This is a genomic window from Sutcliffiella halmapala (assembly GCF_050107295.1).
GTDB classification, from domain to species: Bacteria; Bacillota; Bacilli; order Bacillales; family Bacillaceae_I; genus Sutcliffiella_A; species Sutcliffiella_A halmapala_A.
Genome location: NZ_JBNIKR010000002.1, coordinates 57672 through 112319 on the forward strand (window position 1 = coordinate 57672; position 54648 = coordinate 112319).

68 protein-coding genes and 1 pseudogene (2 of these 69 running past the window's edge) are annotated in these 54648 nt (G+C 42.6%); 50 read left to right on the top strand and 19 right to left on the bottom strand.

What is annotated here, in order from left to right:
* The 4 genes from ACQCT5_RS03920 to ACQCT5_RS03935 all read left to right on the top strand — a co-directional run.
* On the top strand, window positions 1-280 hold the end of the coding sequence (locus ACQCT5_RS03920; RefSeq protein ID WP_499639226.1) for a zf-HC2 domain-containing protein. It extends 1178 nt beyond the left edge of the window; 280 of the gene's 1458 nt are visible here — the last part of the coding sequence; the start codon falls outside the window, past its left edge; its stop codon occupies window positions 278-280.
* Window positions 281-571: 291 nt separating this feature from the next.
* On the top strand, window positions 572-742 hold the full coding sequence (locus ACQCT5_RS03925; protein ID WP_499639228.1) for a hypothetical protein: 171 nt from the start codon (window positions 572-574) through the stop codon (window positions 740-742).
* 137 nt (window positions 743-879) lie between these two features.
* A complete protein-coding gene (locus tag ACQCT5_RS03930) occupies window positions 880-1365 on the top strand; it encodes a GNAT family N-acetyltransferase (protein WP_499639230.1) in 486 nt (161 codons plus the stop codon).
* Window positions 1362-1832: a DUF4306 domain-containing protein gene (locus tag ACQCT5_RS03935; RefSeq protein ID WP_499639232.1), complete on the top strand. Its 471-nt coding sequence runs from the start codon at window positions 1362-1364 to the stop codon at window positions 1830-1832. Before ACQCT5_RS03930 ends, ACQCT5_RS03935 begins: the two co-directional genes overlap by 4 nt.
* Window positions 1833-1894: 62 nt before the next feature.
* Here ACQCT5_RS03935 and ACQCT5_RS03940 read toward each other — a convergent pair whose 3' ends face one another.
* On the bottom strand, window positions 1895-3379 hold the full coding sequence (locus ACQCT5_RS03940) for an esterase/lipase family protein (RefSeq protein ID WP_499639234.1): 1485 nt from the start codon (window positions 3377-3379) through the stop codon (window positions 1895-1897).
* A 334-nt stretch (window positions 3380-3713) separates the two neighbouring features.
* Here ACQCT5_RS03940 and ACQCT5_RS03945 point away from each other — a divergent pair, with 334 nt between their 5' ends.
* The 6 genes and pseudogenes from ACQCT5_RS03945 (at window position 3714) to ACQCT5_RS03970 (ending at window position 8214) form a co-directional block, all read left to right on the top strand.
* Window positions 3714-4340, top strand: a complete 627-nt coding sequence (locus tag ACQCT5_RS03945) for a nitroreductase family protein (protein WP_499639236.1) — start codon at window positions 3714-3716, stop codon at window positions 4338-4340.
* A 152-nt stretch (window positions 4341-4492) separates the two neighbouring features.
* On the top strand, window positions 4493-5338 hold the full coding sequence (locus ACQCT5_RS03950) for a helix-turn-helix domain-containing protein (RefSeq protein ID WP_499639238.1): 846 nt from the start codon (window positions 4493-4495) through the stop codon (window positions 5336-5338).
* Between the two features lie 698 nt (window positions 5339-6036).
* On the top strand, window positions 6037-6228 hold the full coding sequence (locus ACQCT5_RS03955; protein ID WP_499639240.1) for a hypothetical protein: 192 nt from the start codon (window positions 6037-6039) through the stop codon (window positions 6226-6228).
* 25 nt (window positions 6229-6253) lie between these two features.
* Window positions 6254-6808: a GNAT family N-acetyltransferase gene (locus tag ACQCT5_RS03960; RefSeq protein ID WP_499639242.1), complete on the top strand. Its 555-nt coding sequence runs from the start codon at window positions 6254-6256 to the stop codon at window positions 6806-6808.
* 4 nt (window positions 6809-6812) lie between these two features.
* Window positions 6813-7826, top strand: a complete 1014-nt coding sequence (locus ACQCT5_RS03965) for a S66 family peptidase (RefSeq protein ID WP_499639244.1) — start codon at window positions 6813-6815, stop codon at window positions 7824-7826.
* Window positions 7827-7886: 60 nt separating this feature from the next.
* Window positions 7887-8214 (top strand): annotated as a pseudogene (locus tag ACQCT5_RS03970) (YnfA family protein).
* Between the two features lie 392 nt (window positions 8215-8606).
* Here the strand turns inward: ACQCT5_RS03970 and ACQCT5_RS03975 are convergent.
* Window positions 8607-9398, bottom strand: coding sequence for an alpha/beta hydrolase (locus ACQCT5_RS03975; RefSeq protein ID WP_499639246.1), 792 nt, complete (start codon window positions 9396-9398; stop codon window positions 8607-8609).
* Window positions 9399-9489: 91 nt separating this feature from the next.
* Between ACQCT5_RS03975 and ACQCT5_RS03980 the strand changes: the two genes are divergently transcribed.
* Entirely contained in the window at window positions 9490-10026 is a 537-nt protein-coding gene (locus tag ACQCT5_RS03980) for a histidine phosphatase family protein (RefSeq protein WP_499639248.1), read from the top strand.
* 21 nt (window positions 10027-10047) lie between these two features.
* On the top strand, window positions 10048-10713 hold the full coding sequence (locus ACQCT5_RS03985; RefSeq protein WP_499639250.1) for a hypothetical protein: 666 nt from the start codon (window positions 10048-10050) through the stop codon (window positions 10711-10713).
* 157 nt (window positions 10714-10870) lie between these two features.
* Here ACQCT5_RS03985 and ACQCT5_RS03990 read toward each other — a convergent pair whose 3' ends face one another.
* A complete protein-coding gene (locus ACQCT5_RS03990) occupies window positions 10871-11395 on the bottom strand; it encodes a GNAT family N-acetyltransferase (protein WP_499639251.1) in 525 nt (174 codons plus the stop codon).
* A gap of 180 nt (window positions 11396-11575) precedes the next feature.
* Here ACQCT5_RS03990 and ACQCT5_RS03995 point away from each other — a divergent pair, with 180 nt between their 5' ends.
* From ACQCT5_RS03995 to ACQCT5_RS04015, 5 genes are all read left to right on the top strand, one after another.
* Window positions 11576-11869, top strand: a complete 294-nt coding sequence (locus ACQCT5_RS03995) for a winged helix-turn-helix transcriptional regulator (protein ID WP_499639966.1) — start codon at window positions 11576-11578, stop codon at window positions 11867-11869.
* The gene (locus ACQCT5_RS04000; protein ID WP_499639253.1) at window positions 11866-12741 is read left to right on the top strand and encodes a ribokinase; all 876 of its coding nucleotides are present in this window, start codon (window positions 11866-11868) and stop codon (window positions 12739-12741) included. The genes ACQCT5_RS03995 and ACQCT5_RS04000 overlap by 4 nt, the downstream gene beginning before the upstream one ends.
* A 115-nt stretch (window positions 12742-12856) precedes the next feature.
* On the top strand, window positions 12857-13480 hold the full coding sequence (locus ACQCT5_RS04005; protein ID WP_499639255.1) for a GNAT family N-acetyltransferase: 624 nt from the start codon (window positions 12857-12859) through the stop codon (window positions 13478-13480).
* A complete protein-coding gene (locus ACQCT5_RS04010; RefSeq protein WP_499639257.1) occupies window positions 13452-13841 on the top strand; it encodes a YunG family protein in 390 nt (129 codons plus the stop codon). Before ACQCT5_RS04005 ends, ACQCT5_RS04010 begins: the two co-directional genes overlap by 29 nt.
* A 32-nt stretch (window positions 13842-13873) precedes the next feature.
* Window positions 13874-14371 carry a GNAT family N-acetyltransferase gene (locus tag ACQCT5_RS04015; RefSeq protein WP_499639259.1) on the top strand — a complete coding sequence of 166 codons (498 nt, stop codon included), beginning with the start codon at window positions 13874-13876 and terminating at the stop codon, window positions 14369-14371.
* A gap of 339 nt (window positions 14372-14710) precedes the next feature.
* On the opposite strand, the gene ACQCT5_RS04020 is transcribed toward ACQCT5_RS04015, so the two are convergent.
* The 3 genes from ACQCT5_RS04020 to ACQCT5_RS04030 all read right to left on the bottom strand — a co-directional run bounded on the left by ACQCT5_RS04020 (window position 14711) and on the right by ACQCT5_RS04030 (window position 16727).
* Window positions 14711-15130, bottom strand: a complete 420-nt coding sequence (locus ACQCT5_RS04020; RefSeq protein ID WP_499639260.1) for a ferritin-like domain-containing protein — start codon at window positions 15128-15130, stop codon at window positions 14711-14713.
* A 56-nt stretch (window positions 15131-15186) separates the two neighbouring features.
* On the bottom strand, window positions 15187-16131 hold the full coding sequence (locus tag ACQCT5_RS04025; RefSeq protein WP_499639261.1) for an alpha/beta hydrolase: 945 nt from the start codon (window positions 16129-16131) through the stop codon (window positions 15187-15189).
* A gap of 140 nt (window positions 16132-16271) precedes the next feature.
* Window positions 16272-16727, bottom strand: a complete 456-nt coding sequence (locus ACQCT5_RS04030; RefSeq protein ID WP_499639263.1) for a DUF3888 domain-containing protein — start codon at window positions 16725-16727, stop codon at window positions 16272-16274.
* A gap of 106 nt (window positions 16728-16833) precedes the next feature.
* On the opposite strand from ACQCT5_RS04030, the gene ACQCT5_RS04035 reads away from it, so the two are divergent.
* A complete protein-coding gene (locus tag ACQCT5_RS04035) occupies window positions 16834-17334 on the top strand; it encodes a GNAT family N-acetyltransferase (RefSeq protein ID WP_499639265.1) in 501 nt (166 codons plus the stop codon).
* 43 nt (window positions 17335-17377) lie between these two features.
* On the top strand, window positions 17378-17956 hold the full coding sequence (locus tag ACQCT5_RS04040) for a hypothetical protein (RefSeq protein ID WP_499639267.1): 579 nt from the start codon (window positions 17378-17380) through the stop codon (window positions 17954-17956).
* A 33-nt stretch (window positions 17957-17989) separates the two neighbouring features.
* On the opposite strand, the gene ACQCT5_RS04045 is transcribed toward ACQCT5_RS04040, so the two are convergent.
* The 5 genes from ACQCT5_RS04045 to ACQCT5_RS04065 form a co-directional block, all read right to left on the bottom strand.
* Complete coding sequence (locus ACQCT5_RS04045; protein WP_499639269.1) at window positions 17990-18352, bottom strand: VOC family protein; 363 nt, start codon at window positions 18350-18352, stop codon at window positions 17990-17992.
* A gap of 87 nt (window positions 18353-18439) precedes the next feature.
* The gene (locus ACQCT5_RS04050; protein ID WP_499639271.1) at window positions 18440-19705 is read right to left on the bottom strand and encodes an ATP-binding protein; all 1266 of its coding nucleotides are present in this window, start codon (window positions 19703-19705) and stop codon (window positions 18440-18442) included.
* Complete coding sequence (locus ACQCT5_RS04055; RefSeq protein ID WP_499639273.1) at window positions 19702-21570, bottom strand: SpoIIE family protein phosphatase; 1869 nt, start codon at window positions 21568-21570, stop codon at window positions 19702-19704. The genes ACQCT5_RS04050 and ACQCT5_RS04055 overlap by 4 nt, the downstream gene beginning before the upstream one ends.
* Window positions 21571-21817: 247 nt before the next feature.
* On the bottom strand, window positions 21818-21949 hold the full coding sequence (locus tag ACQCT5_RS04060; protein WP_263629668.1) for a hypothetical protein: 132 nt from the start codon (window positions 21947-21949) through the stop codon (window positions 21818-21820).
* A 99-nt stretch (window positions 21950-22048) separates the two neighbouring features.
* The gene (locus tag ACQCT5_RS04065; RefSeq protein WP_499639276.1) at window positions 22049-22960 is read right to left on the bottom strand and encodes a hydroxymethylglutaryl-CoA lyase; all 912 of its coding nucleotides are present in this window, start codon (window positions 22958-22960) and stop codon (window positions 22049-22051) included.
* A gap of 146 nt (window positions 22961-23106) precedes the next feature.
* Here ACQCT5_RS04065 and ACQCT5_RS04070 point away from each other — a divergent pair, with 146 nt between their 5' ends.
* The 9 genes from ACQCT5_RS04070 to ACQCT5_RS04110 all read left to right on the top strand — a co-directional run bounded on the left by ACQCT5_RS04070 (window position 23107) and on the right by ACQCT5_RS04110 (window position 31044).
* On the top strand, window positions 23107-24291 hold the full coding sequence (locus ACQCT5_RS04070; RefSeq protein WP_499639278.1) for an acetyl-CoA C-acetyltransferase: 1185 nt from the start codon (window positions 23107-23109) through the stop codon (window positions 24289-24291).
* A 25-nt stretch (window positions 24292-24316) separates the two neighbouring features.
* Complete coding sequence (locus ACQCT5_RS04075) at window positions 24317-25006, top strand: CoA transferase subunit A (RefSeq protein WP_499639280.1); 690 nt, start codon at window positions 24317-24319, stop codon at window positions 25004-25006.
* Between the two features lie 18 nt (window positions 25007-25024).
* Complete coding sequence (locus tag ACQCT5_RS04080) at window positions 25025-25693, top strand: CoA transferase subunit B (protein WP_499639282.1); 669 nt, start codon at window positions 25025-25027, stop codon at window positions 25691-25693.
* Window positions 25694-25773: 80 nt separating this feature from the next.
* Window positions 25774-27177 carry a sulfatase family protein gene (locus ACQCT5_RS04085; protein ID WP_499639284.1) on the top strand — a complete coding sequence of 468 codons (1404 nt, stop codon included), beginning with the start codon at window positions 25774-25776 and terminating at the stop codon, window positions 27175-27177.
* A 109-nt stretch (window positions 27178-27286) separates the two neighbouring features.
* Window positions 27287-28243 carry a formylglycine-generating enzyme family protein gene (locus ACQCT5_RS04090; protein WP_499639286.1) on the top strand — a complete coding sequence of 319 codons (957 nt, stop codon included), beginning with the start codon at window positions 27287-27289 and terminating at the stop codon, window positions 28241-28243.
* A 161-nt stretch (window positions 28244-28404) separates the two neighbouring features.
* Window positions 28405-29130 carry a YwaF family protein gene (locus tag ACQCT5_RS04095; protein WP_499639288.1) on the top strand — a complete coding sequence of 242 codons (726 nt, stop codon included), beginning with the start codon at window positions 28405-28407 and terminating at the stop codon, window positions 29128-29130.
* Between the two features lie 168 nt (window positions 29131-29298).
* A complete protein-coding gene (locus tag ACQCT5_RS04100; protein ID WP_499639290.1) occupies window positions 29299-29661 on the top strand; it encodes a PadR family transcriptional regulator in 363 nt (120 codons plus the stop codon).
* Window positions 29645-30298 carry a permease prefix domain 1-containing protein gene (locus tag ACQCT5_RS04105; protein WP_499639291.1) on the top strand — a complete coding sequence of 218 codons (654 nt, stop codon included), beginning with the start codon at window positions 29645-29647 and terminating at the stop codon, window positions 30296-30298. The genes ACQCT5_RS04100 and ACQCT5_RS04105 overlap by 17 nt, the downstream gene beginning before the upstream one ends.
* Before the next feature lie 347 nt (window positions 30299-30645).
* Window positions 30646-31044, top strand: a complete 399-nt coding sequence (locus ACQCT5_RS04110; RefSeq protein ID WP_499639293.1) for a YbaN family protein — start codon at window positions 30646-30648, stop codon at window positions 31042-31044.
* A 51-nt stretch (window positions 31045-31095) separates the two neighbouring features.
* Here the strand turns inward: ACQCT5_RS04110 and ACQCT5_RS04115 are convergent, their stop codons facing one another.
* Both ACQCT5_RS04115 and ACQCT5_RS04120 read right to left on the bottom strand, forming a co-directional pair.
* Window positions 31096-31536 carry a hypothetical protein gene (locus ACQCT5_RS04115; protein ID WP_499639295.1) on the bottom strand — a complete coding sequence of 147 codons (441 nt, stop codon included), beginning with the start codon at window positions 31534-31536 and terminating at the stop codon, window positions 31096-31098.
* A gap of 11 nt (window positions 31537-31547) precedes the next feature.
* A complete protein-coding gene (locus ACQCT5_RS04120) occupies window positions 31548-31832 on the bottom strand; it encodes an ASCH domain-containing protein (protein ID WP_499639968.1) in 285 nt (94 codons plus the stop codon).
* A 250-nt stretch (window positions 31833-32082) separates the two neighbouring features.
* On the opposite strand from ACQCT5_RS04120, the gene ACQCT5_RS04125 reads away from it, so the two are divergent.
* The 5 genes from ACQCT5_RS04125 to ACQCT5_RS04145 all read left to right on the top strand — a co-directional run bounded on the left by ACQCT5_RS04125 (window position 32083) and on the right by ACQCT5_RS04145 (window position 35811).
* Window positions 32083-32613: a YehS family protein gene (locus tag ACQCT5_RS04125; RefSeq protein WP_499639297.1), complete on the top strand. Its 531-nt coding sequence runs from the start codon at window positions 32083-32085 to the stop codon at window positions 32611-32613.
* Window positions 32614-32675: 62 nt separating this feature from the next.
* The gene (locus ACQCT5_RS04130) at window positions 32676-33554 is read left to right on the top strand and encodes a proline iminopeptidase-family hydrolase (RefSeq protein ID WP_499639299.1); all 879 of its coding nucleotides are present in this window, start codon (window positions 32676-32678) and stop codon (window positions 33552-33554) included.
* Between the two features lie 276 nt (window positions 33555-33830).
* Entirely contained in the window at window positions 33831-35027 is a 1197-nt protein-coding gene (locus tag ACQCT5_RS04135; RefSeq protein WP_499639301.1) for an SLC45 family MFS transporter, read from the top strand.
* Window positions 35028-35163: 136 nt separating this feature from the next.
* A complete protein-coding gene (locus ACQCT5_RS04140; protein ID WP_499639303.1) occupies window positions 35164-35532 on the top strand; it encodes a YybH family protein in 369 nt (122 codons plus the stop codon).
* Between the two features lie 78 nt (window positions 35533-35610).
* Window positions 35611-35811, top strand: a complete 201-nt coding sequence (locus ACQCT5_RS04145) for a hypothetical protein (protein ID WP_499639305.1) — start codon at window positions 35611-35613, stop codon at window positions 35809-35811.
* A gap of 101 nt (window positions 35812-35912) precedes the next feature.
* Here the strand turns inward: ACQCT5_RS04145 and ACQCT5_RS04150 are convergent, their stop codons facing one another.
* The 3 genes from ACQCT5_RS04150 to ACQCT5_RS04160 all read right to left on the bottom strand — a co-directional run bounded on the left by ACQCT5_RS04150 (window position 35913) and on the right by ACQCT5_RS04160 (window position 37882).
* The gene (locus tag ACQCT5_RS04150; protein ID WP_499639307.1) at window positions 35913-36284 is read right to left on the bottom strand and encodes a VOC family protein; all 372 of its coding nucleotides are present in this window, start codon (window positions 36282-36284) and stop codon (window positions 35913-35915) included.
* 97 nt (window positions 36285-36381) lie between these two features.
* Window positions 36382-36882, bottom strand: a complete 501-nt coding sequence (locus tag ACQCT5_RS04155; RefSeq protein WP_499639309.1) for a GNAT family N-acetyltransferase — start codon at window positions 36880-36882, stop codon at window positions 36382-36384.
* Window positions 36883-36895: 13 nt separating this feature from the next.
* Complete coding sequence (locus ACQCT5_RS04160) at window positions 36896-37882, bottom strand: glutathione S-transferase family protein (RefSeq protein ID WP_499639311.1); 987 nt, start codon at window positions 37880-37882, stop codon at window positions 36896-36898.
* A gap of 145 nt (window positions 37883-38027) precedes the next feature.
* Here ACQCT5_RS04160 and ACQCT5_RS04165 point away from each other — a divergent pair, with 145 nt between their 5' ends.
* From ACQCT5_RS04165 to ACQCT5_RS04185, 5 genes are all read left to right on the top strand, one after another.
* Window positions 38028-38552 (top strand): RNA polymerase sigma factor, encoded by a 525-nt coding sequence (locus ACQCT5_RS04165; protein ID WP_499639312.1) that lies wholly within the window; start codon window positions 38028-38030, stop codon window positions 38550-38552.
* Window positions 38536-39339 carry a signal peptidase I gene (gene lepB / locus ACQCT5_RS04170; protein ID WP_499639314.1) on the top strand — a complete coding sequence of 268 codons (804 nt, stop codon included), beginning with the start codon at window positions 38536-38538 and terminating at the stop codon, window positions 39337-39339. The genes ACQCT5_RS04165 and lepB overlap by 17 nt, the downstream gene beginning before the upstream one ends.
* Before the next feature lie 247 nt (window positions 39340-39586).
* Window positions 39587-41611, top strand: a complete 2025-nt coding sequence (locus ACQCT5_RS04175) for a prolyl oligopeptidase family serine peptidase (RefSeq protein ID WP_499639316.1) — start codon at window positions 39587-39589, stop codon at window positions 41609-41611.
* A gap of 182 nt (window positions 41612-41793) precedes the next feature.
* Window positions 41794-42330, top strand: coding sequence for an RNA polymerase sigma factor (locus ACQCT5_RS04180; RefSeq protein WP_499639318.1), 537 nt, complete (start codon window positions 41794-41796; stop codon window positions 42328-42330).
* Window positions 42317-43081 carry a hypothetical protein gene (locus ACQCT5_RS04185; RefSeq protein ID WP_499639320.1) on the top strand — a complete coding sequence of 255 codons (765 nt, stop codon included), beginning with the start codon at window positions 42317-42319 and terminating at the stop codon, window positions 43079-43081. Before ACQCT5_RS04180 ends, ACQCT5_RS04185 begins: the two co-directional genes overlap by 14 nt.
* Before the next feature lie 24 nt (window positions 43082-43105).
* On the opposite strand, the gene ACQCT5_RS04190 is transcribed toward ACQCT5_RS04185, so the two are convergent.
* Window positions 43106-43570, bottom strand: a complete 465-nt coding sequence (locus tag ACQCT5_RS04190; protein WP_499639322.1) for a hypothetical protein — start codon at window positions 43568-43570, stop codon at window positions 43106-43108.
* Window positions 43571-43708: 138 nt separating this feature from the next.
* Here ACQCT5_RS04190 and ACQCT5_RS04195 point away from each other — a divergent pair, with 138 nt between their 5' ends.
* From ACQCT5_RS04195 to ACQCT5_RS04215, 5 genes are all read left to right on the top strand, one after another.
* Window positions 43709-44188, top strand: a complete 480-nt coding sequence (locus ACQCT5_RS04195; RefSeq protein WP_499639323.1) for a YkvA family protein — start codon at window positions 43709-43711, stop codon at window positions 44186-44188.
* Window positions 44175-44354 carry an antitoxin VbhA family protein gene (locus ACQCT5_RS04200; RefSeq protein ID WP_499639325.1) on the top strand — a complete coding sequence of 60 codons (180 nt, stop codon included), beginning with the start codon at window positions 44175-44177 and terminating at the stop codon, window positions 44352-44354. The genes ACQCT5_RS04195 and ACQCT5_RS04200 overlap by 14 nt, the downstream gene beginning before the upstream one ends.
* Before the next feature lie 31 nt (window positions 44355-44385).
* Complete coding sequence (locus ACQCT5_RS04205; RefSeq protein ID WP_499639327.1) at window positions 44386-45441, top strand: LLM class flavin-dependent oxidoreductase; 1056 nt, start codon at window positions 44386-44388, stop codon at window positions 45439-45441.
* 163 nt (window positions 45442-45604) lie between these two features.
* Window positions 45605-46441: a phytanoyl-CoA dioxygenase family protein gene (locus ACQCT5_RS04210; RefSeq protein WP_499639329.1), complete on the top strand. Its 837-nt coding sequence runs from the start codon at window positions 45605-45607 to the stop codon at window positions 46439-46441.
* 163 nt (window positions 46442-46604) lie between these two features.
* The gene (locus ACQCT5_RS04215; protein ID WP_499639331.1) at window positions 46605-47141 is read left to right on the top strand and encodes an NAD(P)H-dependent oxidoreductase; all 537 of its coding nucleotides are present in this window, start codon (window positions 46605-46607) and stop codon (window positions 47139-47141) included.
* Between the two features lie 88 nt (window positions 47142-47229).
* On the opposite strand, the gene ACQCT5_RS04220 is transcribed toward ACQCT5_RS04215, so the two are convergent.
* Both ACQCT5_RS04220 and ACQCT5_RS04225 read right to left on the bottom strand, forming a co-directional pair.
* On the bottom strand, window positions 47230-48351 hold the full coding sequence (locus tag ACQCT5_RS04220; RefSeq protein WP_499639333.1) for an ABC transporter permease: 1122 nt from the start codon (window positions 48349-48351) through the stop codon (window positions 47230-47232).
* Between the two features lies 1 nt (window position 48352).
* Window positions 48353-49285, bottom strand: a complete 933-nt coding sequence (locus ACQCT5_RS04225; RefSeq protein WP_499639335.1) for an ABC transporter ATP-binding protein — start codon at window positions 49283-49285, stop codon at window positions 48353-48355.
* Window positions 49286-49502: 217 nt separating this feature from the next.
* On the opposite strand from ACQCT5_RS04225, the gene ACQCT5_RS04230 reads away from it, so the two are divergent.
* The 7 genes from ACQCT5_RS04230 to spoIIP form a co-directional block, all read left to right on the top strand.
* A complete protein-coding gene (locus ACQCT5_RS04230; RefSeq protein ID WP_499639337.1) occupies window positions 49503-51212 on the top strand; it encodes an FAD-binding dehydrogenase in 1710 nt (569 codons plus the stop codon).
* A 15-nt stretch (window positions 51213-51227) separates the two neighbouring features.
* Window positions 51228-52097, top strand: a complete 870-nt coding sequence (locus tag ACQCT5_RS04235; protein WP_499639338.1) for a hypothetical protein — start codon at window positions 51228-51230, stop codon at window positions 52095-52097.
* The gene (locus ACQCT5_RS04240) at window positions 52091-52753 is read left to right on the top strand and encodes an HAD family hydrolase (RefSeq protein ID WP_499639970.1); all 663 of its coding nucleotides are present in this window, start codon (window positions 52091-52093) and stop codon (window positions 52751-52753) included. The genes ACQCT5_RS04235 and ACQCT5_RS04240 overlap by 7 nt, the downstream gene beginning before the upstream one ends.
* Before the next feature lie 48 nt (window positions 52754-52801).
* Complete coding sequence (locus ACQCT5_RS04245) at window positions 52802-53038, top strand: DUF3977 family protein (RefSeq protein ID WP_499639339.1); 237 nt, start codon at window positions 52802-52804, stop codon at window positions 53036-53038.
* Between the two features lie 317 nt (window positions 53039-53355).
* On the top strand, window positions 53356-53538 hold the full coding sequence (locus ACQCT5_RS04250) for a hypothetical protein (RefSeq protein WP_499639341.1): 183 nt from the start codon (window positions 53356-53358) through the stop codon (window positions 53536-53538).
* Between the two features lie 122 nt (window positions 53539-53660).
* The gene (locus ACQCT5_RS04255; RefSeq protein ID WP_499639343.1) at window positions 53661-53954 is read left to right on the top strand and encodes a hypothetical protein; all 294 of its coding nucleotides are present in this window, start codon (window positions 53661-53663) and stop codon (window positions 53952-53954) included.
* A 602-nt stretch (window positions 53955-54556) separates the two neighbouring features.
* A protein-coding gene (gene spoIIP / locus ACQCT5_RS04260) for a stage II sporulation protein P (RefSeq protein ID WP_499639345.1) crosses the window boundary here: on the top strand, window positions 54557-54648 show its 5' portion. It continues 943 nt past the right edge of the window; 92 of the gene's 1035 nt are visible here — the first part of the coding sequence; the start codon lies at window positions 54557-54559; its stop codon lies off the right edge, out of view.

The following is a 54648-nucleotide window of genomic DNA, read 5'->3' on the forward strand; positions in this document are numbered from 1 at the left end:
AGTAATGACGGTAAATGCAAGAACTGGTGAAATAGATAGATTTCGTCATAATCAGGATGTTCCGTCCTATAGGGATATCCATAAGCAGGAGCTTGAAATAGCTGTTACGTTGGAAACTCTCAACAAGCAAAGAGTAACAGAAACCGTGATGATCTATTCCGCCATTTCCGGAAAATTCGAACTGGTGCATATGAATCCTGCACTGGACTACTTTGAAAATGGGAAATTCTATTCAGCAAAAACAGGCAAGGAAGAGTGGATTCATGTAGATGGAAGATAGGTTGCGGTATGCTGCAGGTTACAGTCAGGATAATGAAACTTTTTCATGTACTAATCGTAAAAACGTTAAATATTCTTTGTAGAGGTGACAGATATGGGAGCATTTAATTTAGGGGACGCTCTGTTTCAAAAGTTTAGTTTAGGTTTTCTTGTTTTGCTTGTGTTGTTCGTGGCTTTTGTATTCAGAAGCATTAAGCAGCGGACGATTCAACTAAATCGTTTGGAGGAAAAAGTGGAGAAATTGAGCACGGAAGTTAAAAGGGGTAATTCATAATTCAATGGGAAGTGGCCGATGATGATCTACAAGGTTCTATTAATAGGAGCCATCCTCATATTTATCCTGGAACTATTTATAGGCCCACGATTTTTAGGGATGGAAACAGGGAATACTGGTTTGTTTGTTGGATTGATGATGCTATGTACGGTGATAGGGCATTTATTGAAAAAAGAAAGCGCCAAATAAGGGGAGCCTTCTGTTCTGGGGGCTTTTTCCTTTGATATGGACTCGAGGCAAAAAAACAAGGGTGGAAATTGTAGCAAAGTTGAAACCATTTCAATCAATGAAACGTTAAAATAATAGGGAAAGCAGGAGGTATTCAGATGAAACTGAGAAGCATACATAACAATGATTTTCTTCGGATCTCCACTAATCTAAATGAATGGTGGGGCGGACGCAATATGGTCGACATGCTTCCCCGCCTGTTCATCGACCACTTCCAAGATACAAGCTTCCTGTTGGAGAAGGATGGGCAGTTGATGGGTTTTGTCATCGGGTTTGTTTCGCAAAGTCATCCAGAAAAAGCGTACATCCATTTTGTTGGGGTAAACCTTAAAGCTCGGAAAGAAAAGGTCGGACGCAGATTATATGAACACTTTTTTCAGGTTGTAAAAGAGAAAGGCTGTCAGATGGTCGGGTGTGTCACATCTCCTGTAAATACCGTATCAATCGAATTCCATACCAAACTCGGTTTCTCCATAAAGCCAGGTGACTATGAGGTGAACGGAATATCCATTCATCAAAATTATGATGGGATTGGGCAGGACCGGGTGGTCTTTGAAAAGCGATTATTGGAGGGAAGTAGATGAGAGTAGGAAGTATGGTAGCATTCTGCTTGGCTGTTATGCTATTTGGCATCGGAACTTTTGCATCTTGGTATGAAGGCAGTGATTTGGTGGAAAGACCTTCAGAATGGGAAAGTACCGCGAAAATTACTTCATGGTGGAATGACGGGGCAGTGGAAAGGGGGAATATCTCGCAGCTCGACTATTTCATCTATGTGTTAAAGTATAAGCCTCTTTTCCCCATTTTGATGTTGGTGAGCTTCGTCTATATCCTTTTTGCAGTGGGGAAAAGATGGATGAAAGGAAAGAGAATACTTTCGGTTTATTCGGCAGGGATTGCATTGATGCTTTTTTGTGGAGCGATGCTGGTGGGAGGGTCTCCTACTGCCGGAGCTAAACTGATGATGACTGCACTGATAGTATCGGGAGGTCTGATGACCATTTATGCGAGTTTCAACTATCTTCAATTAATGAGAAATGCTGAACGGTGAAAATAGTGAAGCCGGGAACCATGCTGACAAGCAATCAGCATGGTTCCCGGCTTTTTGATAAGTTAATACTTATTCCCGTTCTTATCAACATAAACAGATTTAACAATCGTCCTCTCGAATGCATTCCCGTCCTTTGTTACGCCTTTTACATCAAGCGTAATCGTATAGACTCCTTCCTCTTTGAAGTTCATTGCCACTTTTCCCTTATTGGCAACCTTCATGCCGAAGTTCTGCTTCGCTTTCCCATCTTTGTTTACTTTTACTTCCACGTTGAAGTCCTTCACTTTGTTTCCTTTATTTTTTAATTCAAGCGTTGAGTCCTCAAGGACAATCTCTTCGTTCAGTTCGGTATGGAAGCCTACGGTCATCAAGTAGGCTGCCTTATCCTTCTTCGCTTTTACCGTCCAAACACCAGCTTCGGGATAGGAGATCTGGAAGGTGTGATGATGTCCGCCTTTGAAAATCTCCTGATCAACGGCATGTTTGAAGTCACGGTACACTACACCGGAAGGACTGATTACTTCGATGTTTTTGGTCTGTTTGTCACTTAACCAATCAAGGTCGATTTTCTGTACATTCTCCTCGACAAAGAATGTTTCTTTTCCTTCCACATGAAACTCACCACCGCGGTGAAGGGCACTGATGTTGGTAGGCTCCTGCTCAACAGGCTCGACCGTCGCACTTACCTCACTAAGCGCAGCTACTCCTGATGTCTGAGTGGTCGTCAAATATGGCCGGAAATACTGGAACGTGCCGCCCTCGCGTACGGTAGTGTGGTTCCAGCTGCTCACCTTGACCTCCGTGCTGTATGGGAGACGTGAACTTGCAACCGTAACTGCGCCATCGTTGGAGCCATAAGAGCTTAAGTACAATCCACCCCAATACAGGGATGAGCCGAAGCTTCCCCATTTTGTGCCTGCCAAGGTATAGATTTTATTGCGAGAACGGTTTGTGTGGTTATCAATTTGAGGTCTATAGCTGTTCATATAACCTGTTTGAAGCGAATAAGTTGCATCGTTTTTGCTGCCAAGAATAGCAGAAAGCCAGCTTGCCCAGCCGCTGTATGCGAGGTCTGCAAGCTGTGAACCGTAATGAGGACTGGATAAGGTGATGAGGTTTGATACATAAGGGTATGCCCCGTAATGAACGAGGGCATTTTGTGAATCGATGCCGCCTTTGCTATGGGCAATGATGACAATTTTCTTTTGATTAAAATGGTTGTAGATATCGCGGATCCTTGCACTTACAATCGAGCCGTTATCCCACATGTTTTTGTCAGGATGGACGTCTATGAATGCCGTCTGATAGCCGTTATTCAAAGCAGTCTGATACATATTATTGTTTTCCCACCAGGTTTTCGAAGAGCTATTGATTCCATGGACAAATACGATCACCGGCTTGTTCGGATCCACATAGCTTGGAGTATCTCCGACATACCACTGCCCTGGGACGCCGCCGGGATCATCCTTACCGCCGATTGTCCCTGCATTTACAGAAACCGGTACCACAAGAATTGCAATAAGCAAAATCAACACCAACCTTTTCATTCCACCACTCCATTTCTTCTAGGAAATGGGAGATCTTCTCCCCATCTATCCTATCGGAAAGCGGTATCACTTCAGAAGTATTTTTTGAAAAATGAGCGAAAGGACATGGGAATTAAAGGATAAGGTAGGAAAAAAGATTTACCTTTCAACAATTAGTGGGATAGCTTTCGGGTAATAAGAAAAAAAGGGTGGATTTTTACTTTCCTGCTAAAAAATTCATCTTGTACATAAATATCCCAAATATCTCGAAAACAAACATTTTGACATCAAGATATGTATATGGTAGAAATGATAAGTAAATAATAATCCAACAAGAAGAAGGAGAGATTTCTTCATGACAACTACCAACAAAAATTCAGCAATTTCTGTAATGAATGAACGTCATTCTGTTCGTAAATATACCCAATATGAAATGCCACAGGCAGACCTTCAAGCTATCCTGGAGGCGACAATCACGGCACCATCGTCCTGGAACCTGCAACACTGGAAATTCCTTGTCGTCCAGTCGGATGCACAAAAGGAAAAACTCCTGCCAATCGCTTACAACCAGCAGCAAGTGGTCGATAGCTCTGTGACCATTGCCATACTCGGTGACTTGGAAGCAAACCATAATGCGGAAAAAGTATATGGAGAAGTCGTGAACAAAGGCTATATGACACCAGAAGTAAAAGAAATGCTCACTGGCCAAATTCATGGTGCTTATACGAACGATCAATTCGCTCGTGACGAAGCGGTGATGAACAGCTCTCTTGCTGCGATGCAATTGATGCTTGCTGCAAAAGACCTTGGATATGATACCGTACCTATGGGCGGCTTTGACCGTGCAGCATTCAAAAAAGAGTTCAACGTTCCGGAACGCTATATTCCGGTGATGCTGATATCAGTTGGTAAAGCTGCTGCAGAAGCACACGGAACTTTGCGCTTGCCGCTCGATGAAGTGGTGGCATACGAAACATTTTAATGGATAGATGGGAAGCCCGCTTTGCAATTGTTGTTGCAATGTGGGCTTTTTTTTGTGGTATCAAAACAACTCAAGCATAACTTGATATACATGGATGAAGGAAAAACTTACAATAAAAGTATCAAAACGAAGAGGTGATGGAAGTGTTCAATATGAAGAAAATCGGGGTACAGATTGCAAATTGGAGAAAAGCAAAAAAACTGACACAAATGAATTTGGCAGATCAGCTTGGTGTCAGTTATCAGGCAGTGAGCAATTGGGAACGTGGCGAAACGATGCCGGATATTGCAAAGTTACCGGAACTCGCAAACATTCTAGAGGTAAGTATTGATGAGCTGCTGAATAATGAAAAAGGAAGTACTCTGATCAACCAGATTATCGAAGGGGATCAGACAGAGTACGTAGTTTCCGTTGAAGAGTTTTCCAATGTTGCGCCGCTGCTGGATTCAGAAAAGGCAGATGAAGTATTCAAAGGATTGACAGAGGATCTTACTATCCATGACATTTCAGCATTCGCTCCATTTATAAGCCAGGAAATCCTTAATGAGTGTGCCAAGAAAGAGTTTGAAAAAGGAGGAATTCAACCATTAGTGGGCATCGCGCCTTTTATAAGCCAGGAAATCATCAACGAATGTGCCGAGAGGTCATTAGATGAGAACGGAATCAAATCCTTGGCTCCCATCGCCCCATTCATCAGCAAGGACAAGCTAGCTAGCATCACAGAGAAGGAGTTTGAAACACAAGGAATAAAGCAAATAAGTGCTATTGCGCCATTCCTAAAAAAAGATTTTATCTCCTCCATAGCGAAACGAGGCTTTGAAAAGGATGGAATCCAATCGATTGTCCCTATCTGTCCCTTTATTGATCAAAAGGTGCTAAACGAAATTGCGATGAAGGCAGTTTCTGAAAAAGGGTTAAAGGAAATCCTGCCGGTTGTGCCGTTTATTAATCAGGATTTAATAAATGGATATGTAAAAGAGCGTGTTGGGATAGAGTAGAGTCATCCAAAAATCATTCTCCTTATATATGTAAACCGTTCTGTTTTGAGGTGCTTTTTTAAAAAAAATTGCCGAAATGACAGTCGTTTGGACATCATTATTAGTATAGAAACTCGCCGTAGTAATTGGCGAGTTTCTTTTTTAGGTATACAAAACCATATTTAATTTAACCTCACTCACAGATGATCGGGTCATCTAAATCTTTCTAATTTAATGTCTTGTCCTTTATCGAAGAAGCAGCAAGAGAAAAAAAAGCGGAGATTTTCCGGTTAAATGCAGTATGTAGCTTGTTTCGGGGAAAATAAGGGGAGTTTTTCCGCTTATGCATAGCAAAATCACCTGTTTTCGAACTTTTCGAGTCAATAGGCGGAATTACTCCGTCTATTTATCAGCTCTAGCGCTTAACCTGATCTCCCAACCGATAAGTGCGAACCGTCTTGATCCTAGATGAAGGAATCAGCAGAAAAGATCAATAAAATTGTTGCTTAATATAGAAGGATTTCCCAGGATTTTGTCGAAACTTAAGTAAAAATAGAAACTGATATAAGGTGGAGATTCATATAAACATTGCAATGGTAAACGTAAAAGTGAAAATGAACAGCCTACAACTAAATGAACGTGAAATAAAAATTCTAGAAGTGTTACTGTTGAACATGTGTGCGCAGACGAACGCTCAAGTTACAAAAGGTGGGATGGCTTTGAATCCGTTGGAAAAAACGGAGAAAAGTATTATTTTTCATCAACAATTGGCTTGGCAACAGTTAATCACATCTGAACAGTATGTACAGATGAAAGAGGGACTCAGCCGCCGCATTACAAATGCCATAAAAATGTGTGAACTGTCTGAAGTTGAAATAGACTATAAGCAAAATGCTTTTTTAAATAGATGATAGAAAGAAATTTGGGGGAGTTAGAATGTTTTCGTACAAAGTAGATAAAGAGATATCTATCGAATTGCTTCAGCTTCAACATACAGAAGAGTTGTTTACTTTGATTGATACCAATCGCGAACATCTCAGCAAGTGGCTCCTATGGGTGGATAAACGTCAGTCACCAGATGATCTTGAACCGGTCATTCCGATCTGGCTACAAAAATATGCAGATAACAATGGCTTTGACGCAGGTATCAGATTTAACGGAAAGCTTGTGGGGATGATTGGTCTGCATTATATCGACTGGAAAAACAAATCTACGAGTATCGGTTATTTTCTTGCTGAGGATGCCCAGGGTCATGGTATCATTACAAAATCAATTTCAGCATTGCTGGATTACTTGTTTGATAGCCTGAAGATTCATAGAGTGGAAATACAATGTGCGGTCGGTAATGCTAAAAGCATTGCAGTTCCGGAAAGGTTGGGATTTTTAAAAGAAGGAATCAAACGGGACGGGCAGTGGCTTTATAACCATTATGAAGACTTGGTAACGTATAGTATGTTAAATCGTGAGTGGAAAGAAAGTCATGCGAGGTGAGGACGTGATTACTTATCCAATACTAAAACAGACTTCAACGATAGGAGTGACCGCACCTTCATCTGGTGTTCCTGAAGAATTGCATCATATCGTAAAGAGAGCAGTTTCAAGATTAAATGCGGAAGGATACGAAGTTGTTTGCAGTGAGATAGTCTGGACAGATGTGAAGACAAGGTCTGCTTCTGCCAAAAAGAGAGCAGAAGATTTTCAAAGGATGATGGAGGAAGACAATATTGATATCATCATACCTCCATGGGGCGGTGAGCTATTGATTGAAACCCTGGAACACATTGATTTTGAGAAGATACAGCCGAAGTGGGTCATGGGATATTCAGATACAAGCATGCTACTGCTTGCCATTACCTTGAAAACCGGGACAGCAACTGCACATGGAAGTAATCTGGTGGACCTGCGTGGGGAATTTTCGGATGAGACCACTGCAATGTGGAAGAAGGTGTTGGCTACACAAAAAGGCCATTCCATCCTACAGTATTCCTCTGAAAAGTTCCAAAAGGAATGGCATCACGAGAATCCCACACCTATGATATTCCACTTGACCGAAGAGACGAGTTGGAAGTCTGTTGCAGGTGGAAGTGTAACGATGTCAGGACGCTTGCTCGGTGGCTGCATCGATATTGTGCGGCATATGATCGGGACACCGTTTGGAGATGTGAAAAGGTTCCGGAGCAGCTTTACGGATGGAGAACCAATACTATGGTACTTCGAAAACTGTGATATGAAGACGACTGATTTAAGAAGGACATTGGTGCATATGAAGCTTGCAGGCTGGTTTGATGAATGCGCAGGCGTCATGTTCGGGAGAAGTCCTGCCAATTTGCCGGTGGATGATTATCTGATAGATGATGTTTATCAGGATTTATATGACGATCTCCAGGTGCCGGTGCTCTATGACATAGACTGCGGCCATATGCCACCACAGATGACGCTGATCAACGGTGCTTTTGCAGAAGTGGAAGTGGCGGATGGGAAAGGGATTGTGAAGCAGACTTATATATAAAGGGCAGACATAAGAATGACGCCATTCCCTTTATATTTATTTTGAAAAAGTAGGGATAATATGATTCAAGCATTACTATTGTTTTTACTCGCGGGAATTGCTGAAATAGGTGGAGGCTATCTGATTTGGCAATGGCTGCGGGAAGGAAAGCATTTTTCCTGGGGAATATGGGGAGGGCTTGCCCTTGTTCTCTATGGACTTGTAGCCACTTTCCAGGCTTTTCCCCTCCTTTGGCCGGGTTTATGCTGACTATGGTGGTGTATTTATTGTTCTCTCTGTGCTCTGTGGCTGGGGGATCGATAGGAAAACACCGGATATGTATGATTGGGCAGGAGCGCTGATTTGTTTAATCGGTGTTTCTGTAATGCTTTTTGCACCTCGGCACTAAGTGAGGAAAAGTTTATAATTTTCGGATTGTGATATAATTTAATAAAATGGAACACATAATAAAAGGAGTCAAAGCGAGACCAACGCTTTGACTCCTGACAGATGAATGCTGCAGTGGCACAGCTACTGTGGGCAAACGAAAAGATCCACCCGTACTGCACATGCCAGCGTTAGACGGGTGGATTATTTTTTTCGATTGATTTCGATCAGGACGACCACAAAGCTTAATAATTCCAGAATGAACATCCCGGAGCTCAGAAAGATTTGCAGTTCGTTCATGCGGCGCCACCCCCATTCTCCACAGGGATTTAGCCGCTCCACCCGTATTCATCTGTCCTACATAGTATAACCAGATTCATGGTGGCCGAACGTCCGGTCATCTATTTATTTTGCCTATTTATCATAAAGGTAGCCCAGAAACTCCGGCAGCCTTGCTCGCCATGCCGCTTCATTATGGACTGCATCCTCGATTATCTCGAACCGGACATGCTTCACCTTTTCCTTCAACAAATCATAAACGGCCTGGCTCGAATCGATATAGATCTGATGATTGATGAATGAAGTATCTTCCTTCGTACCAATATCTAAATAAAAGCGTTCCGTTTCTGTCAAATCACTTTCATTTATGTAAGCTTCGATTTCATTCTGATTGATCCAGTAAGCGGAGGAGAGGGATCCTATTCTTTTATAAATGTGTGGATATCTGCATCCGGCATAAGTGGATATCAAACCGCCCATGGAGCTGCCTGCCATTGCTGTATCATCCGGGATTGTCCGATATTTCTCATCAATCAATGGCTTCAGTTCGTGTGTGATGTACTCGATATATTCCTTCCCTTTACCACCTGTAAGATTCTCATCATTAAATAACCTTTGCCCAAGCTCCCGGTTTTCCCATGGTGCATATTCGTTGAAACGTTCAAATCCTTCCTGATTGCAGTCAATCCCGACGACGATTATTTCGAGGTCGCTCTGCTCGAGATAATCCTTCAACCCCCAGCTTACACCGAAGCTTGCCTCCTCATCGAGAAACAAATTCTGACCGTCATGCATATATAGAACAGGATAACGCTTATCAGAAGTATGGTAGCTTTTAGGCAATAGGACACTGACCCTTCTATCAGACAGGAAGGGAGTGATGGTGACAGTAAAATATTCAAGCATATATACGATCCCCTTTTTCATTCTAAGTACCTCTTATTATATAAAATTATTGGCTAGATGAAAGCATTTTAATGATAAAATGAAAATATTCAAAAGGAACGGAGCTGGCAGGATGAAGATCGGTCTAATCAGGCACTTCAAGGTGACACGGGGATATCCGGACAATCGGGTGACAGCCGAAGAACTCCTGAAGTGGGTGGAGGAATACGATGCCTCTGAAGTGGAAGAGAACGATTTGGATTTAAAAAATATAGATTGGAAGAGATGTTACTCGAGTGATCTTCCACGGGCAGTAAAAACGGCGGAAAAAGCTTTTAAGGGAGATATTTCATTCTTGAAGGAGCTCAGGGAAATAACCGTGGCTCCGATTTTCCCGCCCAATAGAAGGCTCCCCCTCAAACTTCATCTTTTATCCATCCGCATGGCTTGGCTATTTAACCATAAATCGCAGCCTGTGAGTAAGAGGGAATTGCAAAAACGAATAAGTGATACATTGGATAAAATACTTTTTAGTAAAGAAAACACCCTCATCGTCAGCCATGGTGGCGTCATGATGCTTTTGCGTAAAGAATTGTTGAGAAGGGGATTCAGGGGGCCCGAGTTCAAGATTGCCAATAATGGTGAGTTGTATTTGTTTGAAAAAATGTGATTGGAACTAGGAGTGACTTTGATGAGAAGGTCAGAGCTTATTGATTGTCTAATAAATACTATATGTGCCATTCATCTGCCTCATCCTGTGCGAGTGGGTGTGAGCGGTATTACAGCATCGGGTAAAACAACGCTTGCTAATGAAATTGCAACTGCATTGGAATACACAGGAAAAAAAGTGATCAGAACTAGTATTGATCAATTTCATAACCCAAAGATTATTCGCTATAGACAAGGGAAAGATTCAGCGATTGGCTATTACAAGGATGCTCATGATTATACATCTTTTATGGAAAAGCTGCTGATTCCTCTAGGACCTTCCGGTAACCTTAGATACCAACCAGCATCTTTTAATTTGGAAGAAGATGAATATATGTCGTTCAATGAAGTGTTAGCAACTGAAGACTCCGTGCTAATCGTCGATGGCACGTTTTTATTCAAGCAGGAGATAATCAATCAGTTTGATTATAAAATTTTTGTAGAGACAGATTTTGAGCTTGCTAGAAAAAGGGGAGCGAAAAGGGAAGAGAAAGCATTTGGTAGTTTGATAAAAGCGGAAGAGATTTTTAAAAAAAGGTATCATGCTGCCTCTAAGCTTTACCTTGAAGAACATGCTCCACAACAATTTTCAGATGTAGTAGTAAATAATGATGACATTGATTATCCGACAATGTATAAAAACATATAACCAAAGAAGTGATTGGTATAGTTAACAATTAAGAGTGAGGGCTTTTGGGTATGATAATCGTTTGAAATCCTCATCATCAACATGGAAGGGATAACCTATCTTAAAGACTCCTCCAATGCCCTCATCCATTATGCGTCAATATATCTCGGCTTCTAGTTCATTTTCTAAGGACTGTGATGAATCCATCCAGTATCTCATGGCTTACGTTAAAGCCCTTGCGCTGATAAAATTCCAAGGCACTGTCATTGCCATTGGATACGAAGATGAAATGATCCTGCACTTCCTTGAACTGATCCAGCCATTCCATGGACATTTTAAAGAGCTTCGATCCAATACCATACTTACGATATCCTTCAACGATATAAAACTGTGATAGACAGCCGACAAGATCGGCTTTTACAGAGGAAAGATCAAAGAATGTGGCAAATTCATTGGCGTATACTTCCTTCTGAGACACGTTGGTATACACATAGCCGACAACTTTGTCCCCATCTTTCACTACAACTGTATAATTATGAACGGCCTTCTCCATGGAAGAAAGCAATCTTGTTTCGAAGTTCATCACGTCAAACCGTTCAGGGGTGATCGTTGCTTTTGATTTCTGATAGTCCATGAGGGCATTGCATGGTTCCCTCAGGATTTCGATATCGTTAATAGCAATCGTTTCATATGTAAGGTTCATTTTTCTTTCTCCTCTTTTGTAATGGATATGTTTTTATTTTAGTATAAATGTGGATGAAGACAAGTACGCAGTTTTACCTGACCAAGTAAGAAAAAACTGAGTAAAGGGGAAATGGGGATGGAAAGCGGAATACAGAGAAGTACCCGATTGGAGAATTGTCCTCTTACCTATGCCATGAATATGATAGGAGGTAAGTGGCGATTGCCCATTCTCTGGGCCATTAGGCAGAAAGATACAATCCGTTACAATGAACTGAAGCGGACTGTAGAAGGAATCACCAACATGATGCTCTCACAATCGTTAAAGGAATTGGAAAGCAATGGCCTGATCGTGCGCAAACAGTATTTAGAAATGCCTCCGAGAGTGGAATACTCGCTTACTGAGGAAGGGGAGGAGCTTGTTGGTCATCTGAGAGCCCTCGCTAGCTGGGGCAAGAGGATGCAAAAACTTCAAGGACAAAGGGGATTGGAATGAAGTTCTTAAACTATGGTTCCCTGAACAAGGATAAAGTCTACACCGTCCCTCATTTTGTCACCGAAGGAGAAACACTCGCTTCCTTAGGGTATGCCGAATATTCTGGAGGAAAAGGGCTGAATCAATCCATCGCACTGGCAAGGGCCGGCGCGGATGTCCATCATGCCGGAAAGGTAGGTCAGGACGGTCACTCCCTTAAAGAGGAATTATCACGAGCAGGAATCAACGTCAAGGGTATATCAGATGGAGGAATGATTACAGGCCATGCCATCATCCAGGTAAACGAAAATGGGGAGAACTGCATCCTGTTATTCGGCGGCGCGAATAGGGAGATAACAGAATCTGAAATAGATAAGGCTCTTTCTGATTTTGCGGAAGGGGATGTTCTAGTACTTCAGAATGAGATAAACAATCTGGACTATCTGATAGAGTCAGCCTACCGAAAAGGGATGGCAGTAGTATTAAATCCGTCCCCGATGGATGAAAGGGTAAAAAAGATGGACTTATCGAAACTTCATTATTTAATTTTAAATGAAGTGGAAGGTCGCGAAATCACTGGACATGGCGAGCCAAAGGATATCCTCGATCAACTTATCAATGATTATCCAAAATTGAAGGTGGTACTCACACTGGGTGCAGCCGGCTCTGTATACCGTGATATCAGTCAAGAATTTCGGCAGGGTATTTTTCCGGCCATGGTGGTGGACACTACAGCTGCAGGCGATACATTTTTGGGATATTTTCTGGCTAACGTTTTTCAAAACGGAAAAGTTGCAGAAGCTCTCAGTATTGCTTCAAAGGCCGCTTCCATAGCGGTTTCGCGAAAAGGTACGGCGAAGTCGATACCTACAATTGATGAGGTTATGAGTTGAGGAAAAGCAGTCCAAGGGGCTGTTTTTTATTTTTTCACCTTAGATAAAAAGCAATACAAATGCAAGATTAGTTGGTAGAATATTCTATACAATCGTAGTATAGGAGCTGACAGTAATGAAAGAAATGTTGTTTTCAAGCGAGCTGACGTTGGAGAATGAAAGAATCAGACTCATACGGATGTCACAGGAGCATTCCAATGAGTTGTATAAAATCAATGTCCCTGAAACCTGGGCATACATGCTGTTGGAAGTAAGCAAGCAGGAGCAAATGGATGAGTGGGTGGCTGCTGCCGTAAAGCTCTATCAAGAAAAGCTCGCTGTCCCATTCGTTGTCATCCTGAAGGAGACAGGTCAAATCATCGGAACGACACGGATATATGAGCTGAATGAGGTGCACAAGTCATGCGAAATCGGGTCGACCTGGTATGGGGTGGACTACCGAAGGACCTTTGTGAACTCCGATTGCAAATATCTGCTGTTGAAATATTGCTTTGAAACATTAAAGCTGATGCGTGTCCAGTTAAAAACAGACGAGCGTAATGTCAGGAGTCAAAAAGCCATCGAAAGGCTCGGGGCTATGAAAGAAGGGATTCTTCGGAAAGAAAGGATCCTTGCCAATGGCTATATCCGGAATGCCGTTCTCTATTCGATTACAGATGATGATTGGAACGGCTTTGTGAAGCAGAGATTCCTGGAGAGGAATGCTGCATATGAACAGAGAAATGAAGAAACTATCTGATGCATTATTCGCAAGCTGGTCGATCGATTCAAGCACAAAGTGGACCGAGGGCAATCCGGCAAAAGGTCAGTGCGGAGTGAGTGCTTTGGTAGTGAACGAACTTTATGGCGGGGAAATCCTAAAAACAAAATTGGAGGAAGGCTGGCACTTCTACAATTTTATTGACGGGAGACGCTTTGATTTTACATATTCACAATTCTGCCATCCAATCGTTTACGACGACATTGTCTCTTCAAGAGCAGAAGCGTTGGAGGATACGAATGAGGAGCAATTTTCCTACTTGTTGCGGCGAGTGTGGGAGGAAATGGAGGTAATTGCATACTCGACTGATAATGGGAAATATAAAGTATATGATTTTTAATAAATTGTATGTACTTAATAGGAGGTAGCAGCATGGATATTAGGAAGCTTAATAGATCAGATGCAGAGAGTTATTTTGCTTTAAGACTGGAAGCCCTGCAGCAGAATCCTGAAGCTTTTTCTTCAAGCTATGAGGAAGAAAGCGTCAGAAGCCCTGAAGTATATGGAAACAGACTGGAGGGGGAATCCTCCTTTACATATGGAGCATTTGATGAAGGAAAACTTATTGGTGTTGCCAGTCTCGTATTGGAAGAAAAATTAAAAATGAAGCATAGAGCCAATATTTATGCTGTCTATGTCACGGGAGAAAAGCGTGGAGCAGGGGTAGCAAGGAAATTGATGAAAGTAGCCCTTGAACAGGCAAAAAGTTTAGAGGATATCCAACAGGTGTATCTGACAGTCTCTTCGGAGAATGAACCAGCTAAAAGGTTGTATCAATCACTCGGTTTTGAGGCTTATGGCAAGGACAAAAGAGCGATGATCGTGAATGGAAGTTACCTTGATGAGGATTTGATGGTGTTGTTTTTCTAAAAATGAAAGCAGAGCGCGTAATTTTTGTATATACAATGTTGCAACGGTGCAAAACCAAGCTGGAAATGGGTCATTAATAGCCCGGTAAGCCGCTTTCGATGAAAAAATGGGATTTGCGGTGATAAAAAGTGGTTTTATGATGAAAAATTTTGATTTGCGGTGAAAAACTCTGTGTTTGCGATGAAAAATTCAAATATATGTACAAACCGCAAGATGAGACAAAATCCGACACCTAACGCAACCCAGTGCAACCCAACACACCCCACGGCTCCCAGCTATCAAAACATCTAAAAAAGCAGGACGGAAAAAATCCGTCCTGCTTTCAGTATAAGCCCACTGTTATAAATGCTTGTTCAGTATCTCGATATGCTTTTTATGCTCCGCCAATATCGACTGCACAATGCTCCGGCTTTCCTGGTCCAGATCACCTTTCACAAATTCGGCCATCATATCGGAACCGAATTCCTCGCCTTTGATGGCGCCTTTGATGATTGCTTCCTTGTCCTTAGGATATCCTTTAACCTGCGCAACGCGCTCCTGGAATGCCCCGACCAATCCAACATCATCGACTGCAGTCCCACCAAGATTCTGGATGCGCTCTGCCACAAAGATGGCGTGCATTTTGTGGTTCTGCTGAATCGTTTGGAGGTCCTTTTTCACAGCATCATCCTGTGTGTTCTGGATATAATGTTCGTAGGCATGGATGCCCATGAATTCGCCTTCTAAGAATGCGTTTAATTCCTTGATCTGTTCGTCCATTAAAATCTCTCCTTAAAAGTCATCGCTACTTATAGCGTTCTTTTATAAGAGGGAAATTATTCTTCAGGTTGAAAGTTCTGTTGATTTCCGTAGCCGATCTCTTCCAAAAACTCATCAATCGCCTTTTCGTACTCTTCGCGGTTTTCGGAATAACTCATCGCATGGCTGCCATTTTTAGCTACATACAGCTTCTTTTTGTCCTTCTTTTTTTCGAAAAGCTGCTGCGTCATCATGATCGGAATGAAATCATCGGGCTCGCTATGAATGAACAATACCGGATTGTCGATATTTTCAATGACATTTATTGGAGAAACATCCTTGATGGAATACTTATCCCTTAACCGCAAGAACGTATTGGCAATTGGCATGACAAGCTGCTTTGGTATCCGGAAATCAGCCTTCAAACGGTAGGTAAGCTGTTCCTCAAGATCGGAAAAAGGACAATCGGCGATATAGAAATCAGCACCGTCCTCCAAGCCTCCTGCATACATCAGCAATGTCGCAGCACCCATCGATTCACCGTGGACACCTATTACAGCGTCGTCAGTTGCCTGTTCCCTTACCCAGTCCACCACCGCTTTTAAATCATGCTTTTCATAAAATCCAAAGCTGGTCGTCTTACCACCGGATTTACCGTGACGCCGATGATCATACAGGACAACATTCCAGCCTCTTTCCAAGAAGATATTCATGTATTTGATGGAATTAAGGGTATTCTGTGTCACCCCATGGCTGAAGATCATAAACCTGTTGGAATGTGGTACATCGTATAATTCCCCATAAATGTTATAGCCGAGAGGGGAAGGGATGGTGAGTTCTTTTTTTGGGAGTGTGGAGAGGACCTCTTCCTTATAATGCCCAAGCCTCATTTCGCGCTCGAGGATTTCTTCATTTGTCTTTTTGCGTATATACATTACTTTGTTTGTAAAATAGATCCCGACAAAAAGCACATAGGAAAGAATGATGCCTAGGACGATAAGCAACCGTTTAAGTTGATTCACTGAGCAAACCTCCAAAATGGATATATATACCTTAGTTTACCATTTGGAAGAGCAGGGAGGGAAATAGGAAGGATTGAAATTTTTTAGAGTTGAAAGTATTATTTTCTCCGAGTGCCAGCTAGTTTTTATGTATAATGTAATTATTGGAAAATAAGGGAGATCCCCCTCGGTTTTACAATGTGTTTCCAATTTCGTGGGAGTTCATGGCTTTCAAGGTGTTCATAATTTAATAGTTTTGCACCTGAGCGATCAATTTGAAAAACCATGCGATCCTTTCCCACAGATAGATGAGGGCCCACGACAGGAGTGGCTTCGAGCGTAACGGAAAATCCGAAAGAGCGGTATCCTCCAACACGTTCTGCACGTGTTACATCAATCATATACCCGTATACCATCGGGGAGATGGTCAGATAATCCGCATAATAATCACTTACAGCAGAGTCAATATCTTTAGATAATAGTGTCAAATACATATCATGATAAAGCTCTTCACGGGACTGTTCAGGAGGCGGAGGCATGGTTGGCATGGCGCTTACGGAAGCAGTATGAAAGATGATGTGTGCTGCAAATATCAAGATGAAAAGATGATGTTTCATATACTCACTCCTTTGCCATTGTTAGGAGTAAGTTAACCAATATCAAATTTTTCATGTACATACAAAAAGCATCTTGTGGGATTTCCCCAAAATGAAAGGGATGGGAATGATGGAAATCTATTTGGAAATGTTGGAAGCGAAACATTTTCAAGCACTATTGCAATTTGAAAAAGAAAACAGGGACTATTTCGAAAAAAGCGTACCGGGAAGAGGAGAATCCTACTACTATTTTGAAACTTTTACCAAAATACAACGTACATTAATTGAAGAGCAAATTGTTGGAACATCTTATTTTTACCTTGTGAAAAATTTTGACGGCGTAATTATTGCCCGCGTCAATGCAGTTGATATTGATAACGAAGAAAAAAGTGCCCACGTCGGTTATCGAGTGGGAGAGGCTGCTAGTGGCAAAGGTGTGGCAAAAAATGCGGTCCAGCTTTTGATGTCTGAACTTCGTGAAAAGGGGATTACAAGGCTTTATGCAAAGACGACCCCTTCAAATATTGGGTCGCAGCGGGTGCTTGAGAACAATGGGTTTGTAAGGGTTGAATCAAGCGAGAAAATAGAGACACTGGAGTTTGTCCATTACGAATGGATAGCGGATTAATTCTAGTGTGAGAGAGTACAGTGGCAAAAAGGGGGAATATCGAATGGAACAGTTGTTGGGCTGGTTTGTGTATTATTCAGATTACTTTGTTTTGGCTATCCTTTTAGGTGGTGCCTTGTATTGGCTGTCGTTCCGCAAAAAGGTAGTGGTCGGAATCGCGTTGATCGCAGTGGCACTAGGTGTGGGGTATCTTCAGAACGAAATGAAGTATACAAACTTCCATGAAATGACTTCTGGGACAATAAAGGATGACTCTGAAATAAGAAGCATTACAATAAAGGTGAAGGATATAGAGGGTGGCTCTGAACAGGATTACTGGAAAACCATAGGACAACTGACAATCGAGGATGAAGAGCTGGTTGACAAATTGCTCAACGATTTGAATGGGATGGAATTGAAGGAGACGAACTACTCGACATTTGAGCTGAACAGCAAATATATAGTCGAAATGCTTGTTGTGAATGAAAAAAACAATCTTTGGGTAACAGATAAGCTGATGTATTCTATAGATAAAACCCACTTTAGTGGATATGAAATTGTAAACGATACAGACCATCTGAAAACGATAGAGGAATTGGTAGAGAGTGACAGGATGGAATGGTATGAGGGAGTGGAAGGATAAAGATCAGAAGCACTGGCTTCTGATCTTTATCTGTTAAACAGCAGCAATGATTTCGACCCTGTTCCCGAATGGATCTCTGAATTCAAAGCGGTCGTAATATGGAATGGCGACAGATTCCAGTATTTTGATGCCATTCTCCGTAAGCTTTGATCTCCATGGAGACACGTCCTCTACTAGATAGGCGATATGGCACTTTGTCGTGAGACGATCAAAGCCATCTTCCGTTCCTACATGGACCTCCCGATCTCCCACTTGCAGCCAAAAACCGCCCCGACCTTTTAATGGATCTGGTTTTTCAATTTCTTTTAATCCCAATACCTTGCAGTAAAAATTCTTGCCTTCTTCTTCCGCACCCTGTGGTATGGTGATTTGCGCGTGATGGATACCGATAATCATAAACATCCCCCTGAGATTTACTAGATCACCAATATTTTAGCATAAATATCCATTACCGGGTATTACTTGGAGCATAGGGACCCGTCACTATGCTCCAAGTTTGATTGTTACGGTGGTGCCTTTACCGACTGTGCTGTTGAAGGATAGGGTTCCGCCCATTTCCTGGATGAGGTGAAAAGTGACCATCAGGCCGCGGCCTACGCCTGTGTTGTCGGTGGAGGCGCCAAAGTCGATAAGATTGGACAGTTGGGTTTTAGACATGCCTATACCTGTATCGGAGATAATGACATATATTTGACCTGCGCGTTTGACTGCCTCTATTTTGATGGTGCCGTTTTTTGTTGTAGCATCTGCTGCATTTTTCAAAAGATTCAGTAGCAGTTGTTTCATGCGAATGGCATCCACTTCGATGTGGAAGGATTTAGGGATCAACTGCTCGATGGTAATTTTCTTCTGATTGGAATATGGGGTCAATAGATCTTTGATTTCCTGTGCCAATTGATAAAGCGGCGCCTTTGGATTGATGTCTGAAAACTGGCCGGAATAATTCACATAGCCAGTAATCGCTTTTTTTGCTTTCTTTATTTCTTTAAGTGCCTTTGGAATGCTTGCCCTTCTATGATAGTCACTGCCATTTTGGGCATTCTCCAACAGTTCACTTGTGGTGTCAAGTGACCGTTTCAATTCTAATGAAAGCAGTTCAGAAAGCTCGGTTATCAGATTAAGCTTTTCTGCTTGAAAGCTATTCTCTTTCATCCTCGTATAGTTTTTGATTTCTTCAGAAAAATAGATATAAATAAAGCTGGAAGTCATATGGCACGTACCCATAACAAGGAAGATGGGTAGGCTCTTTTGGATAATGTAATCAATATTGCCGGAAATCATAAAATGAGCGGTAATGGCTGATATAGCAATCATCCATGTGAATAAGGCAAGCATTACTCCAAAAAGTAGCTTGGACCTATGAGACCTCTGCATATATTTTGTTCTTAGCAGGATAAAAATCACAAACAACACAACTGCTACAAGCAATACATTCACTGAGCCGAGCAGGCCACCAAGACTGAACCGATAGACTACAATCAGAGTGGCAGTAATACCCCCTGCAAGAGAACCTCCATATAGGACTGCTATCATCAGTGCGATCCACCTTAGGTCCCAAAGGAATCCATCTCCTGATAGGATGGGGTAGTGCATGCAAAGAACAGCGGCAACCCCACAGATTACTCCTAGGAATAATCTGCTTTTTGTGGCAGTGTAATTGGTGACAATGTACTGATAAAAAAATATAGGAGTAAAAATCAGAAAAAAATTGAGAAGTACATCCCTTATATTCATATTTAATTCCATCATGCTTTTATCTCCCTGTTTTCCACTTTTAAAAGGATTAATGTTTGGTCATCCTGGATGGGGTACGGCTGTCTTTCATTAATAAGGTCAAATAGCTCCTGTGTTAGTTCTTGTGCGCTCTTTGATAAATTCAATTCCAGGAGACTTTCTTTTATTATTTTGTTGTTATCGTCAAGGTTTTCTTTTCTTTCAATCATCCCATCTGTATAAAAAATGATGAAATCCCCCGGTTCAAGTAGCGTGCTTTTAGTCTGGTACTCCATTTCCGGCATAATTCCCAATATAGGACCTGTTGTAGAAAGATCGCTGAATCGACTCTCACTATGGTGATAATGAAGAGCGGGTTCATGGCCGGCAGAGGAATACTGAAACAGGCCAGTCTTGATATCATAAGTACCGGCAAGCATGGTTATGAATGACGTGTCATCCATATATTGATTGGAAAACCTGTTTATTTCCGTCAGGGCATGGTCTGGAGGGTTTCCTTGCTCCATGGCATATTTCATCATAGTCATCTGAATGGCTGCAGGAATACCTTTTCCACAAACATCCGCAATGGCGATGGAGACCTCGTTTTCCTTGGGATAAAGCGTATAAAAGTCACCATTCAGCTCTTTAAACGGAATACTGAGATAGCCAATATCTACACCTTCCGGGCATTCCAGTCCTGCCGATAAAAGGGATTGCTGGACTGAGGCAGCAAGTGCCACTTCGTGCTTCATATGTTGATGCTGAACTTCGAGAGTCTCCAACTTTTTTTTATCGGTCAAATCAAGAAACGTCACGATGGTTCCTTTAGCTTCGCCATTTTCATAGATCGGTCTAGTAAAATATTCAACTGGGAAACTCTCGCCTCTTTTGTCCCAAAAAAGTTCATTTGGTACATATGTATGCTCTTCACTTTTTGCTGCATGACAGATCGGGCATTCCTCCATAGGGTAGTCGGATCCATCAGCCTTCGTATGATGGATAATGGGATGGCCTACACGTCCTAACAATTCATCCTCCCGATACCCGAGCATCCTGGAAGCCGGTTCGTTGATGAAGGTCACTTTCCCTTCTTCATCAATCCCGTAAATTCCTTCCACTACGCTGTTCAGGAGACGCTTATAGGTAGCAGACATATCCTCAAGCTCCTTGAACGGCCTTTCTCCGTATCGAATGAAAACCAGTCTGAATAAATAGATGTAGCCGACCACTTTGAAAATATGGGACACAAAGTTACTCCAGTCCGTTATGACAAACTGGCTTAACGAAGTCAAGGTTGAGAAAATCAGCAGCATGGAAGCTGGTGCTATATATTCCGTGTCATGATGAAGACCTCTTCTTGTGCGAAAAATAGCTTGTATGAAAATGGCAATGTGAACAAATGTGATGATGGAAATTATTGCATTGCTCCATAATGTGAGCTCCCTATTTTGGGATAAGGGAGGCAGAATTGGAGACAGGGTGAAAATGATGATGGAGACTCCGGCTGTGAAAAGAATGGTAAGTGTGATGAGAATTTGCCTGAAGTCAGGGGTGTTAGATTGCTTGTCCATTTTAGAGACAAGAACAACGAATAGTACCGTTTCAGTGAGCCTCGCTGATAGCCAGAACCAAGAGCTTATAATAGGAAATTCCATTTGGTGTCCAGGCATATCCCTGAAAGACAAAATATGTATGAAGTCAAAAATACCAACCGCGAGGAATGCACTTGAAAAGATGAATATCCTTGCAGAAGAGGGACCCTTGAAAAAGAGCCATCCCTGTAGCGCAATACATATAGCGATAAAAATAGCGGAAAACTCTAAAATTGTATGGAAGATAAGATAGCTGCCTTCACTAAAATCTGAAAATCCGAATCTATTATCAAAAAAAATGGACAAATAAAGAGGAAAGCCAAATAAGGCAGCCAGTACTGTAGTGACATATTTCCGATTAATGGCTATGACCTCCCTTACTGCAAATTATTTCTAATATATTATACACTAAACCCTTAAATAGAAAATGCAGAAAGCATGACAGGTGCCCTTATACACGCCAAAAGCACAAAAACCCGCAACAAAAGACGTTGCGGGCTCTTTTCAGACCTTCAGTGTGGTCCATGGGGACAGTTCCATTGTCCCAGAAGAATTATTGTTCCGAGTTCTGACGCTTAGTAGGATGAGTGGCACGCTCCACTTCTTCTGCAGATACAACTTGCTTAGCGCTCTCTGCGTTTGGCTGACCTTTCTGACTAGGACCTTGTTTGTTGTGCTTGGACATTAGAACAATCTCCCTTCCTTGATATCACTTGTTAATGTGGATAGGGAAGGGGGTTTTTATGCATATGAAGTGGGACGAGGGACCTGTTCCCAAAAGTACTTAAACCTGAGTCAACGGTCCTGTACCCTGCAGCTTAAAATACTGGCTCTCATACTGCTTATCCAAGTGGGGTAGCAGGTTTTCCAATGCTTTTACAATGTGCTTAAGGTTGATTCCGGTTTGAATTCCCATCTGCTCAAGCATGTACACGACATCCTCTGTTGCAACGTTACCAGATGCTCCTGGTGCGAATGGACAGCCTCCAAGACCTCCTGCTGATGTGTCAAAGCGGTCAACACCGGCTTGCAGTGCAGCGAAGACGTTCGCAAGCGCCATTCCTCTTGTGTTGTGGAAATGCGCAGAGAGCATCATGCCTGGCAGCGCTTTCTTTAATACTGAAAATAATTCGTAGGATTCCATAGGATTGGCCATCCCAATGGTATCTGCCACACTGAGTTCATCGACCCCGAAGCTTTCAAACCTTTTACATAATGCCACAACATCCTTCACTTCCACTTTTCCTTCATACGGGCAATAGAAGGAGGTGGAGATGCAGGCGCGTACAAAGAAACCCTTTTCCTTCAGGTCACGGATGATCGGTTCCAGCTCCAAGAGGCTTTCCTCAGTCGTTTTATTAATATTCTTCTTATTGAAAGAGTCGCTCACTCCAACAAATACAGCCGCGTTTTTGCATGATGTGCCGAGCAGGCGGTCAATTCCTTTCTGATTTGGTACCAGTACAAAGTTTCGTGTCTCTTCGTCCAGGCACTCCTCGATGACGGAGGGGGCGTCTGACATTTGCGGGACCCATTTCGGCGAAACGAAAGAAGTGAGCTCCATTTCCTTGATGCCGGCCTTTTTAAGATGCTTGATAAATTCGATTTTAGCGTCGGTTGGAACAAAGGTCTTCAAATTCTGCAGACCATCGCGAGGTCCTACTTCGATGATGGTTGCCTTGATCGGTAAATTCATTTGGAGTTCCCCCTGATTAATGGAATTTCGTTACTTCAATTTTAGTTAGAAGAGGACCATAAAAGCAAGAATAATAGAAATTTTTTAAAAAAAGCAGGAATTTCGACAGGAATCAAGAATTATTCTTAGCGAGAGGAGATGGAATCATGTCAAATAAAGAAGTAGTCATTGTAAGCGCTGTCAGAACAGCGATTGGAAGTTTTGGTGGTGCATTGAAGGATGTTTCCGCTCCACAGTTGGGAGCAGTAGTAATCAAAGAGGCGCTCGCAAAAGCCGGGCTTGCACCAGATAGTGTGGATGAAGTAATCATGGGGAATGTGCTGCAGGCGGGACTCGGGCAAAATCCGGCACGACAGGCAGCTATCGGGGCAGGACTTCCGAATGAAGTTTCTTCTATGACAATCAATAAAGTATGCGGATCAGGTTTGAAGGCAGTACATCTGGCTGCACAAGCGATCATCGCAGGAGATGCCGATATTGTTGTAGCAGGCGGGATGGAAAATATGTCACAGGCTCCATATCTTCTGCAAGGAGCACGGGACGGATACCGGATGGGCGACCAAAAGGTGACAGACAGCATGGTTCATGACGGGCTGTGGTGCTCATTCAATGATTATCATATGGGTGTTACCGCGGAAAACCTCTGCACGAAATATGATCTGACAAGAGAAGAGCAGGACCAATTTGCGGCAAACAGCCAACAGAAAGCGGTCCAGGCAATCGAGGACGGGAAATTCAAGGACGAGATCGTTCCTGTAGAAGTAAAAAAGAAAAAAGAAATTCTGACGGTAGATACGGACGAATATCCTAGAAAGGGAACAACTGCCGAAAAGCTCGGCGGATTGCGTCCCGCTTTCAAAAAGGACGGATCAGTGACTGCAGGCAACGCTTCCGGAATCAATGACGGTGCGGCAGCAGTGGTGGTCATGAGCAAGGAAAAGGCTGATGAACTAGGCATCAAGCCTTTGGTGAAAATCGTTGCCAATGCAAGCAGTGGTGTGGACCCGAGCATCATGGGAATCGGACCAGTAACTGCAGTGAAGAAGGCCTTGGAAAAAGGCGGTCAGACACTTGAAGAGATGGACCTAGTGGAAGCAAATGAAGCATTCGCAGCACAAGCACTCGCAGTCGGAAAAGAGCTTCAATTCGACTCCGAAAAGCTGAATGTCAATGGTGGTGCGATTGCCCTCGGTCATCCGATTGGGGCAAGTGGAACCCGTATCCTTGTTACACTCATCCACGAAATGAAGCGCCGTAACGCGAAAAAAGGACTTGCTACCCTTTGTATCGGCGGCGGCCAGGGCGTAGCAACTATTATAGAAAACATCTAATTCAATGGAGAGAGGTGCAACAACGATGAAACCAATTTACACATCATTTACGGAAGCGGTAAAAGATATCCATGATGGTGCTACAATCATGGTCGGAGGATTTGGCCTTTGCGGTATCCCGGAAAACCTGATCCTTGCGTTAGTTGAAACAGGTGTGAAAGACCTTACTGTCATCTCTAATAACTGTGGAGTGGACGACTGGGGACTGGGTCTTTTACTGAAAAACAAGCAAATCAAGAAAATGATCGGTTCCTACGTTGGGGAAAACAAGGAATTCGAACGTCAGGTATTATCCGGTGAACTTGAAGTCGAACTGACGCCACAAGGAACGCTTGCCGAAAAAATCCGTGCAGGCGGAGCTGGAATCCCGGCATTCTACACGCCAGCGGGAGTTGGAACGCCTATCGCAGAAGGCAAGGAAGTGCGCGAATTCAATGGAAAAGAATATTTGTTGGAGGAAGCCTTCACTGCTGATTTCAGTTTGGTAAGAGCGGATAAAGCCGATAAAATGGGGAATCTCATCTACAACAAAACTGCCCGTAACTTCAACCCGATGATTGCGGCAGCTGGTAAAGTAACGATCGCAGAAGTGGAAGAGCTTGTAGAAATCGGGGAGCTGGATCCAAACCATATCCAGACACCAAGCATCTACGTCCAACGTCTGATCGTCGGCCAGCAGGAAAAGAAAATCGAACGCGTTACTACTAGAGACTAGCGGGGAGGGGAACCTATCATGGCAAAAGAGACAGTGAACACACGTGAGAAAATCGCAAAACGTGCAGAAAAAGAAATCGAGAGCGGCTACTACGTAAACCTCGGAATCGGAATGCCCACCCTTGTGGCGAACTACATATCCGAAAACAAGCAGGTAGTATTGCAATCTGAAAACGGCCTCCTTGGCATCGGACCTTATCCAACAAAGGATAACGTTGACGCGGACCTCATCAACGCTGGAAAAGAAACCGTTACAGCCATTCCGGGTGCGTCCTACTTTGACAGTGCCGAATCCTTTGCAATGATCCGCGGAGGTCACGTCAATATCGCGATCCTTGGCGGCATGGAAGTAAGCGAAAACGGTGACCTTGCCAACTGGATGATTCCAGGAAAGATGATTAAAGGCATGGGCGGTGCGATGGACCTCGTTCATGGTGCAGAGCGAATTATCGTTATTATGGATCATGTGAATAAAGCTGGAGAAGCGAAGATCTTGAAAGCATGCACCCTGCCTTTGACAGGTAAAGGTGTGGTGGACCGGATCATTACGGACCGTGCTGTTTTAGATGTGACAGATCAAGGATTGAAGCTTGTAGAGGTTGCAGAGGGATATACTGTGGAGGACATTCAGAATAGTACGGAACCGACTTTGATAGTTGATGAACATGTTAGATTGAATGCATTTTAATCTTTAATAGAAGAAGCGAATAACTTAACTGTTGTTCGCTTTTTTTGAATGGAACTTTAGTGGAAGTAAAGGGGAGTGAGATGGTGAAAAGAGAACATAAACAGCCCAATATTATTTTCATCATGAGTGATGATCATGCAGCACATGCCATGAGCTGCTATGGAAGCAGAATCAATGAAACTCCCAACTTGGATAGAATTGCAAAAGAGGGGATGCGACTGGACAATTGCTTTTGTACCAATTCCATCTGTGCTCCGAGCCGTGCCAGCATCCTAACCGGATTGTATAATCATGAAAATGGAGTGAAAACCCTAGGGGACAAATTCGATAGCCGTCAGCCGACTGTTCAAAGAATCTTAAGGGAGAATGGCTATCAGACTGCCCTTTTTGGGAAATGGCATCTTGGACATGGCGGGCATCACGATCCTGCTGATTTTGATCAATGGACGATTTTCCGCAGTCAAGGTCTTTATCATGATCCGGTTATGTATGATATGGGAGAGGAGATTACCGTTCCGGGCTATGCAACCGATATTGTAACAGACCTATCGATTGATTGGATGAAAACGAGAGCTAAAGACAAGCCGTTTATGCTTATGTGTCACCATAAAGCGCCGCACCGTCCTTGGGATCCGGATGAAAAGTACGCTCACATGTATGAGGATGTGGATATTCCGGAGCCGGAGTCTTTCCATGACGATTACGAGGGGAAGGCCGATGTGGTGAAGGAAGCTAAGATGAGGATTGATCGAGATCTGGTGTATCGGGATGTGAAGGCAGACCCACCTGAAGGTCTATCGCCACGTGAATTGAAAAGCTGGTATTATCAGCGCTACATCAAAGATTATCTCAGATGTGTCGCATCTATAGATGATAATGTAGGGAGGCTGCTGGATTATTTGGATGAAGAGGGAATTGCCGAAGATACGATCATCGTGTACACATCTGATCAAGGCTTCTTCCTGGGGGACCATGGCTGGTATGACAAACGTTTCATGTATGAGGAATCCCTTAGAATGCCTTTTGTAATCCGCTATCCAAAGGGCATTAAGGCAAGATCGGTAACGAAGGATTTTGCCTTGAATGTTGATTTTGCCGAAACCTTTCTGGATTACGCAGGCATAGAAATTCCTGACTTTATGCAAGGGAGAAGCTTAAAGCCGATTCTTGAGGGTAATACTCCGGAAGACTGGCAGACTTCCATGTACTACCGCTATTGGGAGCATCTAAGTCTGGAACATCGAGTTGGTGCACATTATGGTATAAGGAGGCATGATTATAAACTTATCCATTATTATGGGGAAGCATTGGGTTCCTCCTCTGCAGAAGATGAGCCTAGAACCCCTGAGTGGGAACTGTACGATCTAAATAACGATCCATATGAAATGAACAATGTATATCATGAGTCGAAATATGCAGAGACGGTTAGTAAGTTAAAAGAAGAGCTGAGATTCCTTAAAGATTCTGTCCGTGATTATGAATAGTCTATTCTCCTCTAAAGGTTTTTAGAGAGTTTCCAAATTCCCCTAGTATGTTAAATTTTTCGTTCATTATTGGTATACTAGTCTTTAAGAAATAAGGGGAGTGTCTTAAATGGAAAAATCATCTTGTTGCGCAGCAAGTAGAGGGACTGTAACTAACGTTTCAACTGATATAGAGGTACTTGAGAAGAATACGAAACAAGTGCGACATAATGAGGATATGGTTACATTACCTGGCGGGGAATTTTTTATGGGAACAGAGGACAAAGAGGGCTTTCCAAAGGATGGGGAAGGTCCGATTCGAAAGGTCCGCTTGAAGCCTTTTGCGATAAATCGCTACTCTGTAACAAACAGGCAATTCAAAGAGTTTGTGAATGAGACGGGATATGTAACGGAAGCGGAAAAATTCGGGTGGTCGTTTGTGTTTCATCTGTTGCCTTCCAAAGCTGTAAAAAAAAGAGTGAAGAATGTCGTCCATGGTGTTCCATGGTGGCTTGTTGTGGAAGGGGCAAACTGGAACAAACCAGAAGGACCGGATTCTACTATAAAGAAGCGCCTCGATCATCCGGTGATCCACGTATCATGGAATGATGCTGTAGCTTATTGTAACTGGGCCGGCAAAAGGCTGCCTACCGAAGCGGAATGGGAATACGCAGCGAGGGGCGGACTTGAAAGCAAAACATACCCTTGGGGAAATGATTTGTTAGTGGATGGTATCCATCAATGTAACATTTGGCAAGGGGATTTCCCGATGAAAAATACACAGGATGATGGATTCCTATCAACCGCACCCGTGGATTCATTCAAACCAAATGGCTTTGGTCTCTATAATGTAGCAGGCAATGTGTGGGAGTGGTGTTCAGATTGGTTCTCACCTAACCACCCAACAGAAGAAGTGGTGTTATCGCCGAAAGGTCCATCTAAGGGAACGGCCAAAGTGATGAAAGGCGGATCCTACCTTTGCCACAAGTCCTATTGCAACCGGTATCGCGTTGCTGCAAGAACAGGCAATACGCCGGACAGCTCAACGGGGAATATTGGGTTTAGATGTGTAGTGGATGTCCAATAGTTTCACCGACCATCTATTAAAGACCGTTTGCATGGTAACACGGTAACACGCAAACGGTCTTTTTTATATTGTATGATGGCACGGACAGACTTAATCGTTCCACCATGCGAATACACTATCCATAACAACCGCTTTATTCCAAATGGGTGAGGGGTGCTAGCATGTTTTCGGTTACGGAAATGCGCACATTTGAGCTATTTTCTTTCGAGCATATCGCGACGTTTTTAGTCTTTCTGGCAATCTGTTTTATATTGGTATATTTCAGAAAAGGTCTGAATCCCTATCAACAAGCCATCAAGTGGACTTTATTCAGTATTTTACTAATCAGTGAGATTTCCCATCAGATTTGGGTCGTCGCTACCAATCAGTGGGGAGTAGAAGACCTCCCGATCCAGCTTTGTTCGTTCAGCACGTTCATTGCCATGTTTCTATTTCTGAAGTCCAATAACAAACTGTTCCATCTGCTTTTCTTTATCGGCTTCATACCACCAATCCTGAGCATGGTCACACCTGAAATGCACTATAGTTTCCCTCATTACCGCTTCCTGAAATATTTCCTTCATCACGCAGTCATCGCTTGGGCAGTCCTGTATTTCATTTATTACGAGGGGTACCGGGTACCAAGGAAAGCCGTCCTTACCAGCTTCCTTATCGCAAACGTCATCGCTGCACCAATCTTTTTCATCAATATTCTATTGGACACTAACTTCTTCTACCTGGCAAACCCGACAGAAACCAAAACCATCCTTTCCTTCTTCGGATCCGGAATCTGGTACTATATTAATCTTGAATTGGCAGCGCTTTTTGTCTTTTTTGTCACCTATATTCCAATGGGGATGTTATTGAAAAGAGAAAACGTGAAAGTGGAAGTCAATGAAGACCAGTAGCGACATTTGTCGCACTGGTCTATTTTTATGATGCCTAGATGGTTCATATGGTGCAGGGTGAATGTAAGCCATACTATCTTTGATATTTATTTACAAAAATATTTACACCAAAGTACTTTGACAGACATAGTAATGTGGTGTAAATTATATTATGGGAGGTGATATGGTGTGACAACAAATAAAATTTCCACCGATTTGATTCGCGGGCATACAGATACGATCATTTTGAATGTTTTGCGGCAAGGAGATAGTTATGGCTATCAGATTTATAAAACCATCATTGAATTGAGCGGTAACCTGTATGAGCTAAAAGAGGCGACACTTTATACGGCATTTCGGAGGCTCGAGAAGGAAGGGTTGATTGCTTCCTACTGGGGGGACGAAACGCAGGGTGGACGTCGGAAGTATTATCGAATGACCGAGACGGGCATGGAACGCTATGAACAGAACAGGAAAGAATGGGATTTTGCAAAGGGAGTATTAAATCAGTTAATTGAAGGAGGAATAGAAACGGATGAAGAAACAGAATAACTTGGATAAAAAGGTCAACACATATGTCGATCATCTATTTTCCGGTGTCGGGGACAGTCAGCAGTTGTTTGATCTGAAGGAAGAATTGGCGTCCAATCTCAGAGAGAAGATCGGGGATTACGAAAAATCAGGTATGCCAGAAGAGGAAGCATTTAAGGAAGCAGTCAGCTCCATGGGTGACCTTAGTGGGTTGGTGGACGATATGCGTGAGGTTGGTCAGGACAAAGCGAAACAGGCGGTCTACACAACCATGACTGAACGCGTGTCAACAGCCGGATTAATTGTGGGGATATTAGTCATTTTATTTGGCGTTCTGACTACTGCAATGTTGTATTTTATGGAATTATCTGTGGAGGCTGTTTCAGGTCCATTAATTTTCGTAGTGGTAGGTGGAGCGGTCGTTACGTATAGCATTTTAACAAGAGAAACGAGCCGAAAATACGCGATGAATAAGGTTCGGGCTCTACTTTACACTTTAGCTGTAGGATTGATTCTTTTCAGTCTATTTGTGGGATGTGTTTCCGGGTTCGCTACAGGGGAAATGTTCATTGCGATCAGTTCGTTTATGGTTTTCTTTTTGTTAGGAATTGGATTGCTATTGAGCCTTCTCTTTAGTGGCACTGATCGGAAAAAATAATGATGCTTTCAATAAATGAGAGTTTCAACGGTAATGGACGAGATATTGAAGAATCTCATCAAAAAAAGAAAACCACCAAGCGCTCATCCAAGCTCAAGGTGGCCTTCATCAGAAAATTAAACAGTTCTACTAACAGCCTCTACTACCAATAGAGGCTTAAAAGAGAAGTGTTGGCGCACTTCTCTTTGTTATTATACATAATTTTGGTGCATGGGGACAGGTCCCTTGTCCCACTTTATGTGACGAGGGACCTGTCCCCAAAGGTTTTTTTGTGAGATAATGATAGAAAGTAAATATAGTCTTTATTAGAATATCCTGAGTATTATTTTCCAGGGATCAGGAAAGGGATGGTCCTTATCAAAAGAATTATCAGCAGTTTGTATATCGTTGCAGGATTTATATGCATGGGAATAGGAATCATAGGTATCATCCTGCCTGTTGTACCAACGACGCCACTTTTATTGTTGGCTTCTTTTTTCTTTGTAAGGGGCTCGAAAAAATTTGAGGTTTGGTTTAAAGATACATCGATATATAAGAAACATTTAGAAAGCTTTGTAAGAGAAAGAAGTATGACCTTGAAACAGAAAATCACGATCTTATTATTCGCGGATTTCACCATCGCTTTTCCATTTTTCATTTTGGATAGCATCCTTATTAAAATGATGTTCATTCTGATTGTCATTTATAAATACTATTATTTCATTTTCAAAATCAAGACAGTTAAGAGAAAGCCCGAATTTATATAAAAAGAGGTTCAGTCCAAGCGTCAAAGACGTAAGGGACTGAACCTTTTTCAATTACCATAGTGGCGGTTTGACTACCATGAACCAAAGCATCGCTAATAACAGAATGAGATAGATCCAAACGGTCCGCTTCAGTTTAGCAGCAAGCTCCGTCTTATCATGACCTTCCTCCTCAAACTTCCGAAGCTTCGGTGAGAATGCCCGCGCCAAAAAGAACAGGGAGCAGAACATGATGATCAGTGTCATGATGATCCATGGTGTACTCCAAGTCCATGGACCCAGCACGACGAGCAGTATCCCCGATCCGACCAGTACATGTCCGGTGTGCTTCGAGAGACGTACGACAAATCGGAATGTCTCCAAATAGCCAATCATTGCTTGGTCTTTTGCCATGCTCAGCTTGTTAGCTATCGGTAAAAGGACGAAGAACGGTCCGATTGAAGCGATCGCACTAAGTACATGTATGTAAATAATGATTCTGTATGTGATATCCATCCTTGCACCGACTATTCGTTAGCTAGACTGAACTCATGTACCCATACTCTCATATGTGGAAGCCATGGCATGCCAGGGTGATAGGATAAAATGGACTCTTTATATTGTTCAACAGTCTCATAACCCTCATGACGGGCATGTTCATCCGTCAATTTACCAAGTGACTGGGAGTACACGCTGTTGACGATGTATTTTTCACCTTCCAATTCCATGATCTCACCTACATCAGCATATCTTCCATTGCGGCGTGTTGCGGTTTTCTTGCCTTCCAAAACTTTTTTTACATCATCCGGCATGGTAACGAGCCGATCGATGGTACAGGTTTTTGGTGGCAGCGTATTGTTTGCTTCATTGTTAGTCACAAAAAAACTCCCTTCAACTTATGTATCTCTCATACTTTATCATACTTTTTTCAGGTAGAACTATAAAACCAATCATTTAAGTGTTAAACTTGACATTTAATGGACCGTGTTGGAGCTACAATAGTATTGGCAAATCCTGGTCATACTATGTTTATCATTCGAGAATATGCTAGGAGGATGTAAGGTGAATATGAATAATAACGATATCTTAATCAGATTAAGATATGCGCTAGACATAAAAAATACGGAAATGGTAGAGATATTCAATCTTGGAGGCATTAAAACAACAAAAGAAGAAGTGCTGAAGATGCTGGTAAAAACCAAGGACAGCTATTATGATGATGAAAGTGATGTAGATGAAAGGGAAGAGGAAGAGAATGTGGAAGTGGATAATTTCACGTTAGAATCCTTCTTGAATGGCCTTATCATTTTTAAAAGAGGTAGACAAGATCCAAAGCCAGGCCAATCTGATAAACCTGATATGTCCATCAAAAATCACTCTAGTGTGAATAACGTGATGCTGAAGAAAGTAAAAATTGCCCTGGCGTTAACGACGGAGGATATGATAGAAATTTTGCAGGACGCAGGAGTCAATATTACAAAAGGTGAACTGGGTGCTCTTTTGAGGAAGGAAGGTCACAAGAACTATAAACCGTGTGGAGATCGATACGCAAGAAACTTCTTGAAAGGATTGGCTTACAGATATAGAGATTAATCTAGTCGCTGACCCGAATTCGGAGCTGCAAATATACATAATTACAAGGGGGAAATTTTTGTATGCCTATGACCGAAGGATTTATTGAAGTAACAGGTGGGAAGGTGTGGTATCAGAAACATGATGCGATGACGGATAGGACGCCAGTTATTGTTTTGCACGGGGGACCGGGATCTTCCCATTATTCCTTGCAAGGGTTGCGAATTCTTGCAGAGGATCGTCCAGTTATTTTTTATGATCAATTGGGATGTGGCAAGTCTGATCGTCCAACTGACACTTCCTTATGGAATCTTGAACGGTTTGTGGAGGAGTTGGGACAAATAAAAGAGGCTCTTTCTCTGGATGAGTTCCACATACTTGGCCACTCGTGGGGCACAACGCTCGCTGCAGCCTATTATTTATCAAACCCGGAAGGCGTGAAAAGCATCATCTTTTCAAGCCCTTGTTTGAGTGCTCCGTTGTGGGCGGAGGACCAGGAAAAAAATCGGGAGCTTTTGCCTCTTGATGTTCAACAGACACTCAGAACATGTGAGGAAAATGGAACTACTGACTCAAAGGAGTACAAGGACGCAACAGCTATATTCAACAAGCATTTTGTTTGCAGACTTGACCCGTTTCCAGAGTTCCTTAAAAAGGGAGTTCAGTATAAGAATCCAGAAGTTTACAATATTATGTGGGGCCCATCCGAGTTTCATGTTACTGGCAATCTAAAAGATTTTGACTGTACATCGGAATTAAAAGACATTCATGTTCCAACTCTCTATACTTGTGGCCGGTATGATGAGGCGACTCCTGCCTCAACAGAGTACTTCAGCTCATTAACACCGGAGGGGAAATGCCACATATTTGAGGAAAGTGCACATATGCCGTATCTGGAAGAAACAGAAGAGTATGTAAACGTCATCGGGAGTTTTTTGAAAGAAGTCGATAATAAGAAGTAATTGATAGATTTGAAAATAAAGTTTGCAATCCACCCTAATGCTACACAGAATAGGGTGGTTTTTACATTTTCTTAGAGACTCGAAATAAGGGGCCTGGCCCCTATTTACAATATTTGAAAGAATTAACAATCGAACAAGCAAGCGAGAGGGAAGGATTGCATAGGATAGTAGCACTATAAATATCGCAATGAAGCGAGGTTGTTCTTACAAATACATAACGGTTTTCATCAATTATATGCCTTCTCATAGGGTAAATCGACAACAAGGGGTACGATAATGAGAAAAACATGGCTGTTGGGTTTTGGGTTCTTTAGCATCAGCATTGGTTGGTCACTGTATAACGGATTTGTTCCGTTCTTTTTGGACAATTATATCGCAAGTACGGCATTGATCGGATTCCTGATGACGATAGATAATTATATCGCCCTTTTTTTGCAACCATACATTGGGCAGAAGAGTGACCGGACCCTTACTCGTTTTGGTCGGCGGATGCCATATCTGCTTATCGGGATACCGATGGCCGCTTTATTTTTTGCGCTCATACCCTTTCATACCAGCCTGCTGACCTTGATTGTTTTTATGGTCTGCATGAATTTATCGATGGCCATTTTCCGTTCGCCGACCATTGCTTTGATGCCGGACATTACACCAGAACTCATGCGCACAAAAGCAAATGGGATCATCAATTTCATGGGTGGATGCGGAGCAATATTGGCCTTCAGTGCAGGCTCCTTCTTGTTTCATCTCGATGAATCCTTTCCTTTTTTATTGGTTTCAGCACTTTTCCTATTTGCGTTGTGGATCGTTTTTAAAAACATAAAAGAAAATAGGGATTCCATTTCCTATACAGTAACGTCGGCTCCAAAGTTTAATTACAAAAATGAACTAAGCGGTCAAACACTTTTCTTGTTGGCTGCTATCTTTTTCTGGTTCATTTCGATACAGGGAATGGAGGCATTGTTCACCTTGTACGGGGTAAATGAACTTGGGTTATCCAAAAGTGCATCCGCGTTTTCTTTAGCATTCTTTTCATTGACCTTTGTCGCCTCCGCGATACCGTGTGGGTTGTTAGGGGCAAAATATGGCAAGAAAAAGATGATTGTGATTGGTATTATCGGGTTGACCATCGTATTTCTCCTTCTGAATTGGGTGGATTCCGTCTTCTTTTTACGAACTCTGCTGCTGATCGGGGGGATGTTCTGGGCATGTATCAATATCAATGCTTATCCATTCATCATTTCTACTGGAAGTAAAGAAAGCTATGGTGCACGCACAGGCTTATACTATCTTGTATCTTCATTAGCAGCCATCATTTCTCCACCGATTCTTGGTCTTCTGATCGACATATTCGGATTTGGCATCCTTTTTTTCGCAGCGGCCGTGAGTATGCTCGCTGCGTTAGCTTGTATGCTTAAAGTGAAAGATAGGGAGGGTAGTATGGGTAAGGGAATTGAGGATTTGGGGCAAAGATGAAATCAAAGTATCAGGATCATTCGTATTGAGTGAACTTGATACTTTGATTGTTTTTGAGATTGACTACATAAAAATATGATATTATTTTTTATAAATGATTAGCGGTTTCAGTTGAAAATATAGGGGAGGCTCTCGGATGTTTGCATTATCACCACAAGAAGCATTAAAAATGTACGAGGAAGCAACTAATACTCATGATTTTGAAAACGTACGTAGATTAATTAGAGAAGATGCAATATATTATTTTTCCAATGAAACGGTTCAAGGGCACAAGCCTCTTAAAGAATTCTTTGAGAAAACTTGGGATTACATTCGTGATGAAGTCTACAAAATCCACGATGTCCAATGGATTACAATAGGTGAGTCTAATGCAGCCTGTATCTATAAATTTCAATGGTCCGGTTTGATAGACGGGGTTTATAAAGAAGGTAAAGGTCGAGGGACGAATGTATTTGAAAAAGATGACGAGGGATGGAAAGTGATTCATGAACATTTGAGTTCTTGAATGAAGTCATAAAATCCATTAAATAAAATACACTTTAAAATGATGCAGTAGAATTAATCTTCCAACAAGGAGAAATAGATGAACCCATCCATATTGAAGAACTCCAAAAAATCACTCTGGTTATTACCCGGCTGGTTCATTGGTTGGTTTATTCTTAATCTATTAGAGATGCCGTACACGCTTCTGAATCTATTTTTTATAGGGATGTTTGGATTTTTAGTAAGTGAAATCATTCAATTTGTCATTTTCATGATGAAAAAAAGTAATCAATCGTATTGATTATAGGTTACGCTACAAAAGTATTTGTAAGAAAAAAACCTCAACCCCCGGCTTAGCTTTATAGCTATGGGGGGTGAGGTTTCATTATGATGCTGATCTAATCATCTATGCTGATCAACAAGGATTTGATTGCCATCTGGATCTTCTAATGTAAAATAAGCGGGTCCTTCACTTGATTCATCCGCTTCTGTCTGCACGGTGATCCCTTTTTCTTTAAGCTCCTTTTGAAGCTCTCGAACATCCGTAAATGATTCAAGGTTTTCCGCATTTTCATTCCATCCGGGATTAAACGTCAAAATGTTCTTTTCAAACATTCCCTGGAACAACCCGATGATACAATTTTCATTCTTCATAATCAGGTAATTATGGGAAATATCACCGCCTAATGTCTGAAAACCCAATTTTTCATAGAATGCTTTAGAGATTTGAAGGTCCTTTACAGTTAAACTTACAGAAAAAGCGCCAAGTTTCATTTTTCCATCTCCTAGTATAAGAATTGATATGTATGGGAAAATCATGTGGTATGTTCAGTATATAGGTGGAGCCTGGAATAGACAATATTCACTATTATTACAGGTTCATTCTGAATGCTTTTACAATAATCCCGTCATTGGCAGGTTCAAAGTCATGTTCGGGTGTATGTAGAAATCCGAACCGGGTATACAATTGTATGGCGCCTTCCATAAATTCGCCGGTGTGAAGGCCAATGGCAGGATAGCCTGTGTTTTTGGTCCTGATGATGCATTCCTTTACCAGGGCGGAAGCGACTCCTTTCCCCCTTGATGATGGCGCAACGGCGAGCATCCGGATCTCGGAATGCTCCAGCACGTCCCCGAACCCCTCATATGCTTTTATTTTTGGCGGGAATAGCACGACACTCCCATGAATCTTCCCTTCAGACTCGGCTACGATGATTTTCACTCCTAGCTGCAGATCTGCCCCTGACAGGATGGATTTTTTTAACGCCTCCCAATGTGCTTCGGGAAGTAGTGGAGCATATTCTTGGTAAGCCTCTACCCGCTGTTGGCGAATGGAAGGGATTTCGTTTGGCATCGCGTCTCTCAGAATCATCTTACCCACTCCTTTAGAAATCACATAGAAATTTATCTGTCTTTTTGCTTAGGCGCTCACGATTGTGAGGGGTGTTCCAGCCTGATAAATCCGGTCCCTTCGGCAGGATTTTTACATCCTCCTTATCTACGAAAATCGTAATCGAAACATGATAATGCTTTTTGATGGCATCAAAGTCCGTTGTATCGCCGAAGCATGCTGTCTGATACAGGTCACGTACATAGCCCCAGAGATTAGGAAACTCTTTTATTAGGTTTCTGTTTGTATTGAAAGCAGAGTAATATGCCACATCGAAACGGACCAAGGTGGAATAGAGCCGAACATCTGAATCTGTGATGAACTCGCCGAACAGGAAACGTTGTTTGGATAGGCGTTCCTCCAACTCATCCAATCTTGCAAACAAGCGGTCAAAAGCTTCTTCATAGACTTCTTGGGACAGGGCAAAGCCGCATTTGTATACCCCGTTATTGATGTCATGGAACATGATCTCGTTCAACGAATCTATGTCTGATTGTAAATGGTCTGGATAAAGATTTGGGGCATGTTCTTGATGAAAAGGTCTCCAGGCAGTCTCCAGGTAATTGGTCAGCTTGAAATAGTCGTTATTTGCCACCTGTCTGCTCATTAGATCGACCATCACGGGAACGGTCGGCCTGCCTCTGTACTCCGGATTTGTCGCTTTATAGATTTCACTCATGTATCTGATCCCCAACACAGGGTCGACGCCTGCTTCATCCAACGAAAACTCCCAATCCACTTGTGCTGTCTTTGGACGTAGCGGGCTTGCTGTCCCCAAACTGATTACCTTATCCAACCCGAGCAGATTCCGGACAATGACTGTCCGATGGGCCCATGGACAAGCCGGTGTCCAGAGAAGTCGATATCGCTTTGCTTCTACTGGCAACTCGCCGGGCTTGCTCCCGAAAGGGGTGGTAAATCGGTTTGTTTGCCTTTTGAAGGAACCGTCCGTTGATATCTCCTGTGCTTTATTTTGTACCATGTATCATCATCCCCTTTAAGGTATTTTATTACTTTTTTTATTTTTCAGTCAATTTTAAGTGGAGTTTGATTATTTTTCATAAAAGTGAAAGATTTCCCTGTATGATTCGACTAAGTTTATGTACATTGAAATGAGGGGGTGCAGGATGGATCGGAACGTACAGATACAGAATTGGTATAGGGAATTTGCGGATGGAATTTATCAATATCTTATATATTTTACAGGGAATAAGGATGTGGAGGATTTGGTGCAGGAAGTGTTTATTCGTGCCATACAGAGCTTTCATACCTTTCAGGGGAATTCTTCTCCAAAAACATGGCTATATAGTATCGCTCGACATGCAGCAATGGACCGCGCCAGGAAAAAGAGGTCCAAATGGCTTCAGCTCGAATTTATTCATACATTGAAATCGAGCGAAAAGACTCCCGAAGAAATATTACATGCTTCAGAGGAGATAAAGGATCTCTATGATTCTTTAAAAAAGTTGAAAGCAAGCTATCGGGAAGTTCTCATTCTGAGGGGTATAAAAGATTTTACTGTCTCTGAAACTGCGGAAATATTGAACTGGAGCGAATCGAAAGTGAGTCTGACATGCTATAGAGCCATTCATGCATTAAAGGAAATCCATCAGTACAAGGAAAGGGGGAATAGGGATGGGGAGCAACCTTAACGACCAAGAATATTTGAAGAAATTAAATAGAATGCCCAAAATGGAAATCAATCCTGACATAAAAGATTCTCACTTACACTCTATCACTCAATATGAAGATCAATTTCAGAAAGCTGAGAAAAGCAGGAGTAGAGCCCGAATATGGAAGTACAGTGTGATTGCAGTAGCAGCATCATTGCTTCTTTTTATGTTCTTTAATACCGGCAACGTGAGAAGCCTTGCCACTGACATATGGGTAGGTTTAATTGAAACTTTAAAAGAAAAAGAGGCAGAAGAAATTATAACCGATCCATTTACTGCGCCGAATCTGGAAAAAGTGAAATTTGAGGATGGTATGAGTGTGGTGGATTATAAGTCAGATAATATGGAACAGGGAGATAACCCTTATAATTATCTGCATAGGTCTCTAGTCATTTCACAGAAATTTGATGAGGAAGATCTTAGCAGAGGGGATGTTGTTTATTATGTGGAGCCGGGAGACACCTTCCAAGATATACAATCAGATAAAAATAGAATCGCCAGAATCATTGCTATGCCTGGCGAATCGATAGAAATAGTAAAGGGGCAAGTGTTTATTAATGACAAAAAGCTTGATACCTTCTATGGAGATGGATCAAGTAATATCCGCAGTCTGGATAATGTGAAGGATTACAATTTTGCAAAAATGACAGTTCCGGAAGGTCACTACTTCGTGATGGGGGACTTGTGGTGGCGAAGTGTAGACAGCAGGATATATGGGCCAGTGCCAGTAGAAAATATGATTGGGTTAGTGGAGGGATATAGGTGAAGCGAGCCAGGGTCCAGTTCACCTGATGGTTATTGATTGATACCTTAAGGCAGACAAAAAGCTGCGGGTGAGGGAATCAAAAGCGCTGAATGATACCCTCGAGCAACCAAAATGAGCCTGGTGAGGGTATCAATGGGGTCGAAAGTTAGAACCACTGGAACTGTCCCCATGGTTTTTTCAACCTTTAGCAGGAATTCATATTTCGCATATCGAAATGTTATGGAACAGAATGGAAGGAGTGTGTAATATGATAACTGTAAATAAGAGTGATATTATAGAGGATTTTCACGGGACGAAGGTTGCAGATCCTTATCGTTGGTTGGAGGATAGCAATTCGGAAGCTACATTGGCATGGGCGGAAGAAAGAGAAAAGGAATGTATGGCTTATTTTGCTGAAATAGAGTCAAAGTCCAACGATAAGCAACGTTTGTCGGAGCTTTGGAATTTCCCAAAACATTTTGTGCCAAAAAAAGTGAAAGACAAATTATTTTATCAAAGAAATGATGGGCTGCAGAATCAGGCTGTCCTTTATATGAAGCAAGACGGAGTGGAGAAGGTTATCCTTGATCCGAATAGCCTTTCAGATGACGGGACAGTTGCGATGACGGATTTTTCGGTATGCAGGGAAGGGCGGTATGTTGCCTATTCTACAGCAGCTAACGGCAGCGATTGGCAGGAGGTTAAAGTCCGGGATGTCACGACCGGTGAAGACTTGATCGATGTCATACAATGGGTGAAATTCACGGCGGTTGTCTGGTCACCGGATGGAAAAGGCTTTTATTACAGTAGGTTCCCAAAACCAGGTACTATTGCAGACGAAGAAGAAGGTACACATCATAAAGTGTTTTACCATCAGCTAGGTACGAGCCAAAATGAAGATATCTTGTTACATGAACAGCCTGAAGAGAAGGAGTTGATGTTCACTCCGATCCTAACTGAAGACAAGCAATATCTTTGTCTGCATGTGAATTTCGGCACCGCATCTGAAAATCGTTTCTATTATAAGGATATCGAAAAGGATGAGAGCTTTACTAAGCTATTGGATCAACAGGATGCCGAATACTCTTATATCACGAATGAAGGAACGGTCTTTTACTTCAAAACGGATCTTCATGCGCCAAAAATGCGGGTAATCGCAATAGACATATTGAATCCTGAGAGGGAAAACTGGAAGGAAATCATTCCTGAACAGGCAGCGGTGATGGAGTACATCAAATATGCTGATGAAAAATTTGTCATGGTCCTGTCGCAGGATGCACACCATGCCATTCATCTTTATGATAAAGAAGGCAGGTTTGAGCAGGAAATCGAGCTTCCTTTCATCGGGTCATTAACGGATTTGACGGTGAACAGTGAGAGCACCGAGATGTATTTTGGCATCACTTCTTTCATTAATCCTACCACTGTTTATCATTATGATTTTTCAATGAATGAATTGACATTGGTGTCGGAATCCAACATTCCTTTTGAACGGATGGATTATGAAACGACCCAGGTATTCTATCCATCCAAGGATGGCACGAAAATCCCAATGTTTCTCGTCCACAAAAAGGGGTTGGAATTGGATGGTCAAAATCAAGTCATTCTGTATGGCTACGGTGGATTTAATGTGAGCTTGACGCCTTCTTTCAATCCGGCAATCCTTCGCTGGCTGGAAAAGGGTGGCGTATATGCGGTCGCGAATCTGCGTGGTGGCATGGAGTACGGGGAAGAGTGGCATAAAGCCGGAATGCTTGAAAATAAGCAGAACGTATTTGATGATTTCATTGCAGCAGGGGAATGGTTGATCGAGAACAAGTATACCTCCACTGCGAAGCTATCTATCATGGGAGGTTCCAATGGCGGACTGCTCGTTGCCGCTTGCATGGTGCAGCGTCCGGATTTATTCGGGGCAGTGATCTGCAGAGTTCCGGTTATCGATATGCTGCGATATCATAAGTTTACCATCGGGAAGTACTGGATACCTGAATACGGAAACGCCGAGAACCCTGAACACTTCCCTTTCCTTTATGCCTACTCACCGCTTCATAATGTGCAGGAGGGTGTAAAGTATCCATCGATTCTAATAGCGACGGCAGATAGCGATAACAGGGTGGTACCGGCACACGCTAAAAAATTTACTGCAACACTGAATGAAAAAGCAGATTCATCCACGACCGTCATCCTTCGCCTCGAAAAGAAAGCGGGCCACGGCCTTGGAAAACCAACATCAAAGCAGATCGATGAATGGGTGAACTTTTATGCGTTTTTGGAGAAAGAGTTAAAAGAATAAGAAAGATACTTAACAGAAATCGGGTGCCATTCTTATTTAAAAGAATGGTGCCTGTTTTTTATGTATGTACCATTTTATTATATATACATATTTTTCTTTTTGAATAATGTAACTTTTAATAGAATGAGCCGTCTTTAAGGCAAGAAATTATTCATCAAGATTCTTTCGCTAGAGAGGGGTGAATGTACAACGTGCAGGAAGAAAAGGCAAAAGAGAAATTGAGAGAATGGTACCACCAGTATAGTGACGATATATTTCGATACATTTTGATGATGACTGGGGATCAGGAAAGGGCAAAGGACTTGACCCATGATACATTTCTGAAAGCCTATCATAGCCTGTCTTCCTTTAAAGGGGAGACGAGCGACAAAAATTGGCTTTACCGCATTGCCAGAAATGTCACCATCGATGATATGAGAAAAAGAAAGCCGTTAAGGTATTTGTTGGATTCCTTCGCATCCCTTGCTTCCCATGATCCCTTGCCGGAAACTGTTGCCCAATTGGGGGAGAGGGAGGAAGAGCTTTATCGTGCCCTCCAAGCAATCAAGCGTTCCTATCGGGAGGTCATCATCTTACGAAAAATAAAAGACTTGACCATAAAAGAAACAGCTGAGGTACTAAACTGGAACGAAAACAAGGTGAAAGTAACTTTATTCAGGGGATTGGAGGCATTAAAGAAACAAATGATAAAGGAGGGCTACAAGCATGAAACATACTGAGGAAAGTGAATTTGATCGGGAGTTTAGAAGCTATGAGTCTATGGAAATGAAAGAAGCGGATAAAAGGGAGGTTTATTCCAGGCTGATGGGGAGTGTTGAATTACCACAGAAGAAAAGAATGTTCATGGATGTATTCAATCCTGTCTTATCCGCGGTTCTTGCGGCCGCATTTCTCTTGATTGGAGGTTATTTTGTAGCGAATCAGATTCTCCAGGAGGAACCTGCTCGACAAGAAAGCCCAGCAGCGTATGAAAGAGTGGAGCAGCAGTTATCTGACACTTTCAACAAAGAGGTAATTATACCGAATCATCCTAAGTATCATGCGCAAATGATCTGGGTTTCTTATTACGGCTCTTATATAGAGGGGTCCTATGAAAGAGATAGACCATTAGGAGTAATAATTGTATACAAGGGTGAGAACAGCAATTTAGATGAAACGGAAGTAGAAAAACTTAGGGAAATGGGCGATTTTGTTTACGGCAAACCTGTAATATACCCTTTTGAAGATGTTCATTCTGAAATAAGAATAGATATTGCCAACGTGAATGCTATTTCCGGTGAGGAGATAGAGAGTATTGAAGGAACAAGAATCTACTATAATGAAATTGAAATGGAAACTGATAAATATATCAGATACAGCTTTTTACTGAACCACCTGACATACGTCTTTTCCCATAAAGTGACCGGACCAGAATCTCCCACAGAAGCAAGAGCGTTTGTTACTGCATTTCTGAAACAGGTAAATAAATAAGCTAAGGGGTCAAACCCCTTGGCTTTATTTGGAGTTATTCTTATTCCCATCAAACATATTCTCCGAGACTTTGTTAAGCTTTGCGAGAAATCGATTAAAGCCAAAGCCTATGAAAAAGGCGATACTGATTTCCGCATAGGGATGATCCTCGTTATGATTAGTGAATTCGATGAATAGGATGCCACTTTCAATCAAGGTCACTGCAATCACAGCTGTACCGGTGGCAAAGAGCGGGTAGAAGATATACATGATCCACTCTCTTTGATTTTGAAGTTCATCCTTCATATAGTGGGTGCAGAACATATAGAGGTGCCTCAGCGAACCCCCAATCGCTCCTGCTAAGAAATAGTAGAGAAACTGCTCCATTCCTGCAGCTTCTGGGAAGGCAATTGCTTGTTTCCCTGTCAAGAGGAAACCGACCGCAATGAAACTCCCGAAGAACAGAAGGAATAGGTAAGTGAGAATCACTGCAATTAACCAGCTTTTCACGATAATCACCTCCATGTATCCTATGGGAGAAGATGAATTTCGTTACTTTCTTGCATCGAACAAGCAATCTAATACAAAATAAGGAAGATTTCTGCTATTGTAGAAGGAAGTGAACCTGAACTAACAGGAGTGAGAGGCATGTTCTGGAAAAAGAAAACCGGCTCAGAACAACAGGATTCTGAGATTATCCAAATGGAAGAAATAAACAGACAAACGAAAAACAAAGCAGCTGAATACCTCAAAGATACGAACAAACTTAAAAACCTGCTAAGAAGAGCGGAAAATAAAGCAAAGAATAAAGAAAGTGAAAAAGGATTCGTCCAAGAAACATGGGGAAGCCTGAAAACGATGTTTGAGCTTGTGAAGGCTTATATAAAAGGTGACTATAGGAACATCCCATATGGCTCCCTGCTGATGATTGTCGGCGCAATCCTTTACTTTGTGATGCCGCTCGATGCAATACCTGATGCGATGGTGGGACTCGGATTTACTGATGATGCAGCGGTAATTGCACTTACCTATCGTAAGGTCAAGAAGGACATCGATAAGTTCGTGGCGTGGAAGCAGGAGAATGAAGTGCTTCCCCCGGCAGAAGGTGAAGAAAATGAGTCAACATAATGAGGAAAGCTATGAAAAAGCCATGCGTAATGCCAAAGCATCCATGGAACTTTCCGGTTTTACCATAACCGAGGAACACATGGACCTGGTACGGGCTAAACTGAAGGGTGAAATAACGGAAGAAGAGTTTTTGAAAATAGCGCTGGAAAAAGCGAAAAAGAGATAGCACAACGCTATCACCAAGGGGGATTTGATTTATGGAATTAGGAATAAGTACGTTCGTCGAAACAACACCAGATCCCATTACGGGAGAGGTAATCAGCCATGCACAGCGGATTCGCGAGGTAGTGGAAGAGATTGTTCTGGCAGATCAGGTAGGATTGGATGTTTTCGGGGTGGGCGAGCATCATCGGGAAGATTTCGCCGCTTCTTCCCCAGCTTTGCTACTTGCTGCAGCTGCGTCACAGACGAAACGAATCCGCCTGACGAGTGCAGTGACGGTGCTATCTTCAGCAGATCCGGTTCGTGTGTTCCAGGACTTTGCGACGCTTGATGCCATTTCAAACGGCAGGGCAGAGATTATGGCAGGCAGAGGCTCTTTTGTCGAATCCTTTCCACTGTTTGGATTTGATTTAAAAGATTACGATGAATTGTTCGAAGAAAATCTGGAGCTGCTGCTAAAAATCCGTGAATCCGAAAAAGTCACGTGGAGAGGCGGTCATCGACCAGCTATACATAATCTTGGGGTGTATCCGCGCCCAGTACAGGATCCGTTGCCTGTTTGGATTGGCAGTGGTGGAAATGCCGAATCGGTTGTACGTGCCGGGATGCTGGGTTTGCCGCTTGTGCTCGCCATCATTGGTGGCAGCCCTGAGCACTTCAAGCCGCTCGTCAAGCTTTATAAGCGTGCTGCAAGTCGGGCAGGTCATGATGTATCCAAACTTCCGGTTGCGTCACATTCCCATGGTTTTATTGCCGAAAGTTCAGAAGTGGCTGCGGATAAATTCTTCCCATCGACACAATATGTGATGAATAAACTCGGCCGGGAACGCGGATGGGGAAGGTATGAACGTGCCACATTTGATGCCGCAAGGAGCTTTGACGGTGCGCTCTATGTAGGAGACCCAGATACGGTTGCTAAGAAAATCATCCATCTACGCAAGAACGTCGGCATCACCCGCTTCATGATTCATATCCCAGTCGGCACGATGCCTCATGATGACGTGATGAAGGCTATTGAGCTTTTCGGGACGGAGGTTGCTCCAAAGGTTCGGGAAGAAGTAGGGAAATGGGAAGCTGAGGGTGGAGAATAAGTAATTATTCTAAAAAACTTCTTGACTATCATTTTCACTTTTCTGTATGTTGTATATATAAGAACACTACATGTCTGATCAATAGCCTGTAGTGTTTCTTTTTTACTAAAATCGAAACGTTTCGACGAAATTGTAAGCGGTTTAATCATGGGGAGGGAATACAATGATCATTCAATTAACAGAGCAGGAGAAGGCTAACAGACGGCTAGATCCAGAAACTTTGGCAATTGCTGTGGAGCAGGTGAAGGCAAATGGGTATATTGTGTTTGATAGCGTGATTCCGGAAGATAAGATTACACATATCCGCAACCATTTTGATCCATTGTTCGATGAGTTCACTGAGCGTAAAGGATACAATACGGGGACGAATCGTGCCCAGATGTTTCTGCCTTTCATGGAGCCATTCATTGACGAGGATGTGATCTGCCATCCGATTGCGACTGCGGTCATTGATGAGCTGCTTGGAAAATGGAATCATTGTAACTACTTTGCATCCGATACGCCAATGCCTGGTTCCGACTACCAGAATGCACATTGCGATATCATGCCTCTTTTTCCAGAATTGGCAATCCCGCTACCGGCATTCAGTCTTGTACTGAATATCCCATTGGTGGATGTGACAGAAGAAAATGGACCGCTTGAAGTATGGCCAGGGGGGACGCATCATAACCCGGACCGAGCGAACCACGATGCTTTGGATAATTCCGTTAATCCGCATATGCATATCGTCCGCGCTGCTGAACATATGTATTCGGAAAAGGTGTACATGAAAGCTGGCTCCATCGTGATCCGTGATATCCGCATGTGGCACCGCGGTACGCCGAACAGATCCGATTACCGCAGAACAAACCTTGCGATGATCTTCAACCGCAGCTGGTATGGTGCAGGCTCTTCCATTGATATCCCTCAGGAAACCTATGATAAGCTACCAGAAAAGGCAAAAGAGTTATATCGCATGGAGAAAATAGGTAGCAAGGTGAAGATGCCTTGGGAATGGTAAGATAGAATTTTATAAAAGCTCGAGACGCTAAATCGTTTCGGGCTTTTCCCTTTTTTCTCACAGAGACATTTATAAGCTTCTATCAGAAATATTTCATGTACGCATGGACATCTGTATACTCATTTTAATAATAAAAAATAGAAATTAGGAGAGTTAAACATCTATGAAAATACTAATAATTGTAGCTCATCCCAATCTGGAGGAATCAAAGGTGAATCGCCTTTGGAAAGAGAGGCTGGAGCAAGAAGGTAAGGTAACAGTACATGACATATACAGCGAATATCCTACATGGGAAATCGATGTGGAAAAGGAGCAAAGTCTGCTGCTTGAGCACGACCGAATTCTATTCCAGTTTCCCTTCTATTGGTTCAGTACACCTTCCCTGCTGAAAAAATGGCAAGATGAAGTCTACACCTATGGTTTTGCTTATGGGACAGGAAACAAACTCAAGGGTAAGGAATACGGGCTTGTGATATCTGCAGGAAAACCGGAGGAATCCTATAGTCCGGAAGGTACCAGTAAGCATACGATGGAACAATTCCTTTTGCCTCTTTCCGCAACAGTATTGCTTACTGAAATGAAATATCTGCAACCTTTTATCCTTTATAGTGCACCACATATAAGTGAAATGGAAATTCGGGAAAGTGCAGAAATCCTTGTTAAACATGTCACAGCAACTACTTTTAATAGAGTTAAATAGAAGATAAAAGGTAAGTCATGAAATTGTAATTGCTAGTATGTAAAAAAAGGTACTCCTGCGTTGTTTTGAGCAGGGAGTACCTTTTTTCTCATCTAGTAGATACAATCGATTTTCTCTTATACAGCAAGGATCCAATGGAAAAGGCAACCACACCCCAAAGCACCAATGTTCCGATTCCAAGCCAGAGCGTACCTGTGAAAATGCTGGTTTCATAGGCCATACTCTCCCTTAACACATCCGCAAAATGGGTGAGCGGGAGGACGTTGGACAGGGGCTGCAGCCAAGTTGGCATGGTTTCGATCGGGAAGAAGACACCGCTCAGGAACATCATGAGGAAGTTGACGATATTGGCCATCCCCATGTAAGCTTCCGTTGTTTTACTAAAGGAGGAGAAGAAATATCCCAATGCATTAAATGCCAGCGCACCAATCAGGAACACGACGATAAGGCTGAGAAAGTTGATATATAGATTTGCACCAAAAATGAATACGCCGATCACCGAAAGCAGGATGATTTGCACAATACTGAAAAGGAGTCGCATTGTCATATCGCTAAGTCCGAAAATCCCCATATTGGCAGGAGTCATCCGCAGCCTTTTGATCAAGCCTTTCCGGCGCATTTCCACCAGGTCGATCATGCCGAACATGCCACCTTGAGCTATTGCCAGTGCAATCATTCCTGTCAGAAGAAAGTCGGTATAGCTCAGTTCCGTGTTTCCTGAAGTGACAGTTTCAAACTTCATGTCATAGGTAGGGGTGGCACCGGCTACAAACAGATTTGCCTGCTGAATGAATTTATCTAGGATGCCCGAAAGCGCCTGAGCTGTCACACCTTGTTCGTTTTCCTTGTTCACAATCAAGGTGATGGAGGTAGCTTCCTGTGTCTCCGGAAGGATAATGGCAGCATCCACTTCTTTTTCTTTTACCCATTCCTCCGCCTGCTCTCTGCTCACGGGTTCATCCGATTTCACATCAAGGACTGAAAGTTGATTGATCTGATTCAGCACCATTTCCGCAGTTGGGTTCGGCTGTTCATTCACAATTGCCACCTTGGAGTTGAATTCATCATCAGAGTCTCCGGTAAAAATGACCATGAAGACGACCATCAAGATGACAGGGAAAAAGATCCCCCAGAACCACGCCTGCTTTTCACGAAGGGTCAGCTTTAGTTGTGCGGCAAACATTTTCTTGAACTGTTTGAAATTGTTCATGCTAATCCCTCCATTCCTTGCCAGTAAATGCGATAAAAACATCTTCCAGGCTCATTTCACGTATGGAGACCTGTTCAATTTGATATTCTTGTTCTTTTGTAAATTTAAATAGGTCATATAGGGTGTCCTCGGGTTTTGGCGTCCAGAGTGTTAAGGCGGTCGCATCTCTCTCTGTCCGCGAGACGGATGAAAGACTGTTGGCAAATACTTCCCCTTCTTTTGCAGCCTCTTCTCCGTCAAGAAAGGATAAGCGCACTTCTCTTTCTACTGTCAGCTTTTCAATGAGAGCAGCAGGGGAATCGAGTGTGATAATTCTACCCTGGTCCACGATGCAAACCCGGTCACTAAGTTTCTCCGCTTCTTCCATATAATGCGTTGTTAATATAATGGTTTTCCCAAGTGACTTCAAGTGAAGGATGATATCCCAGATATTGCGGCGAGCCTGTGGATCAAGGCCAGTTGTCGGTTCATCAAGGAAAATGATCTCGGGATCGCTAATCATCGCAAGACCGATGGCAAGACGTTGCCTTTGACCTCCCGAAAGATTCTTCACCCGATTACGGCGATGCTCCGTAAGATTGATCATAACGAGGATATCTTCCGTCGAATGTGCTTTACCATAAAAGGTAGCAAAAAGCTCAAGGTTTTCCTCGGGCGTTAATAAATCGAACATGGCGCTTGATTGCGGTTGGACCCCGATCATCATCTTGATGGCGTTGGCATTCCTATTCCAATCCAGATCGCCAAATTGAATATGGCCATGATCTGGCGTCACAAGGCCCTCTATCATTTCAAGTGTGGTTGTCTTTCCCGCTCCATTCGGTCCGATGATGGTGAACACCTCGCCTGCATTCACCTTGAAACTAATATCCTGTACTGCTTGAATAGTACCAAATGATTTCTTGAGCTCTTTTACCTCTAAAACGGTGGTCATGGGATTCTCCTCGCTTTCCATGAAACTATGAGTCTAGCCATTAGGTGGTCCATGATTGGACCTAACATTTACTATTATATTTAGCAATATTTCCGTTATGGCTAAAAAATCAAATTTTACAAATGGAGGTGTTTAGAGTGAAAAGGGTATATGTCGTTGGGTGTCGAATTGATACAACAGAATCTTTTGTTAAAAAGAGTAGACAGGGGGATGGCAGATGGAATGGGATGCAATTGTGATTGGCGCAGGACTAGCAGGCCTTGTCGCGACAGCTGAGATAGCTGATTCGGGAAAAAAGGTGATGCTGTTGGATCAAGAGCCGGAAGCTTCATTCGGAGGACAGGCCTGGTGGTCGTTCGGAGGATTGTTTCTGGTGGATTCACCTGAGCAGCGACGAATGGGAATAAAGGACTCAAAAGATCTAGCTTGGCAGGATTGGCTGGGGACTGCCGGTTTCGACCGTTTGGAGGATGAAGATTACTGGGCAAGGAAATGGGCCAAGGCATATGTGGAATTTGCAGCAGGGGAAAAACGTGAGTGGCTCACCAAACTTGGAGTTCGCTTCTTCCCGGTGGTCGGTTGGGCAGAGCGGGGAGGATACCTCGCTGAAGGGCATGGCAACTCGGTACCCCGTTTTCATATTGTGTGGGGAACAGGACCAGGGATTGTGGCCCCATTTGAGAAAAGGGTGAGGGAGCACATGAAAAATGGCCTCGTCGAATACAGGCCTCGTCATCGGGTGAATCGGCTGATGACGGAAAATGGTGTGGTAGTCGGAGTGGAAGGGGATATTCTCGTCCCTAGTTCTGCTGCACGCGGGGAGAAGAGCTCAAGGGAAGTTGTCGATAGCTTCTCCTACCGGGGGAATGCTGTACTCGTTTCGAGCGGAGGGATTGGAGGCAATCATGAACTTATTAGGAAAAACTGGCCAAAGCGTTTGGGAGAGGCTCCTAAACGAATGCTGTCGGGGGTGCCCGAGCATGTGGATGGCCGTATGCTTGCCATTTCAGAAGAAGCAGGGGGCAGGATCGTAAACCGTGATCGTATGTGGCATTACACCGAAGGAATCAAAAACTGGAATTCCGTGTGGAGTCAGCATGGCATCCGGATCTTGCCTGGTCCATCCTCCATGTGGTTTGATGCAAAAGGACAGCGCCTACCAGTACCAAACTTCCCGGGATTTGATACGTTAGGGACACTGGATGCGATCCAGAAGACTGGCTATGACTACTCGTGGTTCATTTTGACCCAGAAAATTATCGAAAAAGAATTTGCGCTCTCAGGCTCTGAACAGAATCCCGATCTGACCGGGAAGAGCATCAAGAAAGTTTTAAGCAGAGTCCTCCCGGGAGCACCGGCACCGGTAAAAGCTTTCATGGATAAAGGAGAAGATTTTATCGTAGCCGATAGTTTGTCAGAACTGGTGGAAGGGATGAACAAACTGACCGGAGAAAAACTATTGGACTATGCGACTATTGAAAGACAAATAAAAGCACGCGACAGGGAGATGGATAACAAATTTACCAAGGACCTACAAATAACGGCAATCAGAGGTGCACGGAACTATCTCGGTGACAAACTGATTCGCGTTGCTCCCCCACATAAAATACTGGACCCGAAAAACGGCCCGTTGATCGCCGTCCGCCTCAACATCGTCAGCCGCAAAACACTCGGCGGCATCCAAACCGACCTGTCAGGCAGAGTATTGAACCAAGATGGAGAAATAGTTCCAGGACTCTACGCAGCAGGCGAAGTATCAGGCTTCGGCGGCGGTGGAGTCCACGGATACAGAGCAATGGAAGGCACATTTCTTGGCGGCTGCCTCTTTTCGGGGAGAGTAGCCGGAAGAGCGATAGGGACAGGTCCCTCTGTCCCAGAAAGTAAAAATTCCGAAGTGACACATGATGTAGACCGAGTGTCACTGTAAATTTAAAGAGAATCCATGTTTGAAAGAAGGGAGGAGATTGTACTGATCATTCACAACACATCTCGAGACTTCCTAAAAAACTATGAACCAACTGAAGTATATATTAATGAATATTTTAGGAAGCATTCCATTCATTTCGAAGAGTATTTCAAGTATCATTGTAAAAATGTGCATGAAAAAATGAAGGTGGCAGTTCCGAAGCATCTTGAAAAGCTACCCGATTTAAAGATGATGAGTGAGTCGATGCCACGATTGATCCAAGAGATTGCCACAAAGTATGAAGAAAGGTATCATATCAAGTTCATAAAAGACGTTCATCTCCTGGTTGGTATCTATGGATCAAATGCGTTTACCTATCGCCAAATAATCCCGGAAATTGCTTTCTGTTTAGAAAAGCTATCGGCTAATGAATTGCACCTGGAATGTATTATTGCACATGAATTTGGTCATGCCTTACATCATTTGCTCTCGGACCAGGAAAGCATAGATTGGGGCAGATTAAATTGGAATAGTCCCTACACTTGGCTGCTGCAGGAGGGGTGTGCAATCCATTTTTCCAAACAGGCAGTTGATGCACGAGAGGATGTATATTTTGCTTTTGAGGAAGATTTAGAGTGGTTGGACTTTGTTCAAATCCATTTCACAGCCATTAAGGGTAGTTTAATAGAAGACCTGAACACATTGCCACCAACCGACATATTCAGAGAATGGTTTTCCATTAATGGTGGAACAAACTATGGCTACACACGGCTTGCGTATTATATTGGCTATAAGCTTGTAGAAAACCTGATAAAAGAGTACGGTGAAATAGGTGCCGTGACAATTTGGCATAAGGAAGACTATAAAGAAATACTTCATAAAAAGTTAGGAGAGATTGAATCTTGAAAGCAATCATTTTTGATATGGACGGAACTCTATTCCAGACAGATAAAATATTGGAGCTGTCATTGGATGATACATTTGAACATTTAAGGCAAGCAGGGGAATGGGACACGGAAACCCCGATTGAAAAATACCGGGAAATCATGGGCGTGCCGATACAAATTGTATGGGAAACATTAATGCCGTTGCACTCCATTGAGCTTAGAGAAGGTGCCAATAAAATTTTCCACGAAAGACTGATAGAAAACATCCGGAAAGGACAAGGAGCCCTGTACCCCAATGCTGTGGAAGCATTAACCTTCCTGAAAGATAAGGGCTACGCCATCTTTATTGCGAGCAATGGACTGACCGAATATCTCAAAGCGATCGTCGAATATTATCATCTTGACACATGGGTAACGGAAACCTTCAGCATTCAGCAAATTGATTCATTGGATAAAGGCGAGTTGGTCAAAGGTATTGTGAATAAGTATTCCATTACTTCTGGGGCTGTTGTTGGTGACAGGCTGACAGACATCAAGGCTGCCAAAGCTAATGGACTTTTAGCTATTGGATGCAATTTTGACTTTGCCAAAAAAGAGGAGCTTGCTATAGCGGATGTAGTGATTGATGATTTGATGGATTTGAAGAATATAGTGCACGACACGGTGAACTTATAATATAGAAAAAGGTCTATGCTGGCATTTAAAGTAGAAAAGAGGCAGCAGGTGAAATACTTCGAATTTGGCATCGGGAATAAGTGGCTTGTTAGAACAGAAACAGAGTTGGAAGATGGCAGCGAATATGAAGAAAAAGGTATCAAAGGTCCAATAAATATTCGGTCGGTATACCTTAGGGTCTGGATTGGGAAACGGGTATTCGTTTTGGACTCAAGCGATGGGTTGAAACTGGCACGAAAAAATCGGAATGCAGTAAAAGTGATTATTGGGATGGTAAGTAGATAGGAAGAGAAAGAGTGGATTTTAAAGGCGTATGTCAAGGGCGGGGGTCAAAATGGACTCCGCCCTGACTTTGAGTAACGCGTGTCGAACGGTGTCTATTATTGCGATTTGTGCATAAATTCTGATTTTACACCGTAAATTTAGGTTTTTTAAGCGCAAATTGATTTTTTTCAGCATAAGCAAGGAGTTTTTCATCGTAAATTAAAATTTTTCATCGTAAAGCAAACTCTGTTATGGTGTGTCCTGGTCAAAAACCAAATGAAAAGGAAATTATTGGCCATTTGTAGAATATAGTAGCTATAAAGGAGGAGGAGATGCCGATGTTTTGGGGAATTGTGATTCTTTTTGTCGCAGCACTCTTGCTTTTGGGCTATATAATCGATAAAAGAACGGACCGATATAAGTCAAATGATGATCGAAAAACAAAGGATCAGATAGAGGCTGTCAAAGACGAAACGCAGAAACATCATAATCCGGCCAATAATAATCATTTTGTGCCTTGATAGAGTCTCATTCTAGAAAACGAGAATAATACAAAAAGGAGTGTGTAGTATTATTAAGAACCATTTCAGGTCTACGCTCATTTTTTGGAATATTTTTTATATGTATTGCAGTTCTACTAATCATGCTTGGCAAATTTTCTACTGTTGAAAGGAAGCCATCAGCTGAAATGGTTGCCTTTAACAGCCTGTCACAAGATGAGCAGAGGTTGATGATCAGCCCAAAGGATTCCACTGTTCAGAGATTGGTGGTCGACGATGAGATAGGTGAAAGTCTCGGAAAAGAACATCTGGGAAACACAGTGTACGCAGTTACGTTTCATCATACGGAGACAGCTGATTCAGGAAACCTGATTGTCTATCTTGATGAAGAAAAGGAGAAGGTCGTGGGGAAAGGGTTTGATGAAAAAACAGATTGAAAGGGGAAAGGATGGTTGAAGAAGGTCACTAGTTTCAAATCATACCTTATTATGAACAGTATTTGAATTACATACAAGCTCAGAAAACGGATTCAGGCAATATAAATGATAGCTTTCTATTGCACGTACTGAATCCCCTAAGTACAGAGATATATATACGGCAATAACCACGCTTTCAACCTTGATGACCCACACTTTTTCCCCCGAATGCGTCTCTGGGTATTCCTCAGTGGTCCCACTTTAGGTTGGGTTTTCAAATCATGCAACAATTCATCAGCAAACATCCGGAACTGTCTGTAGAGGAATGGACACGGTTGGAGTCGGAGAAGATTATGGAGGGTAGTGGGGTCAGTTTGATAGATTAGCACCAAAGCATTTTTCAAGATAATATTTAATATTAAAAAGAGAAATTCATTTTCCACTTCTATACCATTTTAATTGGAATATAAATGGTATGGAAGGAGGGGGTATCTATTAACTCTACTAATCGTTCTAATCATTCCACAAAGAAAATAGTTGTTTTTTATATGAATGGCACCTTTCTAACTATATTTATTGCATTCATTATCATTTCTTCTATTAGTACTGTCTTTTCCAACAGAATGTCTTCTCAAATAATCACCAATTGGATGAAGAATATTGAAGTGGAAGATCTCTTTCTGGCAATTTTACAAAGTCAAAACCAATATTTTGT

Coding starts and splice junctions, on each gene's coding strand:
- ACQCT5_RS03960 (WP_499639242.1), top strand. CDS start 6,254: ATGTTTTCGTACAAAGTAGATAAAGAGATATCTATCGAATTGCTTCAG.
- ACQCT5_RS04000 (WP_499639253.1), top strand. CDS start 11,866: ATGAAGTTCTTAAACTATGGTTCCCTGAACAAGGATAAAGTCTACACC.
- ACQCT5_RS04180 (WP_499639318.1), top strand. CDS start 41,794: ATGTACAACGTGCAGGAAGAAAAGGCAAAAGAGAAATTGAGAGAATGG.
- ACQCT5_RS04115 (WP_499639295.1), bottom strand. CDS start 31,536: ATGGATATCACATACAGAATCATTATTTACATACATGTACTTAGTGCG.
- ACQCT5_RS04155 (WP_499639309.1), bottom strand. CDS start 36,882: ATGATTCTGAGAGACGCGATGCCAAACGAAATCCCTTCCATTCGCCAA.
- ACQCT5_RS04080 (WP_499639282.1), top strand. CDS start 25,025: ATGGCAAAAGAGACAGTGAACACACGTGAGAAAATCGCAAAACGTGCA.
- ACQCT5_RS03995 (WP_499639966.1), top strand. CDS start 11,576: ATGATAGGAGGTAAGTGGCGATTGCCCATTCTCTGGGCCATTAGGCAG.
- ACQCT5_RS04185 (WP_499639320.1), top strand. CDS start 42,317: ATGAAACATACTGAGGAAAGTGAATTTGATCGGGAGTTTAGAAGCTAT.
- ACQCT5_RS04135 (WP_499639301.1), top strand. CDS start 33,831: ATGAGAAAAACATGGCTGTTGGGTTTTGGGTTCTTTAGCATCAGCATT.
- ACQCT5_RS04130 (WP_499639299.1), top strand. CDS start 32,676: ATGCCTATGACCGAAGGATTTATTGAAGTAACAGGTGGGAAGGTGTGG.
- ACQCT5_RS04140 (WP_499639303.1), top strand. CDS start 35,164: ATGTTTGCATTATCACCACAAGAAGCATTAAAAATGTACGAGGAAGCA.
- lepB (WP_499639314.1), top strand. CDS start 38,536: ATGGGGAGCAACCTTAACGACCAAGAATATTTGAAGAAATTAAATAGA.
- ACQCT5_RS04090 (WP_499639286.1), top strand. CDS start 27,287: ATGGAAAAATCATCTTGTTGCGCAGCAAGTAGAGGGACTGTAACTAAC.
- ACQCT5_RS04200 (WP_499639325.1), top strand. CDS start 44,175: ATGAGTCAACATAATGAGGAAAGCTATGAAAAAGCCATGCGTAATGCC.
- ACQCT5_RS03930 (WP_499639230.1), top strand. CDS start 880: ATGAAACTGAGAAGCATACATAACAATGATTTTCTTCGGATCTCCACT.
- ACQCT5_RS04015 (WP_499639259.1), top strand. CDS start 13,874: ATGGATATTAGGAAGCTTAATAGATCAGATGCAGAGAGTTATTTTGCT.
- ACQCT5_RS04085 (WP_499639284.1), top strand. CDS start 25,774: ATGGTGAAAAGAGAACATAAACAGCCCAATATTATTTTCATCATGAGT.
- ACQCT5_RS04175 (WP_499639316.1), top strand. CDS start 39,587: ATGATAACTGTAAATAAGAGTGATATTATAGAGGATTTTCACGGGACG.
- ACQCT5_RS04165 (WP_499639312.1), top strand. CDS start 38,028: ATGGATCGGAACGTACAGATACAGAATTGGTATAGGGAATTTGCGGAT.
- ACQCT5_RS04070 (WP_499639278.1), top strand. CDS start 23,107: ATGTCAAATAAAGAAGTAGTCATTGTAAGCGCTGTCAGAACAGCGATT.
- ACQCT5_RS04095 (WP_499639288.1), top strand. CDS start 28,405: ATGTTTTCGGTTACGGAAATGCGCACATTTGAGCTATTTTCTTTCGAG.
- ACQCT5_RS04020 (WP_499639260.1), bottom strand. CDS start 15,130: ATGGACGAACAGATCAAGGAATTAAACGCATTCTTAGAAGGCGAATTC.
- ACQCT5_RS04235 (WP_499639338.1), top strand. CDS start 51,228: ATGTTTGAAAGAAGGGAGGAGATTGTACTGATCATTCACAACACATCT.
- ACQCT5_RS03980 (WP_499639248.1), top strand. CDS start 9,490: ATGAAGATCGGTCTAATCAGGCACTTCAAGGTGACACGGGGATATCCG.
- ACQCT5_RS04035 (WP_499639265.1), top strand. CDS start 16,834: ATGATGGAAATCTATTTGGAAATGTTGGAAGCGAAACATTTTCAAGCA.
- ACQCT5_RS03950 (WP_499639238.1), top strand. CDS start 4,493: ATGAAGAAAATCGGGGTACAGATTGCAAATTGGAGAAAAGCAAAAAAA.
- ACQCT5_RS04205 (WP_499639327.1), top strand. CDS start 44,386: ATGGAATTAGGAATAAGTACGTTCGTCGAAACAACACCAGATCCCATT.
- ACQCT5_RS04210 (WP_499639329.1), top strand. CDS start 45,605: ATGATCATTCAATTAACAGAGCAGGAGAAGGCTAACAGACGGCTAGAT.
- ACQCT5_RS04220 (WP_499639333.1), bottom strand. CDS start 48,351: ATGAACAATTTCAAACAGTTCAAGAAAATGTTTGCCGCACAACTAAAG.
- ACQCT5_RS03925 (WP_499639228.1), top strand. CDS start 572: ATGATGATCTACAAGGTTCTATTAATAGGAGCCATCCTCATATTTATC.
- ACQCT5_RS04255 (WP_499639343.1), top strand. CDS start 53,661: ATGCTTGGCAAATTTTCTACTGTTGAAAGGAAGCCATCAGCTGAAATG.
- ACQCT5_RS03940 (WP_499639234.1), bottom strand. CDS start 3,379: ATGAAAAGGTTGGTGTTGATTTTGCTTATTGCAATTCTTGTGGTACCG.
- ACQCT5_RS04065 (WP_499639276.1), bottom strand. CDS start 22,960: ATGAATTTACCGATCAAGGCAACCATCATCGAAGTAGGACCTCGCGAT.
- ACQCT5_RS03975 (WP_499639246.1), bottom strand. CDS start 9,398: ATGAAAAAGGGGATCGTATATATGCTTGAATATTTTACTGTCACCATC.
- ACQCT5_RS04060 (WP_263629668.1), bottom strand. CDS start 21,949: ATGTCCAAGCACAACAAACAAGGTCCTAGTCAGAAAGGTCAGCCAAAC.
- ACQCT5_RS04045 (WP_499639269.1), bottom strand. CDS start 18,352: ATGATTATCGGTATCCATCACGCGCAAATCACCATACCACAGGGTGCG.
- ACQCT5_RS04250 (WP_499639341.1), top strand. CDS start 53,356: ATGTTTTGGGGAATTGTGATTCTTTTTGTCGCAGCACTCTTGCTTTTG.
- ACQCT5_RS04150 (WP_499639307.1), bottom strand. CDS start 36,284: ATGAAACTTGGCGCTTTTTCTGTAAGTTTAACTGTAAAGGACCTTCAA.
- ACQCT5_RS04225 (WP_499639335.1), bottom strand. CDS start 49,285: ATGACCACCGTTTTAGAGGTAAAAGAGCTCAAGAAATCATTTGGTACT.
- ACQCT5_RS04050 (WP_499639271.1), bottom strand. CDS start 19,705: ATGATGGAATTAAATATGAATATAAGGGATGTACTTCTCAATTTTTTT.
- ACQCT5_RS04075 (WP_499639280.1), top strand. CDS start 24,317: ATGAAACCAATTTACACATCATTTACGGAAGCGGTAAAAGATATCCAT.
- ACQCT5_RS04160 (WP_499639311.1), bottom strand. CDS start 37,882: ATGGTACAAAATAAAGCACAGGAGATATCAACGGACGGTTCCTTCAAA.
- ACQCT5_RS03990 (WP_499639251.1), bottom strand. CDS start 11,395: ATGAACCTTACATATGAAACGATTGCTATTAACGATATCGAAATCCTG.
- ACQCT5_RS04195 (WP_499639323.1), top strand. CDS start 43,709: ATGTTCTGGAAAAAGAAAACCGGCTCAGAACAACAGGATTCTGAGATT.
- ACQCT5_RS04105 (WP_499639291.1), top strand. CDS start 29,645: ATGAAGAAACAGAATAACTTGGATAAAAAGGTCAACACATATGTCGAT.
- ACQCT5_RS04145 (WP_499639305.1), top strand. CDS start 35,611: ATGAACCCATCCATATTGAAGAACTCCAAAAAATCACTCTGGTTATTA.
- ACQCT5_RS04230 (WP_499639337.1), top strand. CDS start 49,503: ATGGAATGGGATGCAATTGTGATTGGCGCAGGACTAGCAGGCCTTGTC.
- ACQCT5_RS04110 (WP_499639293.1), top strand. CDS start 30,646: ATGGTCCTTATCAAAAGAATTATCAGCAGTTTGTATATCGTTGCAGGA.
- ACQCT5_RS04215 (WP_499639331.1), top strand. CDS start 46,605: ATGAAAATACTAATAATTGTAGCTCATCCCAATCTGGAGGAATCAAAG.
- ACQCT5_RS04040 (WP_499639267.1), top strand. CDS start 17,378: ATGGAACAGTTGTTGGGCTGGTTTGTGTATTATTCAGATTACTTTGTT.
- ACQCT5_RS03945 (WP_499639236.1), top strand. CDS start 3,714: ATGACAACTACCAACAAAAATTCAGCAATTTCTGTAATGAATGAACGT.
- ACQCT5_RS04005 (WP_499639255.1), top strand. CDS start 12,857: ATGAAAGAAATGTTGTTTTCAAGCGAGCTGACGTTGGAGAATGAAAGA.
- ACQCT5_RS03985 (WP_499639250.1), top strand. CDS start 10,048: ATGAGAAGGTCAGAGCTTATTGATTGTCTAATAAATACTATATGTGCC.
- ACQCT5_RS04030 (WP_499639263.1), bottom strand. CDS start 16,727: ATGAAACATCATCTTTTCATCTTGATATTTGCAGCACACATCATCTTT.
- ACQCT5_RS03935 (WP_499639232.1), top strand. CDS start 1,362: ATGAGAGTAGGAAGTATGGTAGCATTCTGCTTGGCTGTTATGCTATTT.
- ACQCT5_RS04010 (WP_499639257.1), top strand. CDS start 13,452: ATGAACAGAGAAATGAAGAAACTATCTGATGCATTATTCGCAAGCTGG.
- ACQCT5_RS04120 (WP_499639968.1), bottom strand. CDS start 31,832: ATGCCGGATGATGTAAAAAAAGTTTTGGAAGGCAAGAAAACCGCAACA.